The organism is Mesorhizobium sp. B2-4-6, assembly GCF_006442775.1.
Classification (GTDB): Bacteria; Pseudomonadota; Alphaproteobacteria; order Rhizobiales; family Rhizobiaceae; genus Mesorhizobium.
In genome coordinates, this window is record NZ_VFVI01000013.1 from 106,601 (window position 1) to 162,764 (window position 56,164).

At 63.7% G+C, this 56,164-nt stretch carries 55 protein-coding genes and 1 pseudogene (2 of these 56 cut by a window edge); 41 read left to right on the forward strand and 15 right to left on the reverse strand.

The features are described 5' to 3' along the window. Positions 1-125, reverse strand: partial view of a thiolase family protein gene (locus FJ957_RS26250; RefSeq protein ID WP_140835700.1) — the start only. 1,027 nt of this gene lie to the left of the window's left edge; only the first 125 of its 1,152 coding nucleotides appear in the window; its start codon is at positions 123-125; its stop codon lies off the left edge, out of view. Beyond that, positions 122-2,068, reverse strand: a complete 1,947-nt coding sequence (locus tag FJ957_RS26255; RefSeq protein ID WP_140835701.1) for an acetoacetate--CoA ligase — start codon at positions 2,066-2,068, stop codon at positions 122-124. Before FJ957_RS26255 ends, FJ957_RS26250 begins: the two co-directional genes overlap by 4 nt. 130 nt (positions 2,069-2,198) lie before the next feature. Here FJ957_RS26255 and FJ957_RS26260 point away from each other — a divergent pair, with 130 nt between their 5' ends. Further along, a complete protein-coding gene (locus FJ957_RS26260) occupies positions 2,199-3,374 on the forward strand; it encodes an acetyl-CoA C-acetyltransferase (protein ID WP_140835702.1) in 1,176 nt (391 codons plus the stop codon). A 407-nt stretch (positions 3,375-3,781) separates the two neighbouring features. On the opposite strand, the gene FJ957_RS26265 is transcribed toward FJ957_RS26260, so the two are convergent. Continuing rightward, positions 3,782-5,386 (reverse strand): FAD-dependent oxidoreductase, encoded by a 1,605-nt coding sequence (locus FJ957_RS26265; RefSeq protein WP_140835703.1) that lies wholly within the window; start codon positions 5,384-5,386, stop codon positions 3,782-3,784. Positions 5,387-5,539: 153 nt separating this feature from the next. Between FJ957_RS26265 and FJ957_RS26270 the strand changes: the two genes are divergently transcribed. From FJ957_RS26270 to FJ957_RS26285, 4 genes are read left to right on the forward strand one after another with little or no spacing between them, the layout of a single operon-like run. Beyond that, entirely contained in the window at positions 5,540-6,076 is a 537-nt protein-coding gene (locus tag FJ957_RS26270; RefSeq protein ID WP_140835704.1) for a cupin domain-containing protein, read from the forward strand. Positions 6,077-6,085: 9 nt separating this feature from the next. Then, positions 6,086-6,877 (forward strand): aspartate dehydrogenase, encoded by a 792-nt coding sequence (locus FJ957_RS26275; protein ID WP_140835705.1) that lies wholly within the window; start codon positions 6,086-6,088, stop codon positions 6,875-6,877. Continuing rightward, positions 6,877-7,683, forward strand: a complete 807-nt coding sequence (locus FJ957_RS26280; RefSeq protein WP_140835706.1) for an alpha/beta hydrolase — start codon at positions 6,877-6,879, stop codon at positions 7,681-7,683. The genes FJ957_RS26275 and FJ957_RS26280 overlap by 1 nt, the downstream gene beginning before the upstream one ends. Then, positions 7,680-9,419, forward strand: a complete 1,740-nt coding sequence (locus FJ957_RS26285) for a cobalamin-dependent protein (RefSeq protein ID WP_140835707.1) — start codon at positions 7,680-7,682, stop codon at positions 9,417-9,419. Before FJ957_RS26280 ends, FJ957_RS26285 begins: the two co-directional genes overlap by 4 nt. 41 nt (positions 9,420-9,460) lie before the next feature. On the opposite strand, the gene FJ957_RS26290 is transcribed toward FJ957_RS26285, so the two are convergent. After that, positions 9,461-10,339 (reverse strand): SDR family oxidoreductase, encoded by an 879-nt coding sequence (locus FJ957_RS26290; protein ID WP_246685966.1) that lies wholly within the window; start codon positions 10,337-10,339, stop codon positions 9,461-9,463. Between FJ957_RS26290 and FJ957_RS26295 the strand changes: the two genes are divergently transcribed. The 7 genes from FJ957_RS26295 (at position 10,310) to FJ957_RS26325 (ending at position 16,531) form a co-directional block, all read left to right on the forward strand. After that, positions 10,310-11,281 carry a thiamine pyrophosphate-dependent dehydrogenase E1 component subunit alpha gene (locus tag FJ957_RS26295; protein WP_140835708.1) on the forward strand — a complete coding sequence of 324 codons (972 nt, stop codon included), beginning with the start codon at positions 10,310-10,312 and terminating at the stop codon, positions 11,279-11,281. The two genes, FJ957_RS26290 and FJ957_RS26295, sit on opposite strands and share 30 nt — an antisense overlap. A 1-nt stretch (position 11,282) precedes the next feature. After that, positions 11,283-12,257 carry an alpha-ketoacid dehydrogenase subunit beta gene (locus tag FJ957_RS26300; RefSeq protein ID WP_140835709.1) on the forward strand — a complete coding sequence of 325 codons (975 nt, stop codon included), beginning with the start codon at positions 11,283-11,285 and terminating at the stop codon, positions 12,255-12,257. Between the two features lie 12 nt (positions 12,258-12,269). Continuing rightward, positions 12,270-13,547, forward strand: coding sequence for an acetoin dehydrogenase dihydrolipoyllysine-residue acetyltransferase subunit (locus tag FJ957_RS26305; RefSeq protein ID WP_140835710.1), 1,278 nt, complete (start codon positions 12,270-12,272; stop codon positions 13,545-13,547). A 92-nt stretch (positions 13,548-13,639) separates the two neighbouring features. Continuing rightward, positions 13,640-13,963: an NIPSNAP family protein gene (locus FJ957_RS26310; protein ID WP_140786079.1), complete on the forward strand. Its 324-nt coding sequence runs from the start codon at positions 13,640-13,642 to the stop codon at positions 13,961-13,963. Position 13,964: 1 nt separating this feature from the next. Next, positions 13,965-14,831: a hypothetical protein gene (locus tag FJ957_RS26315; protein ID WP_140835711.1), complete on the forward strand. Its 867-nt coding sequence runs from the start codon at positions 13,965-13,967 to the stop codon at positions 14,829-14,831. After that, complete coding sequence (locus FJ957_RS26320) at positions 14,777-15,757, forward strand: 3-hydroxyacyl-CoA dehydrogenase NAD-binding domain-containing protein (RefSeq protein ID WP_140835712.1); 981 nt, start codon at positions 14,777-14,779, stop codon at positions 15,755-15,757. Before FJ957_RS26315 ends, FJ957_RS26320 begins: the two co-directional genes overlap by 55 nt. Positions 15,758-15,781: 24 nt before the next feature. Beyond that, entirely contained in the window at positions 15,782-16,531 is a 750-nt protein-coding gene (locus FJ957_RS26325; RefSeq protein ID WP_140835713.1) for an SDR family oxidoreductase, read from the forward strand. A 20-nt stretch (positions 16,532-16,551) separates the two neighbouring features. On the opposite strand, the gene FJ957_RS26330 is transcribed toward FJ957_RS26325, so the two are convergent. Then, entirely contained in the window at positions 16,552-17,313 is a 762-nt protein-coding gene (locus FJ957_RS26330) for a pyrroline-5-carboxylate reductase dimerization domain-containing protein (protein WP_140835714.1), read from the reverse strand. Positions 17,314-17,417: 104 nt separating this feature from the next. On the opposite strand from FJ957_RS26330, the gene FJ957_RS26335 reads away from it, so the two are divergent. The 12 genes from FJ957_RS26335 (at position 17,418) to FJ957_RS26390 (ending at position 29,095) form a co-directional block, all read left to right on the forward strand. Next, positions 17,418-18,191 carry a GntR family transcriptional regulator gene (locus FJ957_RS26335; protein ID WP_140835715.1) on the forward strand — a complete coding sequence of 258 codons (774 nt, stop codon included), beginning with the start codon at positions 17,418-17,420 and terminating at the stop codon, positions 18,189-18,191. A 140-nt stretch (positions 18,192-18,331) separates the two neighbouring features. Beyond that, positions 18,332-19,444: a branched-chain amino acid ABC transporter substrate-binding protein gene (locus FJ957_RS26340; RefSeq protein WP_140835716.1), complete on the forward strand. Its 1,113-nt coding sequence runs from the start codon at positions 18,332-18,334 to the stop codon at positions 19,442-19,444. A gap of 139 nt (positions 19,445-19,583) precedes the next feature. After that, on the forward strand, positions 19,584-20,534 hold the full coding sequence (locus FJ957_RS26345; protein WP_246674361.1) for a branched-chain amino acid ABC transporter permease: 951 nt from the start codon (positions 19,584-19,586) through the stop codon (positions 20,532-20,534). Next, on the forward strand, positions 20,534-21,529 hold the full coding sequence (locus FJ957_RS26350) for a branched-chain amino acid ABC transporter permease (protein ID WP_140835717.1): 996 nt from the start codon (positions 20,534-20,536) through the stop codon (positions 21,527-21,529). The genes FJ957_RS26345 and FJ957_RS26350 overlap by 1 nt, the downstream gene beginning before the upstream one ends. After that, complete coding sequence (locus FJ957_RS26355) at positions 21,526-22,356, forward strand: ABC transporter ATP-binding protein (RefSeq protein ID WP_140835718.1); 831 nt, start codon at positions 21,526-21,528, stop codon at positions 22,354-22,356. The genes FJ957_RS26350 and FJ957_RS26355 overlap by 4 nt, the downstream gene beginning before the upstream one ends. Further along, on the forward strand, positions 22,280-23,029 hold the full coding sequence (locus FJ957_RS26360; protein ID WP_140835719.1) for an ABC transporter ATP-binding protein: 750 nt from the start codon (positions 22,280-22,282) through the stop codon (positions 23,027-23,029). Before FJ957_RS26355 ends, FJ957_RS26360 begins: the two co-directional genes overlap by 77 nt. Next, on the forward strand, positions 23,022-24,311 hold the full coding sequence (locus tag FJ957_RS26365; protein ID WP_140835720.1) for an FAD-dependent oxidoreductase: 1,290 nt from the start codon (positions 23,022-23,024) through the stop codon (positions 24,309-24,311). Before FJ957_RS26360 ends, FJ957_RS26365 begins: the two co-directional genes overlap by 8 nt. Positions 24,312-24,601: 290 nt before the next feature. Beyond that, positions 24,602-25,783 (forward strand): substrate-binding protein, encoded by a 1,182-nt coding sequence (locus FJ957_RS26370; RefSeq protein ID WP_140835721.1) that lies wholly within the window; start codon positions 24,602-24,604, stop codon positions 25,781-25,783. A 4-nt stretch (positions 25,784-25,787) separates the two neighbouring features. Next, positions 25,788-26,546, forward strand: a complete 759-nt coding sequence (locus FJ957_RS26375) for an ABC transporter ATP-binding protein (protein ID WP_210243260.1) — start codon at positions 25,788-25,790, stop codon at positions 26,544-26,546. Next, a complete protein-coding gene (locus tag FJ957_RS26380; RefSeq protein WP_140835722.1) occupies positions 26,546-27,253 on the forward strand; it encodes an ABC transporter ATP-binding protein in 708 nt (235 codons plus the stop codon). The genes FJ957_RS26375 and FJ957_RS26380 overlap by 1 nt, the downstream gene beginning before the upstream one ends. 7 nt (positions 27,254-27,260) lie before the next feature. After that, positions 27,261-28,115, forward strand: coding sequence for a branched-chain amino acid ABC transporter permease (locus FJ957_RS26385; protein WP_140835723.1), 855 nt, complete (start codon positions 27,261-27,263; stop codon positions 28,113-28,115). Beyond that, positions 28,112-29,095: a hypothetical protein gene (locus FJ957_RS26390; RefSeq protein ID WP_210243261.1), complete on the forward strand. Its 984-nt coding sequence runs from the start codon at positions 28,112-28,114 to the stop codon at positions 29,093-29,095. The genes FJ957_RS26385 and FJ957_RS26390 overlap by 4 nt, the downstream gene beginning before the upstream one ends. 40 nt (positions 29,096-29,135) lie before the next feature. Here FJ957_RS26390 and FJ957_RS26395 read toward each other — a convergent pair whose 3' ends face one another. Continuing rightward, positions 29,136-29,951, reverse strand: a complete 816-nt coding sequence (locus FJ957_RS26395) for an SDR family NAD(P)-dependent oxidoreductase (RefSeq protein ID WP_140835724.1) — start codon at positions 29,949-29,951, stop codon at positions 29,136-29,138. Positions 29,952-30,030: 79 nt separating this feature from the next. Then, positions 30,031-30,873 (reverse strand): NAD(P)-dependent oxidoreductase, encoded by an 843-nt coding sequence (locus tag FJ957_RS26400; RefSeq protein ID WP_140835725.1) that lies wholly within the window; start codon positions 30,871-30,873, stop codon positions 30,031-30,033. A 279-nt stretch (positions 30,874-31,152) separates the two neighbouring features. On the opposite strand from FJ957_RS26400, the gene FJ957_RS26405 reads away from it, so the two are divergent. From FJ957_RS26405 to FJ957_RS26415, 3 genes are all read left to right on the forward strand, one after another. Continuing rightward, positions 31,153-31,797, forward strand: a complete 645-nt coding sequence (locus tag FJ957_RS26405; protein WP_140835726.1) for an isochorismatase family cysteine hydrolase — start codon at positions 31,153-31,155, stop codon at positions 31,795-31,797. A 49-nt stretch (positions 31,798-31,846) separates the two neighbouring features. Beyond that, a complete protein-coding gene (locus FJ957_RS26410; RefSeq protein ID WP_140835727.1) occupies positions 31,847-32,383 on the forward strand; it encodes a MarR family transcriptional regulator in 537 nt (178 codons plus the stop codon). A 105-nt stretch (positions 32,384-32,488) separates the two neighbouring features. Next, on the forward strand, positions 32,489-33,688 hold the full coding sequence (locus FJ957_RS26415) for an amidohydrolase family protein (protein ID WP_140835728.1): 1,200 nt from the start codon (positions 32,489-32,491) through the stop codon (positions 33,686-33,688). 122 nt (positions 33,689-33,810) lie between these two features. Here FJ957_RS26415 and FJ957_RS26420 read toward each other — a convergent pair whose 3' ends face one another. Together FJ957_RS26420 and FJ957_RS26425 are read right to left on the reverse strand one after the other, a co-directional pair. After that, positions 33,811-34,395 (reverse strand): amino acid synthesis family protein, encoded by a 585-nt coding sequence (locus tag FJ957_RS26420; RefSeq protein WP_140835729.1) that lies wholly within the window; start codon positions 34,393-34,395, stop codon positions 33,811-33,813. Then, positions 34,392-34,976, reverse strand: a complete 585-nt coding sequence (locus tag FJ957_RS26425) for an amino acid synthesis family protein (RefSeq protein ID WP_140835730.1) — start codon at positions 34,974-34,976, stop codon at positions 34,392-34,394. The genes FJ957_RS26420 and FJ957_RS26425 overlap by 4 nt, the downstream gene beginning before the upstream one ends. Positions 34,977-35,207: 231 nt before the next feature. Here FJ957_RS26425 and FJ957_RS26430 point away from each other — a divergent pair, with 231 nt between their 5' ends. From FJ957_RS26430 to FJ957_RS26480, 10 genes and pseudogenes are all read left to right on the forward strand, one after another. Further along, on the forward strand, positions 35,208-36,212 hold the full coding sequence (locus FJ957_RS26430; RefSeq protein ID WP_140835731.1) for a BMP family ABC transporter substrate-binding protein: 1,005 nt from the start codon (positions 35,208-35,210) through the stop codon (positions 36,210-36,212). A 198-nt stretch (positions 36,213-36,410) separates the two neighbouring features. Continuing rightward, a complete protein-coding gene (locus tag FJ957_RS26435) occupies positions 36,411-37,946 on the forward strand; it encodes an ABC transporter ATP-binding protein (RefSeq protein ID WP_181180718.1) in 1,536 nt (511 codons plus the stop codon). Further along, the gene (locus FJ957_RS26440) at positions 37,943-38,983 is read left to right on the forward strand and encodes an ABC transporter permease (RefSeq protein WP_140835732.1); all 1,041 of its coding nucleotides are present in this window, start codon (positions 37,943-37,945) and stop codon (positions 38,981-38,983) included. Before FJ957_RS26435 ends, FJ957_RS26440 begins: the two co-directional genes overlap by 4 nt. Further along, complete coding sequence (locus FJ957_RS26445) at positions 38,971-39,960, forward strand: ABC transporter permease (RefSeq protein ID WP_140835733.1); 990 nt, start codon at positions 38,971-38,973, stop codon at positions 39,958-39,960. Before FJ957_RS26440 ends, FJ957_RS26445 begins: the two co-directional genes overlap by 13 nt. A gap of 15 nt (positions 39,961-39,975) precedes the next feature. Then, positions 39,976-40,989: a nucleoside hydrolase gene (locus FJ957_RS26450; protein ID WP_140835734.1), complete on the forward strand. Its 1,014-nt coding sequence runs from the start codon at positions 39,976-39,978 to the stop codon at positions 40,987-40,989. After that, positions 40,986-41,930 (forward strand): nucleoside hydrolase, encoded by a 945-nt coding sequence (locus FJ957_RS26455; protein WP_140835735.1) that lies wholly within the window; start codon positions 40,986-40,988, stop codon positions 41,928-41,930. Before FJ957_RS26450 ends, FJ957_RS26455 begins: the two co-directional genes overlap by 4 nt. 1,249 nt (positions 41,931-43,179) lie before the next feature. Further along, positions 43,180-45,501, forward strand: coding sequence for a mechanosensitive ion channel domain-containing protein (locus FJ957_RS26465; protein ID WP_246685967.1), 2,322 nt, complete (start codon positions 43,180-43,182; stop codon positions 45,499-45,501). 106 nt (positions 45,502-45,607) lie between these two features. Beyond that, positions 45,608-45,906: pseudogene (locus FJ957_RS31950) on the forward strand (IS481 family transposase); the annotation flags it as partial. A gap of 198 nt (positions 45,907-46,104) precedes the next feature. Next, complete coding sequence (locus FJ957_RS26475; RefSeq protein WP_140835772.1) at positions 46,105-47,055, forward strand: DUF5996 family protein; 951 nt, start codon at positions 46,105-46,107, stop codon at positions 47,053-47,055. A 97-nt stretch (positions 47,056-47,152) separates the two neighbouring features. Then, a complete protein-coding gene (locus FJ957_RS26480) occupies positions 47,153-47,350 on the forward strand; it encodes a hypothetical protein (RefSeq protein WP_140835738.1) in 198 nt (65 codons plus the stop codon). A gap of 246 nt (positions 47,351-47,596) precedes the next feature. Here the strand turns inward: FJ957_RS26480 and FJ957_RS26485 are convergent, their stop codons facing one another. Both FJ957_RS26485 and FJ957_RS26490 read right to left on the reverse strand, forming a co-directional pair. Further along, the gene (locus FJ957_RS26485) at positions 47,597-48,178 is read right to left on the reverse strand and encodes a nucleoside 2-deoxyribosyltransferase (RefSeq protein WP_140835739.1); all 582 of its coding nucleotides are present in this window, start codon (positions 48,176-48,178) and stop codon (positions 47,597-47,599) included. 388 nt (positions 48,179-48,566) lie between these two features. Then, the gene (locus FJ957_RS26490; protein WP_140835740.1) at positions 48,567-49,004 is read right to left on the reverse strand and encodes a transcriptional repressor; all 438 of its coding nucleotides are present in this window, start codon (positions 49,002-49,004) and stop codon (positions 48,567-48,569) included. Positions 49,005-49,113: 109 nt separating this feature from the next. On the opposite strand from FJ957_RS26490, the gene FJ957_RS26495 reads away from it, so the two are divergent. The 3 genes from FJ957_RS26495 to FJ957_RS26505 are packed head-to-tail and all read left to right on the forward strand — an operon-like array spanning position 49,114 to position 51,573. After that, the gene (locus tag FJ957_RS26495) at positions 49,114-49,995 is read left to right on the forward strand and encodes a zinc ABC transporter substrate-binding protein (RefSeq protein WP_140835741.1); all 882 of its coding nucleotides are present in this window, start codon (positions 49,114-49,116) and stop codon (positions 49,993-49,995) included. Next, complete coding sequence (locus FJ957_RS26500) at positions 49,992-50,786, forward strand: ABC transporter ATP-binding protein (RefSeq protein ID WP_140835742.1); 795 nt, start codon at positions 49,992-49,994, stop codon at positions 50,784-50,786. Before FJ957_RS26495 ends, FJ957_RS26500 begins: the two co-directional genes overlap by 4 nt. After that, complete coding sequence (locus FJ957_RS26505; protein WP_210239424.1) at positions 50,770-51,573, forward strand: metal ABC transporter permease; 804 nt, start codon at positions 50,770-50,772, stop codon at positions 51,571-51,573. The genes FJ957_RS26500 and FJ957_RS26505 overlap by 17 nt, the downstream gene beginning before the upstream one ends. 91 nt (positions 51,574-51,664) lie before the next feature. Here the strand turns inward: FJ957_RS26505 and FJ957_RS26510 are convergent, their stop codons facing one another. Beyond that, entirely contained in the window at positions 51,665-52,369 is a 705-nt protein-coding gene (locus tag FJ957_RS26510) for a hypothetical protein (RefSeq protein ID WP_140835743.1), read from the reverse strand. Between the two features lie 76 nt (positions 52,370-52,445). Then, positions 52,446-53,090, reverse strand: a complete 645-nt coding sequence (locus tag FJ957_RS26515) for a HupE/UreJ family protein (RefSeq protein ID WP_246677280.1) — start codon at positions 53,088-53,090, stop codon at positions 52,446-52,448. An 896-nt stretch (positions 53,091-53,986) separates the two neighbouring features. Between FJ957_RS26515 and FJ957_RS26520 the strand changes: the two genes are divergently transcribed. Next, positions 53,987-54,391, forward strand: coding sequence for a hypothetical protein (locus tag FJ957_RS26520; RefSeq protein ID WP_140835744.1), 405 nt, complete (start codon positions 53,987-53,989; stop codon positions 54,389-54,391). Between the two features lie 57 nt (positions 54,392-54,448). On the opposite strand, the gene FJ957_RS26525 is transcribed toward FJ957_RS26520, so the two are convergent. Both FJ957_RS26525 and FJ957_RS31955 read right to left on the reverse strand, forming a co-directional pair. Continuing rightward, positions 54,449-54,889: a hypothetical protein gene (locus FJ957_RS26525; RefSeq protein WP_181180720.1), complete on the reverse strand. Its 441-nt coding sequence runs from the start codon at positions 54,887-54,889 to the stop codon at positions 54,449-54,451. A gap of 606 nt (positions 54,890-55,495) precedes the next feature. Continuing rightward, positions 55,496-56,164, reverse strand: part of the annotated coding region (locus FJ957_RS31955; RefSeq protein WP_181180721.1) for a hypothetical protein (this coding region is incomplete at its 5' end). 593 nt of the annotated region lie beyond the right edge of the window; 669 of its 1,262 annotated nt are in view.

The following is a 56,164-nucleotide window of genomic DNA, read 5'->3' on the forward strand; positions in this document are numbered from 1 at the left end:
AGCCCCGCGTCGAGGACCGCCAGGCGCGAGACCGCGGCAATCATCTCCAGCGTCGTCACGCCGCTGGTCAAACGTTGCGGCTTCAACTCGCCGATGCCGACGATCGCTCCCTTCGACCGGCTCATGCCGCCTTGCTCCGGTCGAGCGCACGATATTCCTCGAGACATGCCGGATTGGCGAGCGAGGCCATGTTCTTGACCGGCTTGCCTTCGAGCGTGGTGCGGGCCGCGCCCTCCACCCGCTTGCCGTTCAGCGTGTAGGGCACGGCCTGCACCGCATGGATGCGGTGCGGCACGTGGCGCGGCGATGCGCCTTCGCGGATCGCCCTGCGGATTTGCGCGGCAAGCTCCGAGGTCAGCGCATACCCATCATTGAGCTTGACGCAGAGCACGATCTCTTCGTCGCCTTCGACGGGCGCGCCAAAAACCAGGCAATCCTCGATCTCGGCAAAGTCTTCGCAGGCCGCGTAGATATCGGCCGTGCCGATGCGCACGCCACCGGGCTTCAGCGTCGTATCGGAGCGGCCATGGATGATGCCCGAGCCATAGGCGGTCATCTCGGCGATGTCGCCATGTGTCCAGATCTCCGGGCGCGCGGCGAAATAGGTGGCGTGATAGCGCGCCTCGCCATCCTTGCCCCAGAAGGTCAGCGGCATCGACGGGAACGGCTCGGTGCAGACGAGATCGCCCTGGCGGCCAATGATGGGCGCATTGCGCTCGTCCATCACGCCGACCGCGAGGCCGAGCCCTTTCACGGTCAACTCGCCGCGCCGCACCGGGTGAAGGGGCGAGCCAAGCAGGAAGCAGCCAATGATCTCGGTGCCACCCGAGATCGAGGCGAAGATCATATCCTTTTTCACATGCTCGTAGACCCAGTCGAACTGACCGGGGGAGACGGGCGCACCAGCCGACAGCAGAGACCGCAGCGACGAGAGATCGAACAAGTTGCCCGGCGCGTAACCTTCGGCGGCGAGTGTGGCCAAATATTTCGGGCTGGTGCCGAAATGCGTGACGCGGGCACGCTCGGCCATCGTCCAGAGCGGACTGGGATCGAGCCCGTCGCCCGATTTCAGGATCGGCGCGCCGTCATAGAGCACCACTGTCGCGTGGCAGGCGAGGCCCGAGATCAGCCAGTGGTACATCATCCAGGCGGTGTTGGTGTACCAGCTCATGACGTCGCCGGGGCGAACATCGCCATGCAGCAGATGCTCCTTCAGATGCTGGAGCAGCACGCCGCCGGCTCGGTGGACGATCGCCTTCGGCGCGCCCGTCGTGCCGGAGGTGTAGAGCACATAGGCCGGATGGTCGAAGGGCACGCGCTCGAAGCTGAGCGGAGCGTCGCGGCCGAAATCGTCGAACGAAATGCAATCCGCCGCGCAGCTTGGCCTGGGACCCGGTTCGCCGGTCAGCACCAGCGTCGTCACACTCGGCATCGCGGCGACGATCTCCGCCAGCCTGCCGGAGATGTCGTGCTCCTTGCCCGCATAGCGGTAGCGAGGTGCGGCGAACAGCACCTTGACGCCGATCTGGCCGAGGCGGTCTACGATCGCGGCGGCGCCGAAATCCGGCGAGCAGGACGACCAGACGGCGCCGACGGAAAGCGTCGCCAGCAATGCGACGAGACCTTCAACGCGATTGGGCAGGATGCCGCCGACACAATCGCCCTTGGCGATACCGGCCGCGCGCAGGCCGTCGGCCATTCTAGCCACGAGCCGGCGCAATTCGGCAAGCGTGATGGTCCGGAAATGGCCGCTCTCGTCGGCCTCGATCACTGCGACCCTCTCGCCGTCGCCACACAGCAGGTTTTCCGCGAGGTTGAGCGAAGCGTCCGGCAGGAATCGGCTCCTGGTCATCGGCGCATTCTCGTCGCGCAGGAAGGAGATGGCGCCCGGTTCGCCGATGACCCCGGCGAAATCCCACACCGCGCGCCAGAACGCGCCAGGATCGCCGATCGACCAGCGATGCAGCGTCTCGTAGTCGCGCGGGTCGAAGCCGTTGGCTATCGAAAAGCGCGCAAGGTTGGACGATTGGAACGCGGCCGGCGCCGGCGTCCAAAGCACGGATGACATGGATTCCTCCCGCAACGCAGGCCCGGCTCGATGCCGCGGCCTTGCCTGCCGATGCGTTTCAGATTATTGGTTATAACCAGAATGTCAAGCTGCGATCGTGGACACGCCGTTCGCGTGTAGAGGACTGGAAATGGATGCTGTTTACATCGTTGCCGCGAAGCGAACGCCCATCGGCAAGCTGAACGGCGCGTTCGCCAGCCTTTCGGCGGCGGAGCTGGGGGCACAGCTTATCCAGGCGATGCTGGCGGAAACGCAGTTCGCCCCCGATGCCGTCAGCGAGGTGATCATGGGCCAGGTGCTGACTGGCGGCGCCGGACAGAATCCGGCGCGACAGGCCGCGCTCAAGGCAGGCCTTCCAGTCAGCGTTCCCGCCATGACGGTGAACAAGGTATGCGGTGCCGGCCAAAAGTCGATCCATCTCGCCGCCCAGGCCGTTCGCTGTGGCGACGCCGATTGCGTGATTGCCGGCGGGCAGGATTCGATGACATCGGCGCCGCATGTCATTCACGGCGCCCGCGCCGGCATCCGGATGGGCGACCGTACCGTCAAGGATTCCATGATCACCGACGGACTGTGGGACGCCTTCCATCAGGTGCATATGGGCGTGACCGCCGAGTCGCTGGCGCAGCGCTACCAGATCACCCGCGAAGAGCAGGACCGTTTCGCGCTGCGCTCGCAGGAGAAGGCTGACGCCGCCATCCAGACGGGCCGATTCGACGAAGAGATCGTCACGATCTCGATAAAGGCCAGGCAGGGCGATCTCGTCATCGACCGCGACGAGCATCCCAATCCCTCCACCACCATGGAAGGCCTCGGCCGGCTGAGGCCGGTCTTCGATGCGGCGGGAACGATCACGGCCGGCAACTCCTCCGGTCTCAACGACGGTGCCGCGGCGGTGCTGGTGACGTCGGAAGCGCGGATGAAGGAACTCGGTCTGACGCCCCTCGCGCGTATCGCGTCTTATGCTTCCGCCGGTGTCGAGCCGATGAACATGGGGCTCGGTCCCGCCGCTGCTTCACGTCTGGCGTTGGAGAAGGCGGGATGGCAGGCCTGCGACCTCGACGTGATGGAGGTCAACGAGGCTTTTGCCGCCCAGGCCATCGCCGTCAATCGCGAGATGGGCTGGAACGAGGACATCATCAACATGAGCGGCGGCGCCATCGCGCTAGGACATCCGCTGGCCGGTTCCGGCTGCCGCATCGTGGTGACGCTGCTCTACGAGATGATCCGCCGCGATGCGCGCAAAGGATTGGCATCGCTCTGCATCGGCGGCGGACAAGGAGTGGCAATCTGCCTTGAGCGGTGAGCCCGACACTTTGAGCAGTAATTGCCTGAGGGAATTGGGCAATGGGCCTGGCCACGACAGCTTTGGGTCTACGATAGAGCTCAAGACTACGGCCAACGTTGGGCGCAAAGCTGACGCCATTCCTTACGCCCATGCCTCACGGAATTGTCTCCCGTCCGCCGGTTCAAATCGTCACTGCGACACTGGGCCTGTCGCCTGGTTCGGCAGGAGTGGCGGCCATAGTCACACCGGAGTCCGGAATGTATCGCGATCGAGTCGCTTAATCAGCGTACTTTCTTCGGACGTCCGCGGCGACTTGGCGAGCGGGTGCGCGCTGCAAACAGGGAACCGTCATTTTGAGATCGTATTCGCCGGCAAGGGTCGGTTGGCTAGATCGCCAGCCCATCCTCAGGGGTTTCGCTCCGCGGTCATCGATTCTGATGCAGGATCGTTTCAGCGGCGATGAAGCCCCAGGTCAGATTTGGGCCGAGGGTGGTGCCGGCGCCCACGGCGCGCGTGCCGATCGGGTTGGCCATGGCAAGACCGGCCGCGTAAAGACCAGGAATGATCGAACCGTCCGGCCTCAAGACCTGCGCCCGCTCATTGGTGCGGGCTCCCCCCTTGGTTCCGAGTATAGAACGATTGAGCGTCATGCCGACGTAGGGCGGCTTGTCGATGGGCTTCAGCCGATTTTTAGGGCCGTGCGCTTTGTATTCCTCCCAGCCGTTCTCACCACGCCGAAAATCCTCATCGCGTCCCTTCGCGCAAAAGCTGTTCCAGCGGGCAATCGTCTCCTCGAGAGCCGATGCCGGTAATCCCAGCCTTGCAGCGAGGCCGCCGATCGTGTCGGCTTTCTTGATCCATTGCCGCTCGTAGGACGCGTACCAGCGGAAGGGCAGAGACGTCCTCAGGAAGCGATGATCGCCGACCAGATAGCAGGGCAGGTTCACCGGCGTGCCGTCCGGCCCGCGCGCGTCGATCGCCTCGCCGATATTGAAATCGTTCTCGCTGACGAAGCGTCTGCCATCGCGGCTGACGACGATCGAATGCGGTTCGGCCTGGAAGGTCATGGGCAGGCCATGCGGCTTGCCCTGGTAGCGCGTCGGCAGACAGGGATAGACATTCGCCTGGTCCATGCGATCCAACTCCGCGCCGACGGAAGCGGCAAGCTTCTGGCCGTCGCCCTCGTTGGTGGGAGGACTGCCGATACGATCCAGGGCGCCAGGGAAATGGCGTGCCCGCATCTCGGCATCCCATTCGAAGCCGCCGGTCGCGATGACCACGCCGCGTCGGGCAAGAAGCTTCGTCCGCTGGCCCTCGCGCTCCACCTCGGCGCCGGTCACGCGGGAGTCCGGATCCTGGATCAGACCCACGGCGCGGGTTTCCAGCCAAAAGGTGACGCCCGCATCGAGGCATCCCCTGATCAGCCCGGTCATGAGAGCAGTGCCTTGTCCGCCGGAATTCGTCAGCTTTCGCCAAAGCAGCTTCGGCCAGAGCCTGAGGCCGGCGCGTATGGGGTGATGATAAAGATCGCTATCGACGATCTCCTGGTAGCTGAAACTGTGCGGCAAGGTGGAGGGACGCAAGCGCGCCGCGAATTTGCCCAGGATGCGTCGGCTGAGCGGCAGCGGTGAGACCATGCGGCCGAAAAGCTTGCCGCCGGGCGCCTCGGCGAAGGGGTCCGGCTCGTTGACCAGACGGAAGTCCAGAGGCGTGCTGCCGGAAAGGAAACGCAGCATATCGGGAGCCGCTCTGACGAAAGCGCTCCAGAGCGCATCCTCCTTCCGCGCCCAATCCTGGGGAGACACGGCGCGCAGATAGGTCAGCGCATCGTCCCGGCTGTCGGCGACGCCGGCATCCGCGGCCAGGTGATTGGCGGGTATCCAGACGCCCGCGCCGGACATGGCCGAGGTGCCACCCAGCCATCCGCTCTTTTCGATCACCAGCACTTTGAGGCCGCCCTTGGCCGCTCTCAATGCCGCCGCGCAGGCCGCCGAACCGGAACCGATAACCAGAACATCGAATTCGCCCATCGGCTTCCCCCAGACTGTCACCGCGACGTCACTATAGGTGCGGGAAATTAAATCTGTCTACTATTGTGTCGACACTTTTTGCATTATACGTTCCGTTGGTGAGCGGCATGCACCCGCACGATAATCTCAAGCCCCTTTTCGACAGGCAGAGCCATGGATGATACTCACCTTCCGCCAGCTCCATCCGGCATTCATATCTCCGGGTCCGAAACGCGCGAAAGCTACTGGCAGCCGGTGCCGGCGAACGGCCATATCGACGTGGCGCTAGCACCCCACATCGTCGGCATGGAGCACCCGTTCGCGCTTGGCACGCAGTCTGTGGCGCCCGGCGGCTATGTGCGCGAGCACACGCATGAGCGCAATGAGGAAGCGATCTATGTGATCGAAGGCCACGGCCGCGCCGTCGTCGACGGCAAGGAGTATCCTCTAGGCCCCGACAGCGTGGTGTTCCTGCCGAAGAATGTCAGGCACATGTTCATCAACGATGGCGAGACGCAGCTTCGCTGGCTCTGGCTGATCGTGCCCAACGGGCTCGAAGACTTCTTCCGCCTCATCGGCAAGCCGCGCAAGCTGGGCGACCGCGTACCCGCCAATTTCCCACGCCCCGAAAACGTGCTGGAGATCGAGCGCAGGACCGTCTTCGGCGCCGATCTCACCGACAAGTTCGATCCCGTGAGCCGCGGCTCCTGAAGACGCCGGATGACGACGCTCGGCCTCATCGGCTACGGAGCCATCGCGCGTGACCTCGTCTCGGCCTTTCCGCCCGACGCGGTCGATTGGCTGGTATTGCTGCGCGAAGGCGCCAGTCCCGAACTGCCGGCGAATGTCAGCGCGGTCACCAAGGTCGAGCGACTGATCGAGGCAAGGCCGCGGGCTGTGGTCGAGGCAGCGGGCCAGGGGGCAGTGGCGACCTACGTACCTGCCTTGCTCGAAGCCGGAATACCAACCGTCGTGGCATCGGTCGGCGCGCTTGCCGATGCCACGCTTCACGCCCGGATCGCCACCGCCGGCCGCAGCGGCGGCGCGCGGCTCATGCTGCCGGCGGGAGCGCTGGGCGGCCTCGATTATCTGCGTGCGATAGCGGCCCTTCCCGACGCGCGGGTACGCTATACCTCGCGCAAGCCGCCGGCGGCCTGGGAAGCCGAGCTCGCCGCGCGTGGTCTATCGGTCGAGCGCGATGCCGTGACGCTCTTCGAGGGGTCCCCCGCCGAAGCGGCATCCGCCTATCCCAAGAACCTCAATGCGGCCTTCGCCGTGGCGCTGGCCGTGGGCGCCGAAAGGGTCACCGTGCGGGTTGTCGTCGACCCGAAGGCGACCGGTAACAGCCATGAAATCGAGGCCGAGAGCGCTGCCGGCACCGCCTTCTTCAGCATGGTCAACGCGCCCTCGCCCGGCAATCCGAAGACTTCGGCACTGACCGCGCTGAGCCTCGTCGCCGCGCTGCGCGATCTGCTCGACATCGACCTGCCCGAGACGGGAGGCCGCCGCTGATGACCTTCTTCGCCGCCGCCGATGGCTGCCGCATCCACTACGAAACGTTCGGGGCGAAGGGGCCGCGCCTCGTCCTCATCCCGGGACTCGGCGGCGACGGACGATTCTGGTCCGGCGTCGTGCGCCTGCTCGAGGCTGATTACCAACTCATAGTCACCGATCATCGCGGCGCGGGCCGCAGCGACCGCCCCGACGGCCCTTACTCTGTTCCGCTCATCGCCGGTGATGTCGCGGGCCTGCTGGCGCAGACGGGTGGGCCGGCACATGTCGTCGGGCATTCCACAGGCGGCGCCGTCGCCCAGAGACTTGCTCTCGACCATGCGGATCTCGGGGTGAGCTACACGATCAGCAGTTCCTGGGGGCGGGCCGACAGCCGCTTCCGCGCCCTCTTCACCGCGCGTGCCGAACTGCTCGAGGCAGGCATGGCCGAGACCTACCAGCGCCTCACCCATGCGCTGTGCCACGAGGCTTCCTACCTGGCGATCCATTTCGCCGAGCTCGAGATGGCGGTCACCACCGCCTCACGGACCCTCGCCCCGCTGCATGTCGCCGCGGCGCGCCTGCGCATGCTGCTCGACCATGATTGCCTCGATGACCTCGCCGGGGTTGTCGCTCCGGTGCAAGTAATCGCCGCCACGGGCGACGTGCTGATCCCGCCCGCCCTGACGCAGGCCATCGCCGAGGCGATACCGGGCGCCCGATACGCATGCGTCGACGGCGCGCATTTCCATCCCCTCGCCAGGCCAGAGGGCGTTGCCGCTGTCATCCGCCGTTTCATCACCGAAGCCGAGCAGCAGATATCATGACCGCCGACATCGTCCCCGTTCTCACCGATCCGCGTCTCAAGCCGGGCTCAGACCTGCTCGCCGAGGGGCGAACCATGGCGCGCGACTGGGGGCTCGGGAGCTGCCGTTTCCTCACCGAAACCGGCATGCCGTCCGAAGCCGCTTGGAAACGCAAGGCGGTCGCGGAAAGGCGCGTCATGCAGCATGCTCACATCGGCTTCCGCAGCGTCGACCGGACCATCGCGGCGATCGGCGAAGTGCATGAGCAATGCCGCAGGGCGGGGGTGACGGTCGATCGCTTCGGCATCACGCTGGACTGGTCGATGGGCTATCCGCAAGCCATGCGCGCCAAGGCCGCGCGCGGCACGGGCATCGTGCTGACCGGTCCGGAGGATTTCGCGCGCATCACCAATGCCGCTTCCGCGGCCGCGCATTTTGGGGACTTCATGCTCGGCCTGCCGGGCGCGGTCGAAAACACCCGCGCCGCGATCGCGGCCGGGGCGACGGCCATCGGCAATCTCGGGCAGTATTTCACCTTCCGGCTGCCCTACTGGGACGACGACGTGGCGACCACCGAAGCGACCGTCACCGCGCTTGGCCTGATCGCCGCGCAAGATGCGGAGATCCTTGTCCATTCGAATCTTGACGACGGATTCGCCGGGCTTTTCATCGACATGGCCTGCGCGCTGGGCATGGTGCTGATGGAAAAGCACATTGTCGAGACGCTGATCGGCGCAAGAATCGCGCATTGCTACGGCCATCACTTCAGCGACCCGCTTTCTCGCACCGCCTTCCACGCGGCACTCGTGCGGGTCACCGACACGCCGGGCACCATGATCTTCGGCAACACCGTCTCCTACCAGTCGAGCCCTGCCGGTAACTATGCCAGCCTGGCGAGCTATCTGATGGCCGACATACTCGCCATGGGGCGCTGGCCTTCGGGCCATGCGATCAATCCCGTGCCGGTGACGGAGAATCAGCGCATTCCCGACGTCGACGAGATCATCGACGCGCAGACATTCGCCCACAGGCTGACGCTGCACGCGCCTTTCTACGACCCGGTCTTCGATTGGGCCAAGACCGAGGCGATGGCCGACGTGCTTGTCGAAGGCGGACGGCGTTTTGCCGATGCCGCTCTCGCCGGCCTCGCGGAACGAGAGGTCGATGTGGACGATCCTGCCGCGCTGATGCTGGCTATCCGGCGCATCGGCCCAAAACGCCTGGAAGCGCTTTTCGGCCCGGGCGCGACCGGTCCGCGTGGGCGTGTGCCGCTGATCCATGCCGAATGGGCGCGAGAGCTCAACCACAAGGCGGCAACCTGGGTGGCGGGCCAGAAGCGGATGGAGGCGGCAAGAAACCTGACCGTCTGCATCGGCACCACTGATGTGCATGAGCACGGCAAGTATCTGGTCGAACAGGCGCTCGAAGGCCTTGGTATCGCCATCGCCGACGCCGGCGTCGCTGTTGACCCGGAAGCGCTCGTCACCCGTGCCACCGAAACCGGCGCGGACGCCATCGCCGTCAGCACCTACAACGGCGTCGCGCTGCGCTACGCGCAGGCTCTGAAGGCCGCAATGACGGCGCGTGGACTTTCCTTGCCGGTGCTGATCGGCGGACGGCTGAACGAGGTGCCGAAGGATTCGAATTCGGGCCTGCCGGTCGACGTGACCAAGGATATTTCCGACCTGGGCTGCCTGCCTTGCGCCGATCTCGACGAGATGCTTGCCGCTCTTCGCTCCATCCCGCCTGTCGCCTGATGTCGCGAGCAGGGCGCCGCCGTTATGTGACGGACGCCTGCTTACCAGGCGGTCATGCCGCCGTCGACCGTCAGGATCGAGCCGGTCGCGAAAGAGGATTCATCGCTGGCGAGCCACAGGATCGCATTGGCGATTTCGACCGGCTGCGCCACTCGGTTCATAGGCGAACGGGCGTTCAGGGCCGCGACAAACCCCGCGGGATCGGGATGTGTCTCCAACATGCTGTCGAAATAGCTCGACCAGGTCACGCCCGGCGCCACGGCGTTGACGCGGATGTTTTCGCCGGCATGGTCGAGCGCCATGGCCCGCGTCAGCGCCGCTACGCCGCCTTTCGAGGCGACGTAGGCGGCCCGGTCGGCAAGCCCGACATTGGCGACATTGGAGGCGGTGTTCACGATCACGCCGCCGCCGCCCCCGGACATGACGGGAATGGCATGTTTGGAGCACAGAAAGACGCCCTTCAAATTGACCGCCATCAGCGCGTCCCAATCCGCGGCGGCGGTCGTGACGACCGAACCGCGTATGCCATAGCCGGCGTTGTTGACCAGGATGTCGATCCGGCCAAACGCTTCCCGGGCGCGATCCACCATAGCCGTGACGGAAGCCTCGTCGGAGACGTCGGCTTCCAGTGCCAGGGCGCGGGCTCTGGCCGCCACTTCGCGGACCCGCGACCCGTCGCGGTCCACCGCAAGGATGCGCGCGCCCTCCCTCGCGAACAGTTCCATGACGGCCGCGCCAATGCCTGCACCGGCCCCCGTGACGATCGCCGCCTTGTCCTTCAAGCGCATGTCCGCCTCCCCTTTTCCAAACTTGTTTCGTCGCATCTTGCAGAAGCGCTTGCAAAGTGTCGACACTTTTGTATTTAATTTCAGCGCAACTGGGAATAGCCCGTGAAGAACACTCCGTCGGTCGAACAGCATTTGGAGATCTATCGCCGGATGCTGCTGGTGCGGCACCTCGAGGAAAGACTGGGGGTGCTCCACAAGGAAGGGCGCACACGCGGTCCTATCCATCGGTGCGACGGCCAGGAGGCCGTGGGCGTTGCGGCTACGGCTGTTCTGGAGCCCGGTGACAAAGTTGCCACCACCCATCGCGGCCATGCCGTCTATATCGGCAAGGGTATGGCCATGCGCCCAGTGGTGGCCGAGATATTCGGCAGGACGACGGGCGCATGCGGCGGACGTGCCGGCCATATGCTGGTGGCCGATGCCGAAAAGGGCGTGATCGGTGGCAACGCGATCGTCGGAGCCGGTATCCCTGCCGCTGCCGGCATGGCGCTGTCGATGCAGATCCTGGGCACGGGCAACGTCGCCATGTGCGTCTTCGGCGACGGCGCCGCCCAGACGGGCATCTGCCACGAGGCGATGAACATGGCCGGTCTTTGGAAGCTGCCGGTCGTCTTCGTGCTCGAGCACAACCAGTTCGGCCTGACCGTTCCTTCCGAAGTGCAGTCGCCGGTCGCGGATCTGTCGATCCGCGCCGCCGGCTACGCGATGCCGGCCGAAATCGTCGACGGCAACGACGCGGTCGCCGTCTATCGCGCCGTGTCGGCGATGGCGGAGCGAGCGAGGCGCGGCGAAGGTCCCGGCATGGTCGAATGCAAGACCTACCGCGTCGAAGGTTTCTCGACGTCCGACATGGGCGGTTACCAAAGGCCAGAGGATATAGCGGCCTGGAAAGCGCGCGACCCCCTGGTCGTCTCCCGCAAGGCGTTGCTGGACGATGTCGGGGAAGCACGGCTCGCCGCAATGGAAGCCGCGGCCAAGGCCGAGACTGACGAGGCGTTCGAGGCCGCCCTTTCCGATCCGATGCCGGAGTTCCTGGTCGACGAGGCCTGCAATCCTTACAGCGAGGCGCACTGACATGGCGATGATGCGATACGCCGAGGCACTCAACGCCGCGCTGCGCGAGGAGATGCAGGCCGATCCTTCCGTCTTCCTGTTCGGCGAGGACATCGGCCGCTATGGCGGCGTGTTCAAGGTGACAAAGGGGCTGATGGAGGAATTCGGTCAAACGCGCGTGCGCGACACGCCGATATCCGAACAGGCGCTGACCGCGATGGCGGTGACCGCCGCCATGACCGGCACCCGGCCGGTGCTGGAAATCATGTATGCGGATTTCGTGCCGCTCACGCTCGATTCGCTGGTCAACCAAGCCTCAATTTACAATTACATCTGGAACGGCCAGGTGAAGATGCCCTTCGTGCTGCGCACCCAGGGCGGTGGCGGCGCCGGCGCCGGCGCGCAGCATTCCAAGGCACTCGATTCGATGCTTGCCCATATACCTGGCATCAAGGTCGTCGCGCCTGCGACCCCCGCCGATGCCAAGGGCATGCTGAAGGCCGCGATCCGCGACGATCAGCCGGTCGTCTTCCTGGAGCACAAGCTGCTCTACAATGTTCGCGGCGAGGTTCCGGAAGGCGACGTGACCGTACCGCTCGGCAAAGCGGCAACCGTGCGCGAGGGCGGCGACATCTCGATCTTCGCCACTTCCAAGATGGTGGTGGAAGCGGCAAAGGCGGCCGATCTTCTCGCCACGGACGGCGTATCCGCCGAGATCGTCGACCTCAGGTCGCTGCGCCCGCTCGACGTCAATACCATCGTCGCCTCGATCGCCAAAACGCACCACGCGGTGGTAGTCAACGAGGGCTGGCGCTTTTGCGGCTACGCCGCCGAGCTTTCGGCAACGATCATGGATCATGCTTTCGACGAACTGGACGCGCCGGTCGCGCGCGTCACGCTGCCGGACATGCCGATCCCCTATTCCGAGCCTCTCGAAACGGCGATGCTGCCGAGCGCTGAGAAGATCCGCGCCGCTGCGCTGAAGATTTTGAAGTGACGGAGGCGGCAGATGGCAACCCATCCGATCAGCATCGACAGCGCCGGCGGCGAGTATATGGAAGCCGTGCTGGTGATTGCCTGGGCGGCCAAATCCGGTGACCCGGTCAAGGCCGGCGATCTCATCGTCACCGTCGAGACGGCCAAGGCGGCGACCGAAATCGAGGCCGATCGGGATGGCTGGCTTGCCGACATCTACTTCATCGAGGGGCAGGAGGCGCCGGTCGGCGCCGTGCTCGGCACCATCGCGGACGAAAAACCCATGGCGGGCCAAGCGGCTCCAGCCACGACAGCAGGGACGACCGATCCCCTTCCGGTAACCGACGCCGCTCCGCCCGCCCGCCAGTCCGGCACCCGTGCGATCGCAAGCCCGCTTGCCCGCCGGCTTGCGGCGGCCGCGGGACTGGACCTGTCGACCGTAGCGGGGACCGGTCCAAGGGGACGCATCAAGAAGCGCGACATTGACGCCGCGCTCGCCACGCGTTCGGATCGGTCCGGCGGCATCCAGGCGGAGCCAGCCGCGTCCCCGGCATCGCCCGTCGCCACGCCGGCGACAGCGCGACAAACGACGCCGGCGGTCCTCCTCCACGGCTTCGGAGCGGACCGTTCCGTTTGGCGGCAGGTCGTGCCTTTGCTCGAACCAGGTGTTGCGACGGTCAGCCTCGACCTGCCCGGCCACGGCGCGGAGGCCGCGCGGCCGGCAAGGAGCATCGAGGAGATCGCCTTCGCCCTTTCCGATCGACTGGAGGCCATGGGCGTCTGGGACGTCCATCTCGTCGGCCATTCCCTGGGCGGGGCGGCCGCTCTTGCGCTCACTCGGCTCGGCCGCCTCACCGTGCGCTCCGTGACCCTTCTCGCGCCGGCCGGCCTCGGCCCCGAGATCAATGCCGGCTTCATCGCCGGGCTTGCGCGCGCGACCACAGTCCAGGCGCTCGAGCGCTGGCTGGCGGTCATGGTGAGCGATCCGCGAATCCTGCCGGCCGGCTACGCCCAGGCGGCGCTGAGGCAGATGGAAAAAAACGGCAATAGGAATGCGCTGGCCTCAATGGCGGAAGCACTGTTCCCGGATGGAACGCAAGGCTTCGACCTGATGCCCGCTCTCGCCGAACTTGGCGTGCCGACACGGCTCGTGTGGGGCAAGCTCGACCGCGTGGCACCTGCCGCTCATGCGGCCCGCGCGCCCGGCTTCGCCGCCGTTCACCTGCTCGACGGCGTTGGCCACGTACCGCAGATCGAAGCGCCGGCACTGACGGCCAGGCTTATCGCGGAGACGGTACGAAGTTGCGGTTGATACGACCCGCGCTCGGCGCGCCGGCGAAGCCGAGCCGGACAAGACTTTTTCTGGCCCCACGGGGCCGGAACAGAGACCAAAAGGAGTGACCGATGATCTTCGACCACCGCACTTACACCGCCAGCCCGAACAAGCTGTCCCATTTCCTCAAGCTCTACGAGGATGTCGGCCTGCCCATGCAGCGGCATTATCTGGGAGAACCTTTCGGCTTCTTCCAGACCCACATAGGCGATCTCTCGCGGACCGTGCACTTGTGGAAATACGAAAGCCTTGCCGACCGTGAGGAGCGTCGCGACCGCATGGAAGCCGACCCGGAATGGCAAGCCTATCGGCGCAAGGTGATCGAGACCGACTACCTCCTCGACATGCGCAACCAGATCCTGAAGCCGGTTTCGTTCTTCAACCCGGGCAAGTGACATGCAGCTCGTTTTCTCGGCCGAGGGCAAGGCCTGGCCTATCCAATTGAACGGCGACGCCCTGCGCACCCGCCGCTCGCTGCTGGCCGCCCTGCCCCTGCGTTTGCAACTGCACACGCCCAAGATCGCCGGCAGCCATATCTACTGGCACGCGCCCTTCGTCGAGGACGTGGAGGGTGCGACCCATGTGCTCGACGCCAAGGCCGGGGCCTTCATCTACTGGCCGGTGCGGCAGTTCCTGGAGATCACCTTCGCGCCGCTCCAGGCCGAGACGGCGGAGATCACCGTGCTCGGCCATCTCGATGCTCCGGTCGAGGGCATCGCGGAACTCGCCGCGGTGCTCAAGCGGGAACAGGGACGCCGCGTCATCGACGGGACCCTGGCGCTGGCCGACGGAGGGACTGAGGAGGCCCCGCCGGCATCGATGCTTCCACACGACATCGTGGCGGGACGCAAGGTGATCTGGGACCGCATGCCCGACGACATAGCCCGTATCACCGCTTCGCGGGCCATCATGCATCCCGCCGGACCGGTCTTCACGGCGGAGGCGGAGGCGCGCGTCCTGCACGAACTGCTCTGGTGGATCCGTTCTGAGCGAGGAAGCGTCAACGAGGCGGTGCTGCGCCAGACGGCGGCACTTGCGCTGAACAAAGCGGCGACACGGCTGCGAGACTTCTGCCATCTCGAGGAAACGCCATCGCTGCTGTTCCGCCTCGAGAGGGCGATGGAGGAGCAAGTGCCATTCGACCCCCTTATCAACGAGGCGATCCTCGTCGCCGGCCGTATCGGCGCCTGGCTCGACCTGCTCATCCCATGGAACGACCTCAACGAGGCGTTTCGTGCCGCGCTCGATGGCAGAAGGGCCTGAAAGTGGAGAGACTGACCATCGGCATCGTCGGGTTCGGCGTCATCGGACAGCGCTGGGCAGCTTGCTTTGCCCATGCCGGTCACGACGTGCGCGTATATGATCCGGCGGAGCGGCGGGAGACAGTCATCCACGAAGTGCTGTCGGCGCTTGCGACAGACCTGGACGGCTTGAAGGGTCCCGCGCCCGCGCCGGGGGCGATCAGGCTTTTCCCGACGATGGCCGAGACGCTCGAAGGCGTCGACTTCGTGCAGGAGAACGGTCCGGAAGACCTGTCGCTCAAACGGCGGCTGCTTGCCGAGATCGAAAACCATATCGGCGACGAGGTCATCGTCGCTTCTTCCTCCTCCGCGCTGCTCGTCTCCGATATCCAGGCCGAGTGCCGTGTGCCTGGCCGCATCGTGCTTGGTCATCCGTTCAACCCGGCGCATCTGATGCCGCTCGTCGAGATCGTCGGCGGCAAGGCGACCGATCCGCGGGCAATCGCGCGGGCGCGCGCCGTCTACGAAGCTGCCGGCAAGAAGCCCGTTACGCTCAACCGGGAAGTGACGGGCCATATCGCCCTGCGCCTGATGGGCGCGATGTGGCGCGAAGCCATAGCCTTGGTGCGCGACGGCGTCGCGTCGGTCGAGGATGTCGATCGGGCCTTCATGTACGGACCGGGACCGAAATGGACGTTGCAGGGCTCATTCATTTCCAACAGCCTCAATGCCGACGGCATCGAGGACTTCCTGCGCAAATACGGTCCCACCTATCAAGCCATCTGGGACACGCTGCTCGACGCCAAGCTCGACGCTGACACGATCCGGGCGGTTTCGGCGTCGACGGGCGCGGCGACGCGTGGCCGCGGCTCCGAGGAACTCAGGGCAGCGCGGGAGGCCGGGCTGGTCGGCATCCTGAGGACGGTCGCCGAACATGGCGCGCTTTGATCATATGAACTTGGGAGAACGCGCATGGACTATCGCACCGCCCTCGTCACCGGAGCCTCCAAAGGCATCGGCGCGGCGATCGTTGAGAGCCTCGTGGCGGAAGGGCTGACGGTTTATGCGTTGGCGCGCAGCAACGACGCGCTGCTTGCCTTGCGGGAGCGACTTGGGCCGCAGGTCAAGCCCGTTGCAACCGACGTTCGTGATGGCGAAGCGATCATGTCCGCGCTGGGCGCCGCCGAAGTCGACGTTCTGGTCAACAATGCCGGTGGCCTGGCGACCGTCCGCCCCTTGCATGAACAAAGCGCCGAAGAGACGGCGGAGGTGGTGGAATTGAACCTCACCGCGCCGCTGCAACTCATCCGCCTTCTCCTGCCCGGCATGATCGCGCGCAAGCGCGGCCACATCTTCACCCTGACCAGCACGGCGGCGAGCGGTATCTTTGCCGGCACGACAGCCTATGGCGCGGCAAAGGCCGGCCTGTCGCAAGCGGGCCGCATCCTGCGCTTCGATCTTGCGGGCACCGGCGTGAGGCTGACAGAGATCGCGCCTGGACGCGTCGAGACGGATTTCTACCTCAATGCCTTTGACGGAGACCGTGAAGGCCTGCGCAAGCGCATGTATTGCGAGCAACGGCCGTTGCACCCGGCCGACGTTGCCGCCGCGCTCGTTTCAGCGTTGAGGATGCCTGACCATGTCGACATCACGGAATTGACCATCGCGCCGAGCGAACAGGCGACCGGGGGCCAGAAATACCCGCCGCCGCCGCTACGATGAACGGCCCGGCATCGCCGCTTCTATGTATCGGCAGGCCCGCCGGTCAGCTTCGCGAGAACCGCCATGCAGGCCTCCTCCCAGGCCGTCGGCACTTCGCGCGCCGAGAGAACCTGCAGTCCCCGCTCGGTGATCCCACCGGGCGTCACCAATTCCTGCAGCATCCGCTCCATCGGGTCTCCCTTTTCGGCGATCAGTCGCCCAGCCGCTACGAAGGTCCTTGCCGCCAGCCGGCGAGCCGCCGCGGGATCGAGGCCTTGGGCGCTCGACCATTCCGCCGTCCTGCGTATGAGGTCCTGTGCCCAGCCGTAGACCGCGGCACTGACTGTCGCGACCTCAAAATCCCTCTCGCTGGAAAGCGCTATCGAAGGGCCTAGCCGGTCCAGCACCGCCCTCGCCTGCTCCAGGTCGGGATAGTAGACTGTCGGACTGGCCCCGATCTCGGAAGCGGTGAGCGGCATGGCGCGAACGATACGCGCTGGCGCGACATCCAGACTGGCCAGCGGCACGCCGGCGCAAACCGATATTAGGGTCTGCCCCATGCGCCACGGCAAGCCTCTGACCGCCTCCGGCGCATGGATGGGCCGCACCGAGAGCAGGACGATATCGGAAACCTCAACGAGTTCCCGATTGTCGGCTGCGAGCCGAAAGCCGTGCTGGGCCGCAAGGGTCGCGGCCTTGCCGCGTGGAGACAGGACGATTGCCGCCGGATCCAACCCGGATCGCAGGAACCCGGTCAACATGGAAGCCGCCAGATGCCCGACGCCAAGAATGCCAACGATCATTTCCTTCTCCCCGAAGCGCCGCTTGCCATTCGTATGAACTTGCGAAAGAAAGGTGAGCCGCAAAGTGTCGACACGAACTGCAGACAAATCCGATTGGAACTTTCATGACCGAACGAGTTGAGGGCGACGCTGGCGGCGACCAGCCTGCTGGGAACGAAGCCGAAACGCGACGCAGCGCCGACAGCAGCGAACGTGCCTATCTCACGATCCGCAAGCATCTCGTCGAGTTCACGCTCAAGCCCGGCGAGCGCATCAATGAGGTCCAGCTTTCGCGCAGCCTGGGTGTTTCGCGCACGCCAATCCGCGAGGCGTTGAACCGGCTCGCCTCCGAGGGCTTCGTTTCGCTCACGCCCAATCGCGGCTTCTTCGTAAGGAGCCTCAGCACCGAGGGCCTGCTCGATCTCTATGAGCTGCGCTCCATCATCGAATGCGCCTCTTTCAAACTGATGTGCGAGCGCGCCGAAGACCGCGACATCGATCGGCTGCGAGAATATTGGGAGGCGATCGTCGACGGCTATCGAGACCAGCCGGCAGATATCATCCTGGCTGAGGACGAAGGCTTCCACCTGCTCATCGCCGAGCTCTCGGGAAATCCCGAACTCGTCGGCCAGCTCGCCTCCATCAATGCGCGCATCCGCTTCATCCGCCGTATCCAGATCGAGCACCCTTCGCACGACAAGGCGCAAGTCACCTTCCACTCGGGCATCGTCGCCGCCGCCGTCAAACGAGATGCCGAGGAAGGCATGAAACTGTTGCGCGAACATATCGAAATGACCGTCTCCGCCACGCAGCAGGCGCTCAAGGACGCGCTGCTCAAGGTTTTTGCGCCCGACAATGCCGCCGATTTAAAGCGTCGCCGAAAGGTCCGCGATACCTGATCGGTATCTGACCACAAGATTGAACGCAATAGTGTCGACACTTTCTTGACTGCCACTCCTTTGTCTGCTTCGATGCGCTGGCAAAGAGGGAGAAGACCGGAACGGCCGCCCTCACGTGACAGCAGCTAAGGGGAACCTTCATGAGAAAAATTACCGCCGCACTCCTTCTCGGCGCCTCACTCTTCGCGCTACCCGCCATGGCGGAGCAGATAACCGTCGGCATGGCCGCGCCGCTTTCCGGCCCGCAGGCGTATTTCGGCAACACCTGGCACAATGGCTTCAAGCTCTATGTCGACAAACTGAACGCGAATGGCGGCGTCAACGGCGTCACCATTGCCTACGACCAGCAGGACGATAAAGCCGACCCGCGCGAGGGAACGCTCGTCGCGCAGAAGTTCTGCGACAACGACAAGGTCGTGCTCGGGCTTGTGAATTTCAATTCCGGCGTTGCCCAGTCAACGCTGCCGATCTACGAGGACTGCTCGCTGCCGACCATGACCTTCGGCTCGAACCCGTCGCTGACCAAACAGGGGTACAAGTTCATGGTGCGCCCCGTCGCCAACGACTTGGCGGGCGCGCTGTTGCCAGCCGAATACGCCCTGGGCAAGCTTGGCGCGAAGACCGCCGTCATCGTCAACGACAAGCAGGTTTTCGGACAGGGGATTTCCGAGATATTCGCCAAGAATTTCGAAGCGGGCGGCGGCAAGGTCCTCGACACCTTGGCCGTAGCGCCGACCGACGTCGACTTCACCGCCGTGCTGGCCCAAATCAAGACCAAGAAGCCGGATGCGATCTATCTTGGCGCCGTGATGCCGCAGCTTGCGCTGTTCGCCAAGCAGATGCACGAACAGGGCATAACCGGGACGCTGATGGTGCCGGACGGCGGCTATACCCCGGACCTTATCAAGCAGGCCGGCGAGGCCAACGTCCAGGGTACGCTTGTCGCCATCCAGGTCCCGCCGATGGATGCCTCGCCCGAGATCGCGGATTTCGCCAAGCTCTATAAGGCCAAGTATGGCGAGGATGCCGGGCCATATTCGATCTACGGCTATGTGCAGGGCCAAATTCTCGAGCAGGTGCTCAAGACGACCAAGGGTCTTACGCGCGAGGACATGAACGCCGCACTGCATGCGGTCAAAGTCAAGACCGCGGTGGGCGAACTGGAGTTCGACGACACCGGCGAACTCAAAGTGGCCCCATCCTACCTCTATAAGGTCGAGGGCTCGGACTTCAAACTCGCCGGCCAGAAATAGGCATGCACTCGAGTCGCTCGCCTCGGCGGCGGTCTCCCTGTTTGTTTGCGGCCGCGCTCCACAGAAGTGCGGCCGTGTCGATTGTTCCTTTCCCCGGCTCCGCCAGGCGCGCGGAACCTAGTTCAAAGGATGCCGGCCCATGCTGGGAAGCCTCATCCAACAAACAGTCAATGCCCTGACGATCGGCTCGATCTACGCGCTGATCGCGCTGGGTTACACGATGGTCTACGGTGTGTTGCGCATGATCAATTTCGCCCATGGCGAAATGTTCATGCTCGGCGCCTATGTGGCGTTTCTGGTGCTCAGCATGCTGCTCGGCACTGTCGGCGTCGCCGGCGCGATCGCGCTCACCGCGGCCTTCGTCATCGCCATCTTCCTGGTGGGCGTCATTGGCGTCGGCATCGAAAGGGCCGCCTACAAGCCCTTGAGGAATTCCACCCGGCTTGCGCCGATGCTCTCCTCGCTCGGCGTATCGCTCTCGCTGGTCACCGGCATCCAGATCCTTGCCGGCCCACAGCCGGTCGCCTTCCCGAGCTTCTTTCCAGTCGTCCGATACCAGGTGCTTGGCGGCACTATCACGTCCATGCAGATCGGCATCCTGATCGCGGCCTTCGCGCTGATGTTCGGGCTGCAATTTCTCGTCAACCGCAGCCGCATCGGCATTATCGTCCGGGCCGTATCGGAAAGCCGCCCGACGGCTCAGCTCCTGGGCATAAACGTCAACGGCGCGATCTCGATGGTGTTCTTCGTCGGGCCGCTGCTGGGCGCGGCGGGAGGCATCCTCTATGCCAGCTATTACGGCATCATGACGCCGACCATGGGCGCCGTCATCGGGCTGAAGGCCTTCACCGCCGCGATCCTCGGCGGCATCGGCTCCATTCCCGGCGCCATGTTGGGTGCCTTCATCCTGGCTTTCGTCGAGGTTGGCGGCACGGCGCTGCTGCCCGTGATCACGCATGGCATGCTCGGCACCGAATACCGCGACGTGCTCTCCTTCGCGATCCTCATACTCGTGCTTCTGATCCGCCCCGCCGGCATACTGGGCGAGGCGGTGTCCGAGGAAAGCATCGTGTACAAGAGGGAGTTCTGATGTCCGTCGCCGAAACCCTCGCCGCAGCCAAGCCGCATTCGGGCCGGGCCATTTCGTTCCTCGTTTTTGCAATTGCGATCGCACTGATCGTGGCGACGCCCTTCCTGCCCAACTACTATGTCCGCGTCATCAACAGCCTGCTGATCTACATTCTGCTCGGCATCGGGCTCAACATCGTGATCGGCTACACCGGCCTGCTCGATCTGGGCTTCGTCGCCTTCTACGCGGTGGGCGCATACAGCTACGCGCTACTTGCCAGCCCGCAGCTCGACCTGCATTGGCCTTTCCTGGCGATACTCCTGGTCGCAGCCTGCCTCGGCGCGGTCACCGGCATACTGCTCGGCATACCGGTGCTCCGATTGCGCGGTGACTATCTCGCCATCGTCACGCTCGGTTTCGGCGAGATCATCCGCATCATCATCAACAATCTCGACTGGCTCACGGGCGGTCCCAAGGGGATACCGCGCCTCGACAAAGCCTCGATCCTCGGCATTCAAGTTGCCCGCCCGATCGACTTCTTCTGGCTGCTGCTCATCACCGTGCTCGTGGCCGGCGTGCTGGTCTGGCGTCTGGAGCGTTCCATCCTCGGCAAGGCCTGGGCCTCTATCCGCGAGGATCAGGACGCCGCGCGCGGCATCGGCATAAACACCACAAACGCCAAGCTTGCCGCCTTCGCCACGTCCGCGACGATCGGCTCGATCGCTGGAGCGATCTTCGCCGCCTCCCAGCGCTTCGTCAGCCCCGAGAGCTTCACGCTGCAGGAATCGGTGCTGATCGTGCTGATGATCGTGGTCGGCGGCATCGGCAACATTCTGGGCATCGTCGCGGGCGCGACGATCCTGATGCTCTTGCCGGAGGTGCTGCGCGAGTTCGCCGAATGGCGCATCCTCTTCCTCGGTCTTTTGATGATCGTCCTGATCATCGTGCGCCCGGCAGGCATCGTTCCGCGCAGCTTCGGGCCGGACAAGCTCATCCGGAGGCTTTTCGGCAAATGACCCTCGTCTTCGACAAGCTGCGGAAGCAATATGGGCAGGTCGTCGCCATCGACGACGTGACGACCTCCTTCGCCCCCGGGCTCATCCACGGCGTGATCGGACCGAATGGCGCCGGCAAGTCGACACTCATCAACATGACCGCCGGCTCCTACAGCGTTTCCTCAGGATCGATCGTCCTCGACGGCAAGCGCCTCGACACGCTGAAGAAATACCAGATCGCGAATTCCAGAGTCGCCCGCACCTACCAGAACATCCGCCTCTTCGACCAGATGACGGTGCTCGAGAATCTGGAAGTGTGCTTCTATCCGGCCGATGTCGGCGGCACCTGGAAGGAAGTGGTGTGGCCGCCCTATGCATCGGCCAGACGTGAAAAGCGACACGAGAAATGCATGGACATCCTGCGTTTCTTCGACCTGCAGGGCTATGCGGGGGTTGACGCAGGAAGCCTTCCCTACGGTCGCCAGCGCATGCTGGAAATCGCCCGCGCCCTGGTGTGCGAACCGCGTGTGCTGCTGCTCGACGAGCCAGCCGCTGGTCTCAACCACCACGAGACGGCGGAACTGACCACAAAGCTAGCCGCCCAGCGCGTGCCCGACCGGATCACGATCGTCGTGGAGCACGACATGGATCTGGTCATGAAGCTTTGCGACAACATCATCGTCATGCATCACGGCAAGCTGCTCTTTCAGGGCACGCCCGCCGAGGTCCAGGCGAGCCCCGACGTCCAACTCGCCTATCTGGGAACCGCCAATGACATTGACGAAATCCGGGCCGCTGCTCAGGATCGCCGGGCTCAGCTCGGGATACGGGCGCGTCGGCGTTCTTGAAAACATCGACATCGAGGTCGATCCGAACGAGATCGTCGTCGTGCTCGGTCCGAACGGGGCGGGTAAGACGACGTTGCTCAATTCCATTTCCGGCGTCGCGCGGCCGAGCGCTGGCTCGATTACCTTCGAGGGCCGCGACATCACCGGCATGCGTCCGGAACAGGTCGTGCGCCTCGGCATCACCCACTGCCCGGAAGGCCGCCAAATCTTCCAGCGTCTGACGGTCGAGGAAAACCTTGTCGCCGCTCACATCCGCCGAGCGGGCAGGAGCTTTGAGGCGCTGCGCGCCGAGGCGTTCGATCTCTTCCCGGTGCTCAAGGAGCGCCGCAACAGCATGGCGAGCCGCATGTCGGGCGGACAGCAGCAGATGCTGGCAATCGGCCGCGCGCTGATGGCCGAACCGAAGCTGCTGATGCTCGACGAGCCGTCCCTTGGCCTCGCCCCCAAGATCGTCCACCAGATATTCCGCATCATCCTGGACCTGTCGCGCAACGGCATCTCCATCCTGCTCGTCGAGCAGAACGTCCAGCTCGCGCTGGAATGCGGCGACTACGCCTATCTTCTGAACACAGGCAAGGTGAAGCTTCACGGGCCGGCACAGGAGATAGCCGAGCACTCCGCGCTCAGCGAGCATTACCTTGGCGGCGCCAACGAGACTATCCTTCATGTTTGAGGTCGACTGGAAGACGCCGCATCTGTGGCGAAAGACCGCGATGTCGCGACAGACGGCGCCTGCGCTCGAAGGCGACGTGAAAACCGACGTGCTGGTTGTCGGCGGCGGCTTCACCGGCATGGCCGCGGCGCTTGGCGCGCGCGACAGCGGGGTCGACGTCGTCCTGCTCGAAGGCAACGAGATCGGATCGGCCGCCTCCGGCCGCAACAACGGCCTTGTCATCTCGCATCATTCGAAGGCATCGCCTTCGGAATTCGAGGCTGTCTACGGCAAGACCGTCGGCACGCGCTACAACCGCATGGTGGCGGATGCCGCCGGCGTCGCCTTCGGTCTGATGCAGCGCTTCAATATCGATGCCCATCAGGTTCAGGAAGGCTGGATCCAGCCCGCCCACACCGAGGCGACCCTTGCCCGAGCCCGTCATTTCCACGACGAGTGGAAAGCCTTCGGCGCGGACGTGTCCTGGCTTGATCGCGCAGAAGTCAGCGCTCGCATCGGCAGCCCCTATCTCGGCGGTTGGATGGTCCACAATTCGGGCCACGTCAATCCGTTCGCCATGACAATCGGTCTTGCGGCCGCCCTGGAACGCGAAGGCGTGACCATCCATGAGAACTCCCGAGCGACCAGGATCGAACGTCTACACGGCGGCTGGCGCGTCTTCACCGGATCGGGAAGCGTCAGTGCGCCTCAGGTGATCCTCGCGACCAACGCGCTGACCGGCGACATCTGGCCGGGTCTGAAGAAGACGCTGGTGCCCTTCAAGGTGTTCCAGGCAGCGACCGGTCCGCTGTCCGATGAGCTGCGCGCCAGAATTCTTGTCGGCAACCCAGCCGTATCCGACATGCGCCAGGACCTCCGATACTTCCATTACGACCGTGACAACCGGCTTGTCAGCGGGGGCACGCATACATTCTGGTTGAATGAGGCCGATCGCGGCCGCGCCAAGGTCTCGCGTATGCTCGGCAAGGCGTTCCAGGCCTTCAGCGGCGAGCCCGAGATGGTGGAGTACTGGCACGGCACCTTCGCGGTGGTGCCCGACCGCAGGCCTCGCCTCTATCGGTTGGCTCCGGGCCTCGTGTTCGGCGGCATATATTCGGGGCGCGGCGTGGCGCTTTCGTTGTCGCTCGGCCAGGAGATCGGCCGGTGGGCGGCGGGCCGCCGCACCGACGAGCAGATGTCGTTGCCGGTGACTAGCATGAGGCCGATTCCGCTCCACCCGATCGCAGTGCAGGTCGCCAACCGGATACATGCCTGGAACCGCTTTCGGGACCGCCGCTTTTGATAACGGTTGGAGGATGGCGAAGGTGCTGGCCTTGCCTATCTGCCGCTCAGTCAACTTTCTCGGACGCTTTATCAGTCGATTCGCTCACGATGAGATCTGGCCACATTGGCGCTCGACCATCGTTCCCGCGCGATTGACAGATTGTTAGATCACCCATAATCTCGTTTGAACACAAACAAACTGCCGGCCAATGGGGAGCCGGCACGAAGCGTCGCGGACCTTGTGGCGCGGACAGGAGACATAGCCGCCGGCTGGTTGGCGGGTGGCATCCAGAATCGGGAGGAAACGACATGCATCCGAATTCGAAAATATCGCGCCGCAAAGTGCTGTTGACCGGCGCTGCCGGTGCTCTGGCCGGCCTCGCCATGCCCCACGTCGCGCGCGCTGCCGGCGATCCCATCAAGGTGGGCATCCTGCAACCCTTCTCTGGCGGTCTTGAGGTGCTTGGGCAGCAAGGTTTCCAAGGCGCCGAAATGGCCCTGCTGGAGGCTAACGAGGCAGGGGGCGTGCTGAGCGGTCGCATGTTCGAGATCGTCAAGGCGGACGACCGCACCGATCCCAAGACGGCGGTCGAGCGCACCAGCGAACTGATCCGCAGAGACAAGGTCACAGCCATCATCGGCCCTGTCACCAGCGCCAACCGCGATGCCATGCTGCCGACCATTGAGCGCTACAAGACGCCGCTGTTGTACGCCACCGACTATGAAGGCGGCGTGTGCAGTCCCTACGTCGCCTGTTACAGCGCGCTGCCGGCGCATTGGGTGAACCCGCTTGTGCCCTATGCGGTCGAGAACCTGGGTAACGCCTTCTACCTCATCGGCAGCGACTATGTCTGGCCGCAGAAGATGAACAAGGCCTTCCGTGAGGAGATCGAGAAGGCGAAGGCGAAGGTCGTCGGTGAGGAGTATACCCCTTGGGGCGCCAAGGACTACGCCGCCACGCTGCGCAAGGTCGAGAGCTCGGGCAGCGACGTGGTGGTCATCACCATCGTTGGCGCCGACGCCATCACCTTTGTCAAGCAGTTCGCCGCCGCCGGACTGCAGAGCAAGATCAAGATCATCTTCTTTGGCTTCAACGAGAATTACGTCGCCGGCCTCTCGCAGGCGGAATCGAACGGCATCGTCGCGCCATCGAACTTCATCGCCAATCTCGACAAGCCGGAAGCCAAGGCCTTCGTCGAGCGCTTCCATGCGCGCTACGGCGCGAATTCGGTGGTCTCCAACACCACCGACGCGCATTACACGCTCACCCGTTTCTTCATCGAGGGCATTAAGAAGGCGGGCTCCGACGACAGGCAGAAGATCCTGGCCTCGATGGTCGGGCAGTCGCTGATGTCCGGCAATGGCGAGGTGGATCTGCGCGCCTCAGACCGTCACGCCGACCTCAACGTGCTGATCGTCCAGGTCGACAATGGCCAGCTCAAGGTGCTCAAGGATCTCGGCCGCATCGTCGCGCCAAGCCAGTGCGGCTGACGCTGTGACCGAACCGAACGGCCCCATCCTGCAACTTGCGGGCATCACCAAGCGCTTTGGCGGGCTTGTCGTCCTCGACGGGCTCAACCTGACGCTGCCCAAGGGCGCCATGCAGTGCATCCTGGGGCCGAACGGCTGCGGCAAGACCACGCTCTTCAACGTCGTCACCGGCGAATTCCCACCCGATGGCGGCGAGGTCAGGCTCGGCGGACGCAACGTCGTCGGCCTGTCGCCGCATGGCATCTCGCGGCTCGGCGTGGCACGCAAGTTCCAGGTCCCGGGCGTCTATCCCGAACTCAGCGTCGCCGAGAACATCGAGATCCCGCTTGCCGCCGGAGCCGGCCGCTACGGTCCGCTTTCGCTGCTCGGCTACCGTCCCGACGCCGCCCGCCGCGACCGGCTCCTCGACCTTTGCGGCCTGGCCGGTAAGGCCGGCGAGAAGGTCGCAGAGATCGCCCACGGCGAGAAGCAGAGGCTGGAGATCGCCATGCTGGTTGCCCGCGACGCCGAGCTCATTTTGCTGGACGAGCCGACCGCCGGAATGTCCGGCGCCGAGACCAGCGCTGTGGCAAGCCTGATCCGGCGCCTGCGCGACGAGGAAGGCAAGTCGATCCTGGTCATCGAGCACGACATGAATTTCGTGCGCCAGCTCGAATGCCCGATCATCGTCATGGTCCGCGGCAAGATCGTCGCCGAGGGCCGCTATGAAGAGGTCAGCCGCGACCCGCGCGTTATCGAGTCCTATCTCGGGAAACGTCATTGATGCTTACGGTCGAAGACCTCGTTGCCGGCTATCCATCCGGCGGCAGCGTGCTGAAGGGCGTCACCTTCGATATCGCCAAGGGCGAGGTTGTCGCCCTTCTCGGCCGCAACGGCATGGGCAAGACCACGCTGATGCGTACGCTTGCTGGTCAGCTTGCCACACAGGGCGGAAGCTTTCGCCTGGATGGCCGCGATCTCGGTGGTTCTCCATCCTACGCCATAGCCAACGCCGGCATCGGCTATGTTCCGCAGGGACGCGAGATCTTCAGGGATTTCACCGTCGAGGAGAACCTGCTGATGGGCGTGCTCGGTAAGCGGCACCTGCCCAAGCGGCTGCCGGGCGACATATACGATTTCTTCCCCATCCTTGGTGAGCGGCGCAGGCAGAAGGCCGGTACCATGTCGGGCGGCCAGCAGCAGCAGCTTGCCATCATGCGCTGCCTCGTCGGCCAGCCCAAGCTGGTGCTGCTCGACGAGCCGTCCGAGGGCATCCAGCCTTCCATCGTCGACGAGATCGGCCGCACCTTGCGGACCATCGCCCGCTCCACCGGACTGACCATCCTGGTGGTCGAGCAGAATCTCGATTTCGTCGAGGCCTTGGCAGGGCGCGCGCTGTTCATGGAAAACGGCGTCATCGCCGACCGCGCCGACCGTATCGGCGAACTGCGCGACAAGCCCGAACTCGTCCATCGCTACCTGTCAATCTGAGGTTGCCATGGAAGCGACAATCGCCCTTTTGCTCGACACCGCGAATTTTACTCTTGCCCTGCTGCTGGTGACGCTGGGGCTCGTCGTCATCTTCGGTTTGATGAACGTCATCAACATGGCCCATGGCGAGTTCTTCCTGATCGGCGCCTACGTCGTCGTCGCGGTCAGCAATGCCACGGGGTCGTTCTGGCTGGGCCTGTTGCTGGCGCCCGCGGCGCTGGCCGTCGTCGGCCTGCTGGTCGAATGGTTGATCATACGCCACATCTACCATCGCTTCATCGACACCATCCTTGCCACCTGGGGCCTATCCCTGGTGATCAAGCAAGGCGTCGTCGTGCTGTTCGGGCCGGGAGCCCAGAGCGTTCCGAATCCGCTTCCCACTGCCGTGGATGTGCTGGGCGTCCACTATCCCGCCTACCGGCTCTTCATCATGGCGCTCTCGGCCGCGCTGGCGCTCGCCACCTACTATCTGTTCTTCAGGACAAAGCTTGGGCTGCAGATACGTGGCGTCATCGCCAACCGCGCGATGGCTGCCTCGCTGGGCATAAACACGCGGCGCATTGATCGTGCCACCTTCGCTGTCGGCTCGGCGCTGGCCGGTTTCGCCGGCGCGGTCATGGCGCCGATCATGAGCGTCGACCCGCAGATGGGCGTAGGCTTCCTCATTCCATCCTTCCTCTCGGTGCTGGTCGGCGGCGTCAACTCGCTGGTCGGCGCCCTCATCGGCTCCGGTGTGATCGGTGGCGCCACCACCCTCTTTTCCACAGGCATTTCGCAGGCCGACGCCCAAATCCTGGTGTTCCTGCTCGCCATGATCATTATCCGTTTCTTGCCCAACGGCATCACCGGAGGCCGCAAATGACCCGCCCCGCGCGTCTTGGCCTTGGCCTCACAATGCTCGCCTGGGCAGGACTCGCGCTAGCCCCGCTCGTGCTGGACGACTGGAATATCGGCCAGCTCACGCAGTATGTCACATACGGCATCTTCGCGCTCAGCCTCGGGCTGATCTGGGGACAGGCCGGCATATTGTGCTTCGGACAAGCCATCTTCTTCGGCGTCGGCGCCTATTCAATGGCGCTGGTGACGCTGGGCAAGCTATCCTGGCTAGGCGACAGCCAGTGGACGGGCATCGCGCTCGCCCTGCTGCTGCCCATGCTGGTCGCTGCCGTGCTCGGCTGGATACTGTTTCAGGGCCGCGCCCTGTCGGGCGCGCATCTTGCCATCGTCACGCTCTGCGCCGCTGTGGTGTGTGAGATCGCGGCGCGACGCTGGGAGTTCATCGGCGGCTTCAATGGCCTGTTCGGCGTGCCGCCGCTGTCGGGGCCAAACGGCGATCCACTATCCACCAACGCCACCTATTTCTTCATTGGCGGCGCGGCGCTCCTCGCCTATTTGTTGTCGTTGTGGATCGGGCGCTCGCCGCTGGGCACGGTGCTCGCGGGCATTCGCAACGACGAGCGCCGCACGCTGCATTTCGGCTACGACGTGCGGCTGCACAAAATCTTCGTGTTCACCGTCTCAGGGGCCATGGCCGGCCTCGCCGGTGGCCTGTTCACCACGCAGTTCGGATTCGTTTCGCCGCCGTTGGTCGGATTCGCCCTCTCTACCGAAGTATTGATCTGGGTGGCCGTCGGCGGGCGTTCCGTGCTGATGGGCGCGTTCCTCGGCGCGCTCGCCGTCCGCGGCACGGAGAACGCCATGTCGGCAAGCCTCGACCAGTACTGGCTGATCGCACTCGGCGCGTTGTTCATCGTCGTGGTCGTGATGCTGCCACAGGGGCTGTTCGGCAAGCTGCTCGCGCTCGCGCCGCCCCGGAGACTGCACCAGGGCGGAGCGAAATAGGTCTGCCGCCAAACTCGCAAAGGCGGCCCGGCCGAGCGGTTCAGCGCGTGCGCCGCAGGTCCGGGAAGGCGGCGGCCTCGGGCGCATTGGCCCAACTTTGCAAGGTCTGTCCACCGTCGATCAGCCAGTCGACCCCGGTGACATGGCGGGCGTCGTCGGAAGCGAGGAAGGCGACCGCAGCCGCCACGTCCTCGGGCTGGCCGATGCGCCGGAGCGGAATGCGGTCGGCAAAGCGCTGCACGCCGGCCAGATATTGCGCCTTGTCGGCGGCCGGAACGCCCAGCGTGGTCTCGATGACGCCCGGGCAGATGGCGTTGACGCGGATGCCATACGGCGCCACGTCGAGCGCGGCGACACGTGTCAAGCCGACCACGCCGTGCTTGGTCGAGGCATAGCCAGCCCCGCCGGCAAGCACGTCCCATCCCGCCATCGACGAACCCATGTTGACGATCGAGCCTTCGACGCCGCCGGCAATCATCGCCTTCACCGAAGCCTTCAGCACCAGGAACATCGAACGCAGGTTGATGCGCACGATGTTGTCCCAGTCTTCGGTGGGCAATTCGTGGACTGGGGCCACCTTGCCCGAGATACCGGCGTTGTTGAACACCGCGTCCAGCCTGCCGAAGGCTTTTACGACCCTGGCTACCGCCTCGCTGGCCGCCGCCTCGTCGGACACGTCGGCGGTGATGGCAATGGCGCCGTTGCCGATCGACGAGGCGATGTCCTCGGCGCGCTTGGCGTCGAGGTCCACGATCGCGAGCTTGGCGCCCTCCTGGGCGAAACGGCGAGCCGCGGCGCTGCCGATAGCGCCACCACCACCGGTCAGCAGCACGGCCTTGTCGATAAAACGGGTCATCGTGTTTTCTCCTGTGTTATCAAGGCAATTCCAGGAAAGACGGAAGCGGCTTCCGTCCGGAATTGCGACAACCAAAGAACTAGTTGCTGCTGTAGGCGCGCCACGAATGGCGCGGCTCGAAGCCCAGCGTCTCGCGGGCATAGCTGTTGTCGATCACGGACGCGTAGCCTTCGAGCGGTTGCTTGACTGGAACGGACGGGAAGGCGCTCTTCAGCAAATCGGCCGTCAGCGTTTCCGAATAGGTGTCGGCGGCACTGATGAAGGTGCGCAGATGTTCCTCTCCTTGCCAGGCCAGGGCTTTGAGGAATGCGTCGGCCGCGTCGCGCGCGTCGAGATAACCCCACAGGTCCCAGCCGGCGTCCTGCGTGCGCCGGCGTGGTCCGACGGTGTGAAAGAAGCTTTCCGGCGTCTGGATCCAGGGCATGCGCAGGCTCACCGCCGAAAAAGCGCCTCGTCGCACCGCCGCCTCAACAATCTCCTCGCCCAGCCATTTCGACAGGCCGTAGGCGTCCTGCGCGCCGATCGGATGGTTCTGGTCTATGGGCAGGTAAGCGGGTGGCGTCAGCTTTTGCGCGAAGGGATAGCCGAGTACGGAAAAGGATGAGGCGTAGATGAAGCGCGCGGCCCCCGAAAGCGCGGCCGCCTCGACCACATTGTAGGCTGCCGCCATGTTGGTGCGGAACACTTCGGCGGCGGCCCTGCCGGTCGGGCGCGGAATAGCCGCGACATGAACGACGGCCTCGGCGTCGCGGACGATCTGCAGGACAAGGCCGAGATCGGTGAGGTCGGCGCTGACATGCCTCCAGCCGGCGCGCGGGGGCGGCGCAAGGTCCACGCCGAGCACGTCGTGGCCGGCGGCCACGAAAGCCTCCGCCACGTGGTGCCCCAGCAAACCGCTCGATCCCGTGACGATGACAGTCATGTCCTGCTCCTTTTCATGACCGGGCGGGGTCATGTCGCAAATATCGTTGATGGTCAAACAATCGGTCTCTCCAAACCACGCCGCTGTCAACGGCTTTTTCGGTGGCCGCGGTCGGCGAATCCGGCGTCGCGCCAACTCTTCGGTCCTTTGGAATTCCTGGATCGGTGTTTCCCACGCTCGTCATTCATCATGCCGGGGCAAAGCATCCGGAAGGATTGACTTCGGATCGTGCAGGGTTTTGTATGACCACCAACAATCAATGGTTGCCGGGAAATTGCCATGTCCTTGGATACGTTTTCATCGCATCGACAGGAAGCTGGCGTCGCCATCGACTCCGGGCGCGCGGCGGTCGTCGTGGTCGACATGATCAACGATTTCTGCAAGCCGGGCGGCGCCATGGTGCTGCCGGGCTACGAGACGCTGGTCGGGCCACAGCTTGCCGTCATCGAGGCCGCACGGGCGTCCGGCGTGCCGGTCATCTGGGTGCATGACGTCCACCGAGTCAATGTGCGCCAGGATCGCGAATGGCTGAAACGCACGCCGCACTGCGTGGAAGGCACCTGGGGCGTCGAGATCATCGACGACCTCGGCGCGCGCGCCGACGAGATCCACGTCATCAAGCGTCGCTATTCCTCCTTCTTCCAGACCGATCTCGACCTGACGCTGAAGGATCTCAAGGTCGACCAGATTATCGTCTTCGGCGTGGTCACCAACATCTGCGTGCGTTCGACCGTTCACGACGCCTTCTTCAACGGCTACGAGGTCGTGGTGCCGAGCGACTGCTGCGCCGCCACCGGCCCACGCGAGCAGGAGAGCTCGCTTTACGACATCGCCACCCATTTTGGCGTGGTCAGCGACTCGGCAAGCGTCGTGAGGGCTTTGCGGGAAGGCGTCTTCGTGGAAAACGCCAGCGTCGCAGCATGACCGCTCCGGTGCCGGCGACAACAGGCTTGCCAGGAGTTCAAGCATCCCAATGACGGTGATCGAACAAACGAAGCGGACCAAGCGCAAGGCCGCGCAGGACAAACGGCTGAGCCGCGAGGAGGCGCTCGCCCGCTATGCCGCGACCGGATACGATCTCGACCTGCACCCGGCCCACATCGTGCGCCGCGCCCATCAGCGGGCGACGCTCTGCTTCCAGCAGGAGATGGCCGGCGAGGACCTGTCCCCGACCCAGTTCGCGGCGCTGGCGACCGTGCTGCGTCACGGCGAGGTGTCCCAGAACCATCTCGGGCGGCTGACGGCGATGGATCCGTCCACCATCAGTCTCGTGGTGCGTAAGCTGCTGAAGCAGGGGCTCGTCAAGCGCAACGCTTCCAAGACCGACCAGCGGCTGGCCATCATCGCGCTGACGGACGACGGCGTGCGCTACACGCTCGATCGCCTGGACCGCAGCGTCGAAGTGGGCCGGCAGCTTCTGGCGCCGCTCTCCAAGGCTGAGCAGGCCACGCTGTTGCAATTGCTCCAGCGCATCAGCCGTGACGACACAGGCGACACGGCGGTCAAATGACCTACTGATCCCAAACTCAGAACGCAGCAAAACAGCGGGCGTCGCTGGACCTTTCAGCGGCGGGATGTCCTCCCTTGTCCGCGCCGAACAGAAGGAATCTGCCTGATGTCCTCAGACTCCCAAGCCATGACCACTGCCGGGAAGACCGTCATCCGCAATATCGGCCTGATGCTGAGCGGCGATATCGCTCGCCCGGTCCTCGACGCCGACACCATTGTGGTCGTGGACGGCCGCATCGCCGCGGTCGGCAAGCAGGGCGGCGTCGAGACAAGTGAGGCGACGAAGATCATCGATGCGCAAGGCTGCGTCGTCACCCCCGGCCTGATCGACAACCACGTCCATCCCGTTGCCGGCGACTGGACCCCGCGCCAGAACCAGCTCGGCTGGATAGACTCGACACTCCACGGCGGCGTCACCACCATCATCTCGGCCGGCGAGGCGCACTATCCCGGCCGCCCTCGCGACATCGTCGGCGTCAAGGCGCTCGGCATCGCCGCGCAGCGCAGCTTCTCGAATTTCCGCCCCAGCGGCATGAAAATCCTTGCCGGCGCTCCGGTGCTGGAGCCGGGCATGACCGAGAACGACTTCCGCGAACTCGCCGAGGCGGGCGTGACGCTGATCGGCGAGGTCGGGCTCGGCGGCGTGAAGGACGGCCAGACGGGCCGCCAGATGATCGCCTGGGCGCGCAAGTACGGCATGACCTCGATGACCCATACGGGCGGTCCTTCGATCCCCGGTTCGGGCCGCATCGGCGCCGAGGTGGTGCTCGAGGTGGATGCCGACGTCGTGGCGCATATCAATGGAGGCCCCACCGCCCTGCCCGACGACGAGATCCGCCGTATCTGTGAGGAAGGCGCCCGCGCACTCGAGATCGTCCACAACGGCAACCTGCGCACCGGCCTATTCGTGCTCGGCATCGCCAAGGAGCGCAACGAGCTCGACCGCGTCATCCTCGGCACCGACGGTCCCGCCGGCTCGGGCGTGCAGCCGCTCGGCATCCTGCGCACCATCTGCCACCTGGCGTCGCTGGGCGGGTTGCCCACGGAGGTGGTCTTCTGCTTTGCCACCGGCAACACAGCGCGCGTGCGCAACCTCACCGACCGCGGCGTCATCGAGGTGGGCCGTGCCGCCGACCTCGTCTTCATGGACCAGGCTGCCGGTGGCATCGGCAAGGATTTTCTGGAAAGCCTGGCGCTCGGCAACCTGCCTGGCATCGGCATGATCATGATCGATGGCGAAGTGCGCACCGCGCGCAGCCGGAACACGCCGCCTGCCATCCGCGTGCCCGAGATCGTCGCGGCCTGATCCGCAAGCTCTGCTCAAAGCAGGAAAAGCGGCCCTCAATGGGATTTGAGGGCCGCTTTCCTTTGGGTTGGTCCTATTGGGATCCGGTGGGAGCCGCCAGTCACCGGCGGCGCCGGTTCGGTTCAGATCAGCCCGTCTTTGCCGACGACCCGTTCCTTGGTCAGCCCGCCGACGCGCGGATGCGGCCGGCCCGAATCTGTGACGGCGATCGCCACGACGATCTCGTCGTCGCGCGGCGCGTCCGGCACACGCACTTCCATGCCGTCGAAATGGCTGCGCACCTTGGCGGCATCCTTGTGGCCTAGCGGGATGTCCAGCGGCACGCCGAGCCCGCCCCGCTTCTTCGACGAGGGGATGAGCGCCGCGCCCGTGCCGAGCACGTCACGGAACGGCGCGCCGAGCTTCGGATGCAGGATGGCGGCGGCGTGTTCCAGCTCGCCATCGGCGCCGACGGCGGCGGCCTTGCCGAAGCTCTCGATCTGGTCGCCGGGAATGCCGAGCGCCGCCACGGCGCGCTTCGGCAGGATGTCGCCAAGCTCGGCGCCGATGTCGCTCAGCACGGACAGATCGTCCACATAGCGCCCGGCGAACGGGTTGCGAATGACGGCGACCGCCGCGGCGCGACGCGTCGGCGGATTGACCGGCTTGCCACCTTCCACGCGCGTTTCTTCGATGATGGTTACAATTCGACGGATCTCGACGCTCATCTCAGGCCGTCCTCTCCCTTGATGTCCTTGGCTTCCAGCCCACCGGCGCGGGCATGCACGCGCGGCCCGGTCGTCATGGCCAGCACCAGCAGCAACTCGTTGGCGCGGGGAGCGTCGTTGATGCCGACTTCGATAGCGTCGAAATGGCTGCGTACGTAGGAGGCATTGATATGCGTGACCGGAATATCGATGCGCGCGCCGGGGCCGCCCACCTTCTTGGTCGAGGGCACGATGGCCTTGGCGCCGCCTAGCAATTCGCGCATCGCGTAGCCGCCCGGGTTGTGCCAGAGCGCGCCGTGTTCGAGCTCGCCGCCGCTGCCGACGATGGCCCCCTTGCCGTAGCCTTCGATCTTCGAAGCATCGCAGCCGAGCGCCTTGAGCAAGCGCTCCGCCATCTCAAGCCCGAGCGGCTTGAGGTCGTCCATGAAATCGGTAATCTCTTCCACGTAACGCCCGGCGAACGGATTCTCGATCACCGCCAGCACCGCGGCGCGCTTGACCGGCTCGTCCCGCGCAGGTCCGCCTTCGTGAAAAATCTCCTCGACCTGTACTACAAACTTCCTGACGATCGGCTTCGGCATCAGCTACTCCCGGCTATCACATCGCGAAATTGTTAGAGTATCAACAATTATCGATCTGACCGCTTTGTCAAGTCGTCTCGGTCCGTGGTTCGCAAACAACCGGGTCGGACATCGCATGGCACCAGATTGACAGGACATTAGACCACTCATAAGGTCATATGATCACCAACAAGTTTTCCGGTACCCCTTGCGGGGACGGCACTTGGGGCGACCTTCAACCAGGGGACTGCTATGAAAAACATCCTTTCGACGTGCATTATCGCCGGCGCGGCGCTCGCGGCCTCGGTCAGCCTTGCCTGCGCGGAAACCAAGGTGTCCGTGGCGGCCATCTCCGGCTACTTCGCCCAAGGCTTCGGCGTTTCCATCGTCAACGGCCTCAACAAGGCCAAGTCCGATTTCGGCATCGACCTCAAGCTGGTCGACACAGGCAACCGCGCGCTCGACTATGAGGAACAGTTCGCCAACCTGGCGAAGGACGGCAAGTACGACCTGATCTTCGTGATGGGCTGGGAACTCGTCGACGCGCTGCAGAAGGCGAGCGCGGCCTATCCGAACCAGCGCTTCGTCTTCATTGACGGCGTGCTCGACAGCGACAAGATGATCTACGCCAACTTCGCCGAGGAGCAGGGCTCCTTCGTCGCCGGCGCGCTCGCCGGCATGATCGAGGCCAAGGGCAGCGCCTTCGACAAAATCGGCGACGGCAAGGCCATCGGTTTTGTCGGCGGCCGCGACATCCCGGTCATCCGCAACTTCCTCGGCGGCTATGAGCAGGGCGCGAAATACGCCGCTCCCGACGTCACCGTGAAGCCCGTCTTCGCCGGCACCTTCGATGATCCGGCCAAGGGCAGCGAACTGACCCAGGCGCTCTACAATGAAGGCGCCGATATTGTCTACAACGTCGCCGGCCCGACGGGCGAAGGCGTCATGCAGGCCAGCGCCGCGGCCGACAAATACTCGATCGGCGTCGACATCGATATGTGCTCCTCGGCGCCTGGCAACGTGCTTGCCTCGATGCTCAAGCGCGGCGACATCGCCGTCTACAGCCTGATCAAGGATGAAGTCGAAGGCCACAAGCTGACCGCCGGCACGCGCACCTTCGATCTCGCTTCGGGCGGCGTCGAGGTGAAGGTCTGCGACGACATAGCGCCGAATATCCCCGAGGAGATCAAGTCCAAGCTCGACGAGATCAAGAAGGGCATCGTCAAGGGCTCGATCAAGATTGCCAAGGCCAAGTAAGGTTTGAGCGTGGCCGGAGGCTGATCCGCCTCCGGTTCCTTTGCATCCGTTTTTCGCGTGGGCCGGTTCGCTGGCTCAATCGACTTTTGTTTCCAGACGGAAAGCCGCTACACGCTTTTGCTGGAATTGCCTTGGAGCAGTGAAGCTTCCGTGTCCGACGTGTCACTCTCCCCGGCATCAGTCACACCGGCGGCTACCGTGGAGACGGCCGTCGAACTGATTGGCATCACGAAGCGTTTCAACGCCTTCGTCGCCAACGACAACGTCTCCATTGCCGTGCGCGGTGGCGAGATCCACGCCATCATCGGCGAGAACGGCGCTGGCAAGACCACCCTGATGAACGTCCTGTTCGGCCTGCTGCAGCCCGACGAGGGCACGATCCGCATCAACGGCAGGGACATGGTCATGGCCGATCCGGCCGCCGCTATCGGCGCGGGGCTCGGCATGGTGCACCAGCACTTCAAGCTGGTCCCTTCCCTCTCCGTGGCGGACAATGTCTTCCTCGGCATGGAAATCCGCCGCAACGGGCTGATCGACCACGCCGCACAGATCGAGAAGACGCGCGAGCTTTCCGAGCGCTTCGGCCTGAGGGTCGATCCGACGGAGCGCGTCTCACTGCTGTCGGTCGGCATCGAGCAGCGCATCGAGATCCTCAAGGTGCTGGCGCGCGGCGCGCGCACCATCATCCTGGACGAGCCGACCGCGGTGCTAACGCCACAGGAGAGCCGTGAGCTATTCCAGACTTTGCGCGGGTTCGTCGCCGGCGGCATGACCGTCATCTTCATCTCCCATCACCTCGAGGAGGTGATGGAGGTTTCCGACACCGTCACCGTGCTGCGCCACGGCAAGCATGTCGCGACGCGTCCGACGGCCGAGCTTACCAAGACCGATCTGGTGCGCATGATGGTCGGGCGCGACGTCAGCTTCGAGCGGCGCCGTCGCGACAAGAGGGCCGGCGAGGTGGTGCTCGACGTCAAGAATTTGTGGGCGCGCGACGACCGCCGGCTACCGGCGCTGCGCGACGCGAGCTTCATCGTGCGTGCCGGCGAGATCGTCGGCATCGCCGGCGTTGCCGGCAACGGCCAGACCGAGCTCGCCGAAGTGCTCGCCGGTCTGCGCCCCGCCAGCCATGGATCTGCCCTTCTGAGGGGCCGCGACCTGACCGCGCTGTCGCCGGCGCGGATCCGCGAGACGGGCCTCGCCCATGTTCCGGGCGATCGCATGGCGCGCGGCGTCGATGGCGGCGCATCGATATCGGCGAACCTGTTGATGGGTCGCCAGTCCAAGGCCCCATGGTCGCGTCACGGCGTCCTCGACTGGAAGGCGGCGGCCAGCCATGCCGTCGACATGATCAAGCGCTTCGACATCCGCGCGCGCGGCCCGGCGGACACCGTCAAGCGGCTGTCCGGTGGCAACATCCAGAAGGTCGTGCTGGCGCGTGAATTCACCAACGATTCGGATTTCCTGCTCATCGACCAGCCGACGCGCGGCGTCGACATCGGCGCCCAGGAATCCATCCACGACGAGATCATGCGCCAGCGCGCCGCGGGCCGCGCCGTTCTCGTCATATCGGTGCAGCTCGATGAGCTCCTTACGCTCGCTGATCGTATCCTGGTCATGTTCAACGGCCGGATCATGGGCGAGGTCGAGGGCGATGGAGCCGACGGCGAAAGGATAGGCATGATGATGGCAGGTGTCGAAGCCGAGCCGGCGACAGACGGAGCGGCATCATGAGTGACCGGTTGCGTGCCGTTTCCGGACAGGTTCTCGCCGTCCTTTTCGCCCTCGCCATCGGCGCCGTGATCATCATCCTGGTGGATGAGAGTCCTGTGAAGGTGTTCATGACGCTGCTGCGCGGCGCCTTCGGCGACCAGTCCAAGGTCGCCGGCACTCTTCTGCAGACCACGCCCATCCTGATCTGCGGTGTCGCCGCCTGCATCGGCCTTCGCGGCGGCATGTTCAACGTCGGCATCGAGGGACAGCTTTTCCTCGGCGGTTTCGCCGCCGCCTGGGTGGGCTTCGACCTGCCGCTGCCGGCCGGCATCCACATGCTGGTGGGCCTGCTGGTGGCGACTCTCGCGGGCGCCGCCTGGGTGTCCATCCCGGCCTTCTTCCGCGCCCGCTACAACACCAATGAGGTGGTCTCCACCATCCTGTCGAACTATGTCGCGGTGCTGCTGACCTCCTACTTCACCATCTTCCTGTTCAAACGGCCCGGCGGCTGGTCGGAGACGCCACCTGTCCTGCCCACGGCCTACCTGCCTGAGCTGTTCTCGTTCTCGCGCCTCAACTGGGGCCTCATCATCGGGCTGGCGCTGGCGCTCTTCTTCGCCTGGTTCTTCCGCTACACCAGCAAGGGCTACTCGATCTCGATGGTCGGCTCGGCGCCGAAATTCGCTGAATATGGCGGCGTCGACGTCAAACGGCAGGGCTTCCTCGTCCTGCTTGCCTCGGGCGCGGTCGGTGGCCTCGCCGGCGGTGTCGAAACGCTCGGCGTGCATCACCGTTTCATGGAGGGCTTCGCGCCCGGCTTCGGTTTCGACGGCCTGATCGCGGCCCTCCTCGCCAACGGCTCGCCCATCGGCACTATCGTCACGGCGCTGTTCTTCGGCGCGCTGCGCAGCGGCTCGCTGCTGCTCGAGGTCGAGACGACGGCGTCGCGCGAGATCATCACGGTCATCCAGGCCCTCATCATCCTCAGCGTATCCGCGCAGGTGCTGATGAAGCGCCGCGGCGACAGCACGGCGGGAGAGCGTCGATGGAAGTTCTAGACAAGCTCCTCAACGTCGCGCTCCTGGTCGCGACGCTCAGGACCACCGCGCCGATCCTGCTGGTCGGCCTCGGCGGTTCTTTCACCACCAAGGCGGGCATCTTCAACATCGGCCTCGAAGGCCAGATGCTGGTCGGCGCCTTCTTCGCCGTGCTCGGCTCCATCTGGTCCGGTTCGGCCGTTGTCGGCGTGCTGTGCGGCGTGGCGGCGGCACTCGTCTTCGCCCTCATCTTCGCGCTTCTGGTCGTCACCTTCCGCGCCAACGAGGTGGTGGTGGGCCTTGCGCTCAACATCCTCGCCGGCGGCATGACCATCTCGCTGATGAAGGCGATCTTCGGCACCCGCGGCTCGATCGTCGGCCACGGCATCGTCGGCCTGCCCAAGGTGCAGATCCCATGGGCCCGCGAACTGCTGGGGTCATGGGCGCCGCTGATCTCGGGCTATACGCCGATGGTCTACGTCGCCTTCATCGCCGTGCCGCTGCTGGTGCTGTTCTACAAGCGCACCAAGCTCGGCCTCTATATCCGCGTCGTCGGCGAAAAGCCCGAGGCGGCCGAGGCGCTGGGCATCTCCATCACCCGGGTGCGCTACATCGCCTCGCTGCTCTGCGGCCTGCTCGCGGGCCTTGCCGGCGCGCACCTGTCGCTGGGCTACATCACCATGTTCACCGAGAACATGTCGTCGGGGCGCGGCTTCATGGCCGTGGCGATCCTGATCTTCTCCAACGGCGACCCGCTGAAGGTGCTGGGCGGCTGCCTGCTGTTCGGCTTCGCCGATGCCTTCTCGCTCAGGCTGCAGACCTTCGGCTTCCCGTCATACCTCATCCTGACCGTGCCTTACGTGGTCGCGCTGGTGGCGCTGTTCGCGCTCTCCTATCGCGGTCGGCCACGCATCATCCGCGAGACGCTCGACAGCATGAGGAGGCTGCTCTCGGTCGAGAACAGGCCGACGGAAAACGACAACACCCTCCCAAGGTAAGGACGCAACACGCATATGGAACGCATAATCCTCGACGTGGATTCAGCGGGCGACGACATCCTCGCCGTGCTGTTTGCCGCAGCCAGCCCGCACGTCAAGCTGGAGGCGGTCACCACGGTCACCGGCGCTGCCGGGCCGATCGAGCAGGTCACGAACGTGGTGCTCAACACGCTTACGCTCGCCGGCCGCGACGACATCCCGGTGCATGCCGGCGCCTGGCGGCCGATCGTCGGCCACGCCAAGGCCGACATGGAAGCGCCCGTGCATTTCGAGAAGCGGCTGACCGCGCGCTTCGGCGAGCGGCTGAAGAAGTTCAATCCGCCGGCCCCGACGCCAAAGCGCCAAGCGACGCCTGGCCATGCCGTCGACTTTATCATCGACACCGTAATGGCCGATCCGGGCGAGGTCACGCTCGTCACAACCGGCCCGCTCACCAATGCCGCCATGGCCTTCCTGCAGGAGCCTCGGCTCGCGGGTGCGCTGAAGCGGCTGCTGGTGCTCGGCGGCACCTTCCAGACGCCCGGCAACATGACGCCAGTCACCGAGTACAATGTCTGGGCCGATCCGGAGGCCTCGCGCATCGTGCTGAACGCCGAGGTCGACAAGATCCTCGTGCCGCTCGACATCTGCGAGGACAACCGCGTCGCCACCTCGATGATGACGCGCGACGACATTGCAGGCATGCAGGCGGTGGCCAAGAACAACCCTGTCGTCGACATGATCGCCGAGGTGTTCCCGATCTATATCGACATCTGGCGCGAGTTCTTCGGGCTCGTCGGCTTCCCGCTCGATGACGTCATCACCGTCGCGCTCGCCTTCGATCCCGGCCTCGCCACGCTTACCGAACCGCTGTTCGTCGACGTGCTGACCGAGGGCCGCGTGGCGCGCGGGCAGACGGTCGCCTATCGCGGCTTCCAGATCCTGCCCGGCGGCGGGCCGAAGACCACCCGCATCGGCACCGACCTCGACGGCCGCCGCTTCCTGAAGGTCTTCAAAGATACCCTTGCCCGCTACGAGCGGACCGCATGACGAGCCAGACCATGACCCCTACGCCTATCCTCTTCGATTGCGACCCCGGCCACGACGACGCCATTGCGCTCGTTATGGCGCATCGCTCGCCGGCCGTCGAATTGCTCGGCGTCACCACCACATGCGGCAACGCCGAGATCGAAAAGACCACCGCCAACGCGCTGCGCATCCTCGAATATATAGGCGCCGGCGCTGTTCCGGTGGCCGCCGGCTGCCACCGGCCTTTGGCGCGCCCGCTGGTGCTGGGGACCGCCGACGGCCCAAGCGGCCTGGAGGGCTCGCCCTACCTGCCCCAGGCGACCATCAAGCCGGTCAAGCAGCACGCGGTGGACTTCCTGGCGGAAAAGCTGCTGTCGCGCGCCGAGCCGACCGTCGTGGTCGCCACCGGCCCGCTCTGCAACATCGGCCTGCTGCTGCTCAAGCATCCGCAGGTCGTGCCCAAGATCAAGCAACTCATCTGGATGGGCGGCGTCTTCTACCGCAAGAGCGAGATCATCACGCCGACCGAATTCAACGCTTTCTGCGACCCGGAAGCGCTGCGGATCGTGCTCGATTCCAGCGTGCCGATCACCATGGTCGGCCTTGACGTCACCATGCAGGTTCTGGTCGAGAAGCCGCAATATGCCGAGCTCGCCAAGATCGACACCCCGCTCGGCAAGCTGGTCAACGACTGGCTGCTGTTCTACGAGAAGCTGCACCGCAACTCGATGGGCGTCGGCGGCGCCATGCACGATCCGCTGGCGCTGGCGCTGGTGATCGACCCGACCCTCGTCAGGACGCGGCCGGCGCATATCGGCGTCGATCTCAGCGGCAGCTACATGTTTGGCGCCACCGTCGCCGACTTCTGGAGCGAGCGTGGTCTGAAGGACAACGCGCTGATCGCCAACGAGGTCGATTCCGACCGCTTCTTCAAGCTGATGTTCGATCTACTGAGGGATTGATCCAAAGAGCGCCGTGATCTCGGCGCTCTTCTTCTCCTGCCACTAAACCGCGCCCACTTCCGGTAGACATGCTTGCCTGATCGGGGCGTCCCGCCGGTGGTGTCCTGCCCGAAGGACCATGCAGCGCCTGGCAGCCGGCATGGTCCTTCTGGCGAAGACTAGCCGGCGCGACGGCGAGCTCGATGCGAACCTCGTCTCGCCCGCCGAATTGGCGGCCCGCCGAGAATGTCGAAGGAGGCTTGCCATACGACTGGTCAGCAAAACGTCGCAAGAGATTCCTAACTGACCGATCGCATCAATCTGTTGGCTGGAAGCCCGATCGCGATCGGGCTTCCAGCCGCGTCAGAATTGGTCGCGGACGCTTCTGCGTGGCGCCTTCAAGGTGGAAAACCATAGTCAATATCATGTATAATCATCGGGGTTTTCAGTTTTGCAATGGATGCTAGTGGCGCCAAAATGCACTTGATCCCGGTGTGCCTGCGAAATTCCCGACAAAGTGGAACATCATCAAATGTTAACATGCACCGATAAGTGTGAAGTTTCGTTAGGAACATATGGGAAAACCCGAAAGCTCTCCTTACAATCTCACCGATTGTATCAGTCTGGCAATCTAAACTGATTAGAACCGAGCAGATTCCGCACGTTATAGCCTGTAGGGTAGGGGTTAAGGGGCAGCATAGGAACGACAGGAGGTCGCAGACATGCGTGCAATCTTGACATCGACCGCTTTTGCTTTGGCCATGGCTCTGACTAGCATGCCCATCGACCGGGCTTCGGCCCAGGATCTTGAACTCCACCTTGACAACGGCCGCCCGAAAATCAGGTTTCGCGATGACTGCGACCCGAGCCGCGAAGATTGCCGTGACCGCCGTCAAGGCAGTGGTGATCGCTTGGCGGGACGGCGTGAATGTACACCCGAACGGGCGCTGGACAAGGCCGACAGGATGGGCGTCCGGCGGGCCCGCATCGACCATGTAGGGCGCCGCAGCATCGAAGTCCGTGGCCGCTCGCGTGATGGCGAACGTGTAAGCGTGCGGTTCGATCGCACGGACCGCCGCTGCCCCACATTGGACTAGGCGCGACATGGCGCCTGAGCGCGTCCCAAGGAGCGGAGCGTTCACCACACTCAATGAAGGTATCACCCCCGTCAGGGCTCGCCCTGCATTAATACCAATGCGAAGAGGTGGCTACCTATTGTTTGAGGCAGCGGCAGCGCGCCCCGACCGGTCGATTTTTGCTTGGGCTAGCCGTGCGAACTCTGATTTCTCTCTTGTTGTTTCTACTTCTCTCCGGGGCACCAGGCTTCGCCCAACCGGCCGCACAAGGAGGTCCAAAGCCCGGCGAGCCGAGCGCGGAGGTCGAAGCGCTCATCGGCATCCTGGAGAATGATCAGGCGCGGCACCGCCTGATCGACAGACTGCGCGCCGCAGCCGCTGACGACCATCGGCCGGCCGCCGAGGTCGCGCCTGAAACGACGATTGCACAGGAGGTCGCCGCGTATACAAGGGACGCGGCAGAGAGCGCTTCGGGCCTGATCAAAACAGTCGCCGGCCTCGTCGAGAGAATTGGCGGTGTCTTTTCCGGAGGCGTCTCGATCGATGTGCAGAGTCTCTGGAGCGCTGTACGCAACAGCGCCCTCGTCGTGGTGCTCACCTTCGCCGTGTACCTCGTGCTGAGGCTCGCCTTTGGCCGGTTCCAGCGCGCATTCGCCAGTGCCGCGACACGTGGAGGCAGGTTCGAGCGGTTCGGCTTCATCGGGTTGTCCGCGCTGGCCGATGCACTCACAGTGCTCGCGGCCTGGGCAATCGGTTCGGTGTCTTCGCTGTCTGCATTCGTTATCGACCAGGCAGGCCAGGCGGAGATGAACCGGGCGCTGTTCCTGAACGCCTTCCTGGTCATCGAGTTCATCAAGGTCCTTGCGCGCACGCTGCTTGCCCCCAGGTGGCCTGCGCTGCGAATCTGGACATTGAACGATACAACGGCAGCATACTGGTATTTCTGGCTGAGCCGCTTCGTCGGCGTGGTCGGCTACACGATGTTCTTCCTCGCGCCGATCGTTGCGATCAACGCTTCGGAAGACGCCGCGCAAGTGATCCGCGTGGTCGTGATGTTTGCGGCGCTGGTGCTGGCTCTGATTGTCATCCTGCAGAATCGCGATCCGGTGCGGCGATGGCTGCTGCGCCGCAGCGAGACCCGCCGAACCGACATTCTGGGCAGGTTCCTGGCCGGTCTCGCCAGATTTTGGCATGTCATGGTGATCGGATACCTGGTCCTTGTCTTTGTTCTGTGGCTCGCGGCTCCTGGAATGGCCCTGCCCTTCGTCCTCGCGGCCACTATCCAGTCGATCGTCGCGGTGGCCATAGGCGTGCTGCTGACAGGCGTTATCGCGCGGGTCGCCGGGGCGGGGATAAGCCTGCCCGCCGAAGTCAGCGGGCGGCTTCCGCTGCTCGAACGGCGCCTCAATGCCTTTGTTCCCAATGTGCTCAGGGCCGTTCGCGTCCTGGTCGCCGGGGTTGTGTTGCTGGTCATCGCCCAGTTCTGGCGAGCGGCAAACATTGTCGGGTGGCTGTCGAGCGAAGTCGGCCAGCGCTTCGCCGTTTCAATCGTTTCCGCGATGCTGATACTGCTGGCCGGCGGCCTGATCTATCTCGCCGTCCAGTCGTGGGTTGAGTATCGCCTCAATCCGAATTACGGCCATGTCCCCTCCCCACGCGAACGGACGCTTCTCTCCCTGTTCCGCAACGCCTTTGTGGTTGCGCTGGGCGTCCTCATTGTCATGCTGGTCCTGTCCGAGTTTGGCGTGAACATCGGGCCACTGCTTGCCGGCGCCGGCGTTGTCGGCCTTGCTGTCGGCTTCGGAGCGCAAAAGCTGGTGCAAGACATCATCACCGGCGCCTTCATACAGTTCGAGAACGCGATGAACGAAGGCGATGTTGTAACGGCAGGAGGGATTACCGGCACCGTCGAACGGCTGACTATCCGTTCCGTGTCGCTGCGCACGCTCGACGGCGCCTATCACCTCATCCCGTTCTCGTCCGTCGAGGCCGTGACAAATTTCATGAAGGGCTTCAGCTATCACGTCGCATCGATCGGCGTGGACTATGGGGCGAGCATACCAGAGGTGAAGCAGGCGATGCACGACGCCTTCGACAGACTGAAGGAGGCCGGATTCGCGGGCGACATCATCGGTGACCTCGAGATGCACGGCGTAACCGAGTTCGCCGACTCCGCCATTCTGGTTCGGGCCCGCATCAAGACCAAGCCCGGCAAGCATTTCGCCTTGGGTCGCACCTACAATGAGATCATCAAGGAGATTTTCGACGAGCGCGGCATCGAAATACCTTTCCCCCATGTCACGTTTTACATGGGCGGCGAAGACAAGCAGGGCAAATCACCGCCGCCGCGCGTCAAGCAGCGGCATCCCAAGCCAACGCCGACGGCGGGAAAACCCAAGCGCGGCGCATCGACAAGCGCGGCGCTGGCCAAGCCGTCCAAACGCCAGCGCAAGACCAGAGTCCGCCAGGACGGTCCACCCGACCAGACCGTTGTCTCACCCGATGACGGCAGCTGAGGGTGCCCTGTGCCTTCTTATACGACTTTTCGAAGCACAAATGACGAACATTTCGGACTTGCAGCCCTTCAGCCTACCTCAGCAAGGCGGTCGGTACCGCAGGGCAAGGAAGCTGTCCAAACGCTACGGGATGGACCCGAAGGCCGTTGCCAAGCGGAAGGGTCGGACTTGGTCGCCGATCTGCCGACTGGACCCACAGCGCCATGGTATTTCGAGGCTGGCTGAGGTCGAAGGCGACAAGCAGCTCAAGAAGAAGTTCAAGGCCTGTCCGATCGGCTGCTTCCATATCGACATTGCCGAGGTGCAAACCGCCGAAGGCAACGCTACCGGTTCGTGGCCATCGATCGCACCGGCAAGTTCGCCTATGCCGAACTCCACACGCGGGCAACAAAAATGATCGCAGCCGACGCCAGCGGCATGCATCATGCTCGTCCAGTGGAAAGACTACCCGGGTCAATGGCTGGGAGTCGTGGCATGTTGGTCGGTCACGAATATCGACCATCGCTCCGAGCCCGGGTGGTCTGGCCAATATGCAGGCACCCTCCCTATAGTGCGCGTCTGTCGCAACCTGCAATCAATCGCATCGAACCCAGGAAAGAACCCATGTCGTCTGCCACGAAATCGGAACGCTGGCCGGATCTCCCTTTCGCCGCCTGGAAGGACACATATGAAACCCTCCACCTTTGGACCCAGATCGTCGGCAAGATCCGCCTCATGCGCGAGCCGTGGCTGAACCATTCGTGGCATGTGCCTCTCTATGTGACGGTTCGCGGCCTGACGACCTCGCCGATTCCCATGGGTGGGCGAGCACTCCAAATGGATTTCGATTTCATAGACCATCTGCTGTGGCTGAGGACCAGCGATGGTCACATCCGGCAAATCATGCTCGCGCCAAAGACAGTGGCGGAGTTCTATGACGAAGTGATGGTCGCACTCGACGGGCTAGGGCTCACGACACCGATCTTTGGCCGCCCGTCCGAGATCGCCAACGGTATCGCGTTCGAGCAAGACCGTGTCCACGCCTCCTACGATCACGACTATGCCAACCGCTTCTGGCGCATCCTGCTCTCCACACACGAGGTCTTTTCACGATTTCGCACCGGTTTCCTGGGCAAAGTCAGCCCCGTGCATTTCTTCTGGGGCGGCTTCGACCTGGCGGTCACACGCTTTTCGGGCAAGCGGGCGCCGCTGCATCCGGGCGGCATTGCGCACTTGCCCGATGCCATCACCCGGGAAGCCTATTCGCATGAGGTGAGCAGCGCCGGGTTTTGGCCGGGCGGCGGCCTCATCGACTACGCAGCCTTCTATTCCTATGCCTATCCCTCTCCGGAAGGCTACGCCTCCGCGGCGGTCCAGCCGCAACAAGCATTCTTCTCCAAGGCGTTCGGTGAATTCCTCTTGCCCTACGACGAGGTACGTCAGGCGGGAAACCCGGAAGCCATGCTCATGTCGTTTCTGCAGAGCACTTACGATGCGGCGGCCGATTTCGGCAAATGGGACCGCGACGCGCTCGAATGTCCTGTCGGCGAGCCCTGCCGGCCACGCCCGCTGTAGATAGATAGCAGGGCGGCTCGAGTTGAACTTTGGATCCTCACGTCGAAAGGCCGCTGTCGTCCGTTGGTTGGCAGAATTCTGGAGTCTGTGGTCGTCAATGATGATCGCAACCCCGGCGGCGCGCCACGCACCCCTTTCCCAGCAAGCCGAGCCTGCCGGAGACTTCACGCGCGCGCTCATCCAGGTTCTGTCGCCGGACGATCCGGAACGGGCGATCGAGCATACGTGCAGAAGCCTGCGGCCGGGCGGTGTGATCTACATCACTGGAAGCGGGATCATCGAGGACGATCGGTGAGCCCCGCGGCCGGCGTTTATCTCAATTTGACATTGATGAACCGCTATCCCGGAGGAACCGCCTATACGATCTCCGAGCATTTTGCATGGCTGACGAAAGCGGGGCTGCGTCGATACCGCGCGTACCGCCTTGCTTAGCTCGTTGATGCAGTTGGCCTGTGTGGACCGATCGGCGGACCTTCCCCAGGCGATGCAACGCTCATCGTCTAAAGGATCGTCCCACACGGGTTCTCCGATTCAGTAGAGGCTATTTGATTCGCCTGAACCAGTTGGCAGCGAGCTCGACGCACCTTTCGAAATATTCGAGCGCGGTATAGATATCCGTCGGATTGGTGTGACCGGATACGAGAACCCCGGTTGATCGCGCTACGGCGCTGGCCATCATGAGATTGTCGATCATATCGTGCTCTTCAACCTGCATGCCTTGAGGGTCTTCGCGATCGCCGGTGTCGCGAATTGTTATCTTGCCATCCCAAAAGCCAACGACGCGCTCAGCGAAAAGTCTTCCATCGTTTGAATATGCGAAAATCGGCTTGTTCTGCGCGCGCATGTATCCCATTTCGAAAGCCGATCCGGCATCCATGCTCGGCCCGTGATAAGGGGTCATGTTGACGATGGCGGCATCGCATTCGTTCATGGCCGTTTCCATGGTGTCATAGGCATAGAGACCCTGTTCAAACCTCGACAGCGGCCTGTCATATTTGATGACATCTGTTGGATAAAGACCAACGAGCCCATACTTGGAACATATCTCTTTCTTTTTTTCCCCTAGTTCGAAAGATTTTGCCGAGAACACATCGGGGCCGGCGAGATATATTTTGGCATTCATTTTTTTCACCTGTCTTGATATCTAATGTGGATGGGACGCCTGTGGCGTATCTTTATCGCGGAAGAGCGCCCACTTTCGTTGCCGGGGTACGATCCAGATCAACGATTCGATCGAGAAGCAGATCGAAAAACGGGCGGAATCGATCGTCTCAATCATGAAACAATTTGCCGAGGCTCCTACAAGTGCTTCCGGCGATGTTGGTGGTGCGCCCATAGTCCAGACCCTGGTCCGTGCAAACCGAAACAGAAATCTGGCGCCCCGAGAACAGAGTTGGATCGATCAGATAGGCGATCACGCAAGGGTCGTGGAGCCAGGGCCCTGAAAAAATTTAACTCACCGATTGCCCTGCCGTTGGCACTGCCCGTTATTGCCGCCCTAACTTTGGGTTTTAATGTTCGTCAGCGGAGCTAGAGGCACTGCAACTGGCGCAGCGCACCTTGAGTTCGATGGCGACAGCCTCGACCTGCAGGGCTTCTTGCCTCGCCCAGGCCTCAAGCAGCCGATCGACTGTCCCGTCGTGGTGCTCGACAACTGTTCCACAGCCATCGCAAATCGCGAGAATCGTTGTTTGCCCACGATGGAGATGGACATCGGTGCACCGGACGAACGCGTTGATGCTCTCAACCTTGTGGACGATGCCGCATTGAATAAGGCTGTTGACCGCCCGGTATATCTGCACGGGTGATTTAATCCCGTAAGGCTTCAGTTTTCTCAAAATCTCGTAAGCGCCGATCGGCTTGCGCGCCTTCGCTATAGTCTCCAGGACCAGTGCCTGGTTTTTCGTCAGACCGCTGAAGGTCTGACCGGCCGAGAGCGGATCGAGCATCAAATCACATTTCTGTTATGTGATAACATCGCTTTCTCATTGACCAACGTAATAACATAACCTACCCAGTGGTCAATCGGGTTGAATCGGACTGCAAAAGGAGAAAGACATGCGTTCCTTTCCTTTCACGGCGGCGCTGTTGCTCGCTGCGGCACTGCTCGCAGGCGGCGGTGCTCGCGCCGAAGATAAGGTGAACATCGTCGCGGCCGAGAATTTCTATGGCGATCTCGCCCATCAGATCGGCGGCAGCCACGTCGCGGTGACCAGCATTCTTGCCAATCCCGATGACGATCCGCATCTGTTCGAGACCAGCCCCTCGACGGCGCGCACGATCGCCGACGCCAAGATCGTCATCTACAACGGCGCGGATTACGATCCGTGGATGGACAAGCTTCTATCAGCCTCCACCAACGCGCAGCGCACGACCATCGTGGCCGCGGATCTGATCGGCAAGAAGTCGGGCGACAACCCGCATTTGTGGTACAATCCAGCGACGCTGCCCGCGATCGCCAAGCAACTCTCCGCCGACCTTTCAAAGCTCGACCCCGCCAATGCAGCGCACTATCAGGCCAACCTGGCGAAATTTCAGTCGTCGTTGGATGCAATCAACAAGCAGATCGACGACGTCAAGAAGGCCTATGGCGGAACCGAGGTCACCGCGACGGAGCCGGTGTTCGGCTATATGGCCGATGCCCTCGGCCTCAAGATGCTGAACTACGATTTTCAGGTCACGGTGATGAACGATGCCGAGCCGAGCCCGACGCAGGTGGCGGCATTCGAGAACAGCCTCAAGGACGGATCGGCCAAGATCCTCTTCTACAATTCGCAGGTGACGGACGAAGCGACGACGCGCCTCCTCGACATTGCCAAGCAGAACAAGGTCACCGTCATAGGCGTAACCGAGACGGAACCCGCCGGCAAGACGATCCAGTCGTGGTTCGGCGGCCAGATCAGCGACGTGCAGAAGGCCCTGGCCGCCCGCACACAATGAATGTCATCGCCTTCGACAGGGTCACATTGACCTATGGGGGACGCCGGGTTCTTACCGACGTCTCCTTTTCCATTCCACAGGGTGCGTTCGTGGGGCTGCTTGGCGCCAACGGAGCGGGCAAGACAACGATGCTGCGCGCGGTCCTGGGGCTTTTCCGTCCGGCCAGCGGAACGATTTCCGTCCTTGGCCAGCCGCCGACACGCGGCAATCCCGCCATAGGCTATATGCCGCAGGCCCGCCGCACCGTGACGCATGCCGGCATCAGCGGCTTCGATCTCATCGTCACGGCGGCGGGCGGCCATCGTTGGCGCTGGCCGGCGGCGTCAGCGCTCGAGAAGGACGCGGCATGGAAAGCACTTGAAGAGGTCGGCGCGGCCGATATCGCCAGGAGGCCGTTCGCGGAACTGTCGGGGGGCGAGCGGCAGCGAATCCTCATCGCCCAGTCGCTGATCGGCGACCCCAAGCTGCTGCTGCTCGACGAGCCGCTGATCAGCCTGGACGCCGCGCATCAGCGCACCATTATCGAACTCGTCCATGAGGTCGGCGAGCGGCTGGGTATCGCCGTCATTTTCTGCTCGCACGAGATCAACCCCTTGCTGCGCGCCGTCGATGCCGTCCTCTATCTCGGGAACGGCAACGCCGCGATCGGGAGCGTCGACGAGGTCATCAACGGTCCCGTCCTGTCGAAGCTTTATGGAACGCACATCAACGTGGTGCGGGTAGGCGGACGCATCTTCGTGATGGCCGACGACGTTGAACTGGAGGGCGCCGCGCATGTTCACGATGTTTGACTACGAATTCATGCGCAACGCCTTCGCCGCATGCACGGTCGTTGCCATCGTGACCGGGGCGGTAGGATATTTCCTCGTGCTGCGAGGCCAGACCTTCGCAGGACATGCGCTGGCTCATGTCGGATTTCCCGGCGCAACGGGCGCCGGCCTGCTCGGCCTGTCGCCATTCTTCGGGTTGACTATCTTCACCGTGCTGGCCGGCATCGGCATCGGCCTTCTGGGCGAAAGAGCGCATCGCGACGTCGCGATCGGCATCGTGCTGACGCTTTCGCTCGGTCTCGGCTTGCTTTTCCTGCATTTCTACACCGCTTTCGCGTCCCAGGCGACGAATGTCCTGTTTGGAAACGTGCTCGGCATCAGTTTCCGGACGGTCGTCATCCTTGCGGTGCTTTCCCTGGCGATCCTGGTCGGCTTGACCTTCATTTCCAGACCCTTGCTCTTCGCCAGCCTGCAGCCTGAGCTGGCGGAGGCCAAGGGCGTGAACCTCGATCTGGTTTCGACATTGTTCATGATCATTGTCGCCGTGACGACGGCTGAAGCCACCCAAATCGTCGGCGTACTTCTCGTCTTCGCGCTGATGGTCGCCCCGGCGGCAACGACGCTGCGCCTGACCCGCGGTGTGCTGCGGGGCATCCTTGTCTCGATCGCGCTAGCGGTCGCCATCGCCTGGACCAGCTTGTGGCTTGCGTTCGAAACAGACTGGCCGACGAGCTTCTGGATCACATCGCTCGGTGCCACTGCCTATCTGGGCGCCGGTCTTATCCGGCGCTTGAAGGCGGCGCAATGACTCCCTGATGAACGGCTGAAAGCGTCGAACACCTGAGCAGCCGGCCTGCCGCAGCCACGCGACCAGGATGTTTTTCTGGCCGGGATACCGTTCACGGCATCAGCTTGTGTTCGCCCTGCTTCAAGGAATCGCGCGGACGCGTAAATTGCTGAATAGGAGGCTCGTAGCGGTATTTCCCAGTGGGCAATCCATCGGCGGGAGCAGCCCCCGATGGTTGGGGCATGGTTGTTGGAGGCTTGGTGGCGATCGCCGTTCCTCCAAGGAGGAGCCCGATCGCGACCAGCCAACTGCCCAGGATGCGTGTGCCGATCGTGTACCACGCAGGCGGGAAAATCCGCCCGATAAGGCCGACGGCGACAACGATCCAAACGGCGATGATCGTCCCCGAGAGCGGTATTCGGAGATCGTTCAACATAGGGTCGGTGAGCTTTGTGACAACGGCCAACAACGCGCCGATGAGACATGCTGCGGCAGGGATTGTCCAAGTTCGGAAACGACCGGAAACGACGAGAACGATGCCGATTATCAGCATCGAAAATGGCGCGGTAAGGAAAGCGTGAGTCGTCGCTCCCCGTACGCCGGCCATCACATCAAGGAATCGATCGTAAAGCAGAGTCCCGACCACCTCGCCCAGCAGCAATGCCACGAGTGTGAGAACTCCAAGCCTCAGGCTTACCAGAGCGGTTGCAACACCCAGTCCGGCCAGCGGCAAGACGCGTTCAGGAGAAAGGGCGCTGTTGAGGATCCACCACGACGTCTGCGTCTTTTCCGAAGAGGTCGCAAGTACGCCGATCATAGCAACGCCAGCGATGGCCACGACAGGGCCTGACCATCGAAACAGGAATCGCCACGCCGATCGCTTGGGATATGTTTCAGGCGACAAGGAAATAGACGCCTCCCGCCGCGATCAATCCGCCCAGGCCCTGCGACAACCGTCCGCCGAATGCCTTGCCCAGCAGAAGTCCGAATCCGATACCCAGCAGGTGGATCAAGCCGGTGGCGATGACGAAGCCGATTGCATAGTCGGCCGGGTCGGCTGCATTCGGCAGTTCCGCGCCGTGGGCGTGTCCGTGGCAGATGGCGAACACGGCAATCATAAGCAACGCAACCCATTCCGCCGGCCGCCATGCGCAAGCGATGGCCAGCCCCAGGGCGATGATCGACAGCGCAATGCCAATCTCAACACCGGGCAGCGGGACACCTGCTATTCCGGCAATCCCGCCCACGACCATGATCAGCGGGAATGCAACCGGCAGCGTCCAGATCGAACGTCCACCGATCTGGGCGCCCCACAGTCCTACGGCAAACATGGCCAGGAAATGATCAGGCCCGGTCAGCGGATGTTCGAAGCCGCTGCCAAATCCACCCGTCCCCGATTGAATGATGTGCGCTTGCGCCATCGTGGACCCGGCCGTCAGAGCTGTTGCCGCCGCCACCATGCCGTATGCAAAGTAGCCAAACCGGATTTGGCTGCTGATGGACGGCAGCTCCGCTTTCTCTTCAAGTGTCTGCGCCACTCACGAACCTGCCATGTTGCCAAACCGGCAAATTGCCATCGATGGAATCATCAAGATATGACTTTTACGCTCAATGGATTCAGCGAACCAGAAAACGGCTATTTTTGGCGTTGAACTCGAAGCGGAGCGTCAATCGTCGGCGCTGGAGCGTGAGAGCGCAAGGGTGCCAGAGCTGAAACGAAGAGGCGCTTGAAGTCCCGGTCCCCTCTGGGAGTTCAGTCCGGAGCAGATCTGGCGGACAGATTGGCCTTCGGAATCGAACACTTGCCGAGAGACGGAGGCGATCAGCTTCGGGCCGGCGCCGCGAGAGCATTCGCGTGATCGAAGTTCACGTGACTGAGGCGTCCACGGTCCTTCGGGACCGCCGTCACTCGCCAGAATTGCCACCATGCCCCCCATGATACTTGCCCGGTGGGGCGCAATGGCACTGCCATTTACAGACTTCCCCTCTTGGGGCCCTAGCGCGAAGGGCGATGGTCAGCATCGTCTCCGATGCCGCACGGAACAGCGACGGCCGGTGATTACTTTTAAAATAGCTTATATTATAAAACGGGTATAATTTTAAACAAATTATCCAATTAATACACTGGTAACGCAATAATGTTGAGCGATGCTCTTAGGCTGTTTCGGATAATTATTCGCTAGATTTGTCAATTACGTCCGCTGCGTTATGCGCGCAAGATGAGTGCTTGTTATATGGCCGCAATCGCAGAGCTTATGGATATAGTTTAGCCTGCTACTCGATGTGTCTTATCGCACTTTAGTTTTATACCGCCGGTAAAAACCGATTTAGAAGCTGATCTACGGCACTTTGGAGAGCGCGAATCTCCACTCTGCCTTTGATCCATGCTGAACCGTAGTCGCTTGCTCAAAATCTTGTTCAGGAGGCAATGGACATGACCGATCGCATCACTTCCAGCACTTCCTCTGGAGTCGAGATCCTTTCTTCATTGTCTTCATTGTCTTCAGCAGCAGTAATTAACGAGGGCGGCGCAACGCGTTTTGTTGCATCGAGCACCCTTTCGCGACGCGATGCCGCCGGAGGTTCACAAGACGGCCTGAGTCCGATCGCCCATCCGCGCCCAGGCAAGATTGGGATCGTGAATCTCTTCAACGTCGAACGGCATGAGAAAAGCGAGCTCGCTCCGGAGGGCGAGCATAGCAAGATCGGGTGGGGCTATCCCAGCGAAGGCTCGCCTGACTCTCAGTTTTCCGAGGCGTCGTCGACCGGCCTGTTCCCCAGGCCGTTCGATGGGGCCTTGCAGTTGTCATTGCAAGAAACCAGCGCAGAAAACCAATAGGAGCGTGCCATGTCCAAGACTTACAAGCGTTCTCATTTCCTCCTTTCCACCACGGCGTCAATTGCGTTGCTGACAACTATCACAGCCCAGGCAGGTGGTGGGTTGGGTGGCCTTGGTGGTGCAGTCGGCGGAGCAGTCGGAGGCGTCGGTCATGCGGTCGGCGGCGCAGTAGGCGGTCTCGGTGGCGCGGTTGGCGGCGCAGTGGGTGGTGTCGGCGGCGCAGTAGGTGGCCTTGGCGGTGCAGTCGGCGGCGCTGTAGGTGGCATCGGCGGTGCGGTCGGTGGCGCCGTAGGTGGCGTCGGCGGTGCGGTCGGTGGCGCCGTGGGTGGCGTCGGCGGTGCGGTCGGTGGCGCCGTGGGTGGCCTTGGCGGTGCAGTTGGCAGAGCGGCTGGCGGTGTTAGCACAGTGGGCGACCACGGCGTAAGTGCGGTCGGTAAATCGGTGAGCGGCGTGGCGAAGGGTGTTGGCAAGGTAGGCAAGGTCGTTCGCAACGTTCATAAACCCGTGCACAAGACTGTAAAGTCCGCCCGCAAGACCGCTGGCGCCGTCAGCAAGTCTGCGCGCAAATCAGTGGCCAGCCTTGGCAAATCAGCACTTAAGAGCGCAGACTCTGTTAGCAAATCTGCCAGGAAGTCAGTGGCCGGCGTAGTTACGACGGTGGGCGGCGCGGTTGGCGCCCTGGATACTGCCGTGAACGGCCCGATCGGCGCTGCAACTGGTACGCTCAGTGGCGCGGTTGGCTCGTTGGCCAGCGCTGTGAACGGTGCGGTCGGTGGTGTCGGTGGTACCGGAGGCACGCTCGGTGGTGCAGTCGGCGCCCTGGGTAGCGCCGTGAACGGTGCAATCGGTGGAGCTGGCGGTGCCGGCGGTACGCTCGGTGGCGCCGTCGGCGCCCTGGGCAATGCCGTCAACGGCGCGGTCGGCGGAGCCGGTGGTGCCAGTGGTACGCTCGGTGGTGCTGTTGGCGCCCTGGGTAATGCGCTCAATGGTGCGGTCGGTGGAGCTGGCGGTGCCGGCGGTACGCTCGGCGGCGCCGTTGGCGCCTTGGGTAATGCACTCAATGGTGCCGGCGGCATCGGTGGCTCGCTCGGCGGAACGGTCGGCTCACTCGGGAACGCCGTGAACGGTGCGGTCGGCGGAGCCGGTGGTGCCGGCGGCACGCTCGGTGGTGCTGTTGGCGCCCTGGGTAATGCCCTCAATGGTGCAGTCGGTGGTGCCGGTGGCATCGGTGGTTCGCTTGGTGGCACGGTCGGCTCGCTTGGTGGCGCTGCCAACGGCGCGGTTGGCTCGTTGGGTACTGCGCTGAACGGAGCAGTTGGCGGAGCCGGCGGTGCAGGCGGTACGCTCGGTGGTGCTGTTGGCGCCCTGGGTAATGCGCTCAATGGAGCAGTCGGTGGTGCCGGTGGCATCGGTGGCTCGCTTGGCGGTGCCGCGAACGGCGCGGTTGGCTCGCTGGGTACCGCGCTGAATGGCGCGATCGGCGGTGCCGGTGGTGCGGGCGGCACGCTCGGTAGTGCCGTTGGTTCCCTGGGTAATGCCCTCAATGGAGCAGTCGGTGGTGCCGGTGGCATCGGTGGCTCGCTCGGCGGAACGGTCGGCTCGCTTGGTGGCGCTGCCAATGGCGCGGTTGGCTCGCTGGGTACCGCGCTGAATGGTGCGATCGGTGGAGCTGGCGGTGCCGGCGGCACGCTCGGTGGTGCCGTCGGCGCCTTGGGTAATGCGCTCAATGGAGCAGTCGGAGGTGCCGGCGGCATCGGTGGTTCGCTCGGTGGC

Excerpts from the sequence above, each read along its gene's own strand:
- FJ957_RS26400 (WP_140835725.1), bottom strand. The coding sequence starts at position 30,873 with ATGACTGTCATCGTCACGGGATCGAGCGGTTTGCTGGGGCACCACGTG.
- FJ957_RS26265 (WP_140835703.1), bottom strand. The coding sequence starts at position 5,386 with ATGGGCGAATTCGATGTTCTGGTTATCGGTTCCGGTTCGGCGGCCTGC.
- FJ957_RS26440 (WP_140835732.1), top strand. The coding sequence starts at position 37,943 with ATGAGTGACCGGTTGCGTGCCGTTTCCGGACAGGTTCTCGCCGTCCTT.
- FJ957_RS26455 (WP_140835735.1), top strand. The coding sequence starts at position 40,986 with ATGACGAGCCAGACCATGACCCCTACGCCTATCCTCTTCGATTGCGAC.
- FJ957_RS26380 (WP_140835722.1), top strand. The coding sequence starts at position 26,546 with ATGCTTACGGTCGAAGACCTCGTTGCCGGCTATCCATCCGGCGGCAGC.
- FJ957_RS26405 (WP_140835726.1), top strand. The coding sequence starts at position 31,153 with ATGTCCTTGGATACGTTTTCATCGCATCGACAGGAAGCTGGCGTCGCC.
- FJ957_RS26340 (WP_140835716.1), top strand. The coding sequence starts at position 18,332 with ATGAGAAAAATTACCGCCGCACTCCTTCTCGGCGCCTCACTCTTCGCG.
- FJ957_RS26520 (WP_140835744.1), top strand. The coding sequence starts at position 53,987 with ATGACCGATCGCATCACTTCCAGCACTTCCTCTGGAGTCGAGATCCTT.
- FJ957_RS26395 (WP_140835724.1), bottom strand. The coding sequence starts at position 29,951 with ATGACCCGTTTTATCGACAAGGCCGTGCTGCTGACCGGTGGTGGTGGC.
- FJ957_RS26305 (WP_140835710.1), top strand. The coding sequence starts at position 12,270 with ATGGCAACCCATCCGATCAGCATCGACAGCGCCGGCGGCGAGTATATG.
- FJ957_RS26335 (WP_140835715.1), top strand. The coding sequence starts at position 17,418 with ATGACCGAACGAGTTGAGGGCGACGCTGGCGGCGACCAGCCTGCTGGG.
- FJ957_RS26275 (WP_140835705.1), top strand. The coding sequence starts at position 6,086 with ATGACGACGCTCGGCCTCATCGGCTACGGAGCCATCGCGCGTGACCTC.
- FJ957_RS26485 (WP_140835739.1), bottom strand. The coding sequence starts at position 48,178 with ATGAATGCCAAAATATATCTCGCCGGCCCCGATGTGTTCTCGGCAAAA.
- FJ957_RS26385 (WP_140835723.1), top strand. The coding sequence starts at position 27,261 with ATGGAAGCGACAATCGCCCTTTTGCTCGACACCGCGAATTTTACTCTT.
- FJ957_RS26255 (WP_140835701.1), bottom strand. The coding sequence starts at position 2,068 with ATGTCATCCGTGCTTTGGACGCCGGCGCCGGCCGCGTTCCAATCGTCC.
- FJ957_RS26300 (WP_140835709.1), top strand. The coding sequence starts at position 11,283 with ATGGCGATGATGCGATACGCCGAGGCACTCAACGCCGCGCTGCGCGAG.
- FJ957_RS26350 (WP_140835717.1), top strand. The coding sequence starts at position 20,534 with ATGTCCGTCGCCGAAACCCTCGCCGCAGCCAAGCCGCATTCGGGCCGG.
- FJ957_RS26425 (WP_140835730.1), bottom strand. The coding sequence starts at position 34,976 with ATGCCGAAGCCGATCGTCAGGAAGTTTGTAGTACAGGTCGAGGAGATT.
- FJ957_RS26285 (WP_140835707.1), top strand. The coding sequence starts at position 7,680 with ATGACCGCCGACATCGTCCCCGTTCTCACCGATCCGCGTCTCAAGCCG.
- FJ957_RS26495 (WP_140835741.1), top strand. The coding sequence starts at position 49,114 with ATGCGTTCCTTTCCTTTCACGGCGGCGCTGTTGCTCGCTGCGGCACTG.
- FJ957_RS26290 (WP_246685966.1), bottom strand. The coding sequence starts at position 10,339 with ATGCTGTTCGACCGACGGAGTGTTCTTCACGGGCTATTCCCAGTTGCG.
- FJ957_RS26360 (WP_140835719.1), top strand. The coding sequence starts at position 22,280 with ATGACATTGACGAAATCCGGGCCGCTGCTCAGGATCGCCGGGCTCAGC.
- FJ957_RS26490 (WP_140835740.1), bottom strand. The coding sequence starts at position 49,004 with ATGCTCGATCCGCTCTCGGCCGGTCAGACCTTCAGCGGTCTGACGAAA.
- FJ957_RS26390 (WP_210243261.1), top strand. The coding sequence starts at position 28,112 with ATGACCCGCCCCGCGCGTCTTGGCCTTGGCCTCACAATGCTCGCCTGG.
- FJ957_RS26450 (WP_140835734.1), top strand. The coding sequence starts at position 39,976 with ATGGAACGCATAATCCTCGACGTGGATTCAGCGGGCGACGACATCCTC.
- FJ957_RS26345 (WP_246674361.1), top strand. The coding sequence starts at position 19,584 with ATGCTGGGAAGCCTCATCCAACAAACAGTCAATGCCCTGACGATCGGC.
- FJ957_RS26420 (WP_140835729.1), bottom strand. The coding sequence starts at position 34,395 with ATGAGCGTCGAGATCCGTCGAATTGTAACCATCATCGAAGAAACGCGC.
- FJ957_RS26445 (WP_140835733.1), top strand. The coding sequence starts at position 38,971 with ATGGAAGTTCTAGACAAGCTCCTCAACGTCGCGCTCCTGGTCGCGACG.
- FJ957_RS26270 (WP_140835704.1), top strand. The coding sequence starts at position 5,540 with ATGGATGATACTCACCTTCCGCCAGCTCCATCCGGCATTCATATCTCC.
- FJ957_RS26365 (WP_140835720.1), top strand. The coding sequence starts at position 23,022 with ATGTTTGAGGTCGACTGGAAGACGCCGCATCTGTGGCGAAAGACCGCG.
- FJ957_RS26325 (WP_140835713.1), top strand. The coding sequence starts at position 15,782 with ATGGACTATCGCACCGCCCTCGTCACCGGAGCCTCCAAAGGCATCGGC.
- FJ957_RS26355 (WP_140835718.1), top strand. The coding sequence starts at position 21,526 with ATGACCCTCGTCTTCGACAAGCTGCGGAAGCAATATGGGCAGGTCGTC.
- FJ957_RS26310 (WP_140786079.1), top strand. The coding sequence starts at position 13,640 with ATGATCTTCGACCACCGCACTTACACCGCCAGCCCGAACAAGCTGTCC.
- FJ957_RS26510 (WP_140835743.1), bottom strand. The coding sequence starts at position 52,369 with ATGATCGGCGTACTTGCGACCTCTTCGGAAAAGACGCAGACGTCGTGG.
- FJ957_RS26475 (WP_140835772.1), top strand. The coding sequence starts at position 46,105 with ATGTCGTCTGCCACGAAATCGGAACGCTGGCCGGATCTCCCTTTCGCC.
- FJ957_RS26430 (WP_140835731.1), top strand. The coding sequence starts at position 35,208 with ATGAAAAACATCCTTTCGACGTGCATTATCGCCGGCGCGGCGCTCGCG.
- FJ957_RS26320 (WP_140835712.1), top strand. The coding sequence starts at position 14,777 with ATGGAACGACCTCAACGAGGCGTTTCGTGCCGCGCTCGATGGCAGAAG.
- FJ957_RS26480 (WP_140835738.1), top strand. The coding sequence starts at position 47,153 with ATGATGATCGCAACCCCGGCGGCGCGCCACGCACCCCTTTCCCAGCAA.
- FJ957_RS26525 (WP_181180720.1), bottom strand. The coding sequence starts at position 54,889 with ATGAACGTTGCGAACGACCTTGCCTACCTTGCCAACACCCTTCGCCAC.
- FJ957_RS26415 (WP_140835728.1), top strand. The coding sequence starts at position 32,489 with ATGTCCTCAGACTCCCAAGCCATGACCACTGCCGGGAAGACCGTCATC.
- FJ957_RS26410 (WP_140835727.1), top strand. The coding sequence starts at position 31,847 with ATGACGGTGATCGAACAAACGAAGCGGACCAAGCGCAAGGCCGCGCAG.
- FJ957_RS26505 (WP_210239424.1), top strand. The coding sequence starts at position 50,770 with ATGTTCACGATGTTTGACTACGAATTCATGCGCAACGCCTTCGCCGCA.
- FJ957_RS26260 (WP_140835702.1), top strand. The coding sequence starts at position 2,199 with ATGGATGCTGTTTACATCGTTGCCGCGAAGCGAACGCCCATCGGCAAG.
- FJ957_RS26315 (WP_140835711.1), top strand. The coding sequence starts at position 13,965 with ATGCAGCTCGTTTTCTCGGCCGAGGGCAAGGCCTGGCCTATCCAATTG.
- FJ957_RS26500 (WP_140835742.1), top strand. The coding sequence starts at position 49,992 with ATGAATGTCATCGCCTTCGACAGGGTCACATTGACCTATGGGGGACGC.
- FJ957_RS26330 (WP_140835714.1), bottom strand. The coding sequence starts at position 17,313 with ATGATCGTTGGCATTCTTGGCGTCGGGCATCTGGCGGCTTCCATGTTG.
- FJ957_RS26280 (WP_140835706.1), top strand. The coding sequence starts at position 6,877 with ATGACCTTCTTCGCCGCCGCCGATGGCTGCCGCATCCACTACGAAACG.
- FJ957_RS26370 (WP_140835721.1), top strand. The coding sequence starts at position 24,602 with ATGCATCCGAATTCGAAAATATCGCGCCGCAAAGTGCTGTTGACCGGC.